General features: G+C 57.8%; 58 protein-coding genes (2 of these 58 cut by a window edge). 39 read left to right on the plus strand and 19 right to left on the minus strand.

Annotated elements, in window-relative coordinates:
- On the plus strand, positions 1-8 hold the final stretch of the coding sequence (locus CAFE_RS14830; protein WP_166525153.1) for a GNAT family N-acetyltransferase. 1024 nt of this gene lie to the left of the window's left edge; only the last 8 of its 1032 coding nucleotides appear in the window; its start codon lies beyond the left edge, outside the window; its stop codon occupies positions 6-8.
- Between the two features lie 60 nt (positions 9-68).
- On the opposite strand, the gene dusB is transcribed toward CAFE_RS14830, so the two are convergent.
- Positions 69-1052: a tRNA dihydrouridine synthase DusB gene (gene dusB, locus CAFE_RS14835; protein WP_156991055.1), complete on the minus strand. Its 984-nt coding sequence runs from the start codon at positions 1050-1052 to the stop codon at positions 69-71.
- A 1831-nt stretch (positions 1053-2883) separates the two neighbouring features.
- On the opposite strand from dusB, the gene polA reads away from it, so the two are divergent.
- From polA to CAFE_RS14875, 8 genes are all read left to right on the plus strand, one after another.
- A complete protein-coding gene (polA, locus tag CAFE_RS14840; RefSeq protein WP_066646762.1) occupies positions 2884-5445 on the plus strand; it encodes a DNA polymerase I in 2562 nt (853 codons plus the stop codon).
- A 3-nt stretch (positions 5446-5448) separates the two neighbouring features.
- A complete protein-coding gene (locus tag CAFE_RS14845) occupies positions 5449-6279 on the plus strand; it encodes a putative RNA methyltransferase (RefSeq protein ID WP_156991056.1) in 831 nt (276 codons plus the stop codon).
- Positions 6276-7454 (plus strand): glycosyltransferase 87 family protein, encoded by a 1179-nt coding sequence (locus CAFE_RS14850; RefSeq protein WP_083210142.1) that lies wholly within the window; start codon positions 6276-6278, stop codon positions 7452-7454. The genes CAFE_RS14845 and CAFE_RS14850 overlap by 4 nt, the downstream gene beginning before the upstream one ends.
- Positions 7442-7885, plus strand: a complete 444-nt coding sequence (gene rimI / locus CAFE_RS14855) for a ribosomal protein S18-alanine N-acetyltransferase (RefSeq protein WP_066646748.1) — start codon at positions 7442-7444, stop codon at positions 7883-7885. The genes CAFE_RS14850 and rimI overlap by 13 nt, the downstream gene beginning before the upstream one ends.
- A gap of 269 nt (positions 7886-8154) precedes the next feature.
- Positions 8155-8370 (plus strand): hypothetical protein, encoded by a 216-nt coding sequence (locus CAFE_RS14860; RefSeq protein ID WP_066646746.1) that lies wholly within the window; start codon positions 8155-8157, stop codon positions 8368-8370.
- The gene (tsaD, locus tag CAFE_RS14865) at positions 8358-9374 is read left to right on the plus strand and encodes a tRNA (adenosine(37)-N6)-threonylcarbamoyltransferase complex transferase subunit TsaD (protein WP_156991057.1); all 1017 of its coding nucleotides are present in this window, start codon (positions 8358-8360) and stop codon (positions 9372-9374) included. The genes CAFE_RS14860 and tsaD overlap by 13 nt, the downstream gene beginning before the upstream one ends.
- Positions 9375-9547: 173 nt before the next feature.
- Entirely contained in the window at positions 9548-11311 is a 1764-nt protein-coding gene (locus CAFE_RS14870; RefSeq protein WP_066646740.1) for a phosphoenolpyruvate carboxykinase (GTP), read from the plus strand.
- Between the two features lie 252 nt (positions 11312-11563).
- Positions 11564-12943 carry an NCS2 family permease gene (locus tag CAFE_RS14875; RefSeq protein WP_066646727.1) on the plus strand — a complete coding sequence of 460 codons (1380 nt, stop codon included), beginning with the start codon at positions 11564-11566 and terminating at the stop codon, positions 12941-12943.
- Between the two features lie 77 nt (positions 12944-13020).
- Here CAFE_RS14875 and CAFE_RS20410 read toward each other — a convergent pair whose 3' ends face one another.
- Positions 13021-13470, minus strand: coding sequence for an exosporium glycoprotein BclB-related protein (locus CAFE_RS20410; protein WP_321173080.1), 450 nt, complete (start codon positions 13468-13470; stop codon positions 13021-13023).
- 115 nt (positions 13471-13585) lie between these two features.
- Between CAFE_RS20410 and CAFE_RS20690 the strand changes: the two genes are divergently transcribed.
- Positions 13586-14119, plus strand: a complete 534-nt coding sequence (locus CAFE_RS20690) for a hypothetical protein (protein WP_413814438.1) — start codon at positions 13586-13588, stop codon at positions 14117-14119.
- Between the two features lie 139 nt (positions 14120-14258).
- Here CAFE_RS20690 and CAFE_RS14885 read toward each other — a convergent pair whose 3' ends face one another.
- Complete coding sequence (locus CAFE_RS14885) at positions 14259-14765, minus strand: BclA C-terminal domain-containing protein (RefSeq protein WP_066646720.1); 507 nt, start codon at positions 14763-14765, stop codon at positions 14259-14261.
- Between the two features lie 170 nt (positions 14766-14935).
- Between CAFE_RS14885 and ymfI the strand changes: the two genes are divergently transcribed.
- Positions 14936-15661, plus strand: a complete 726-nt coding sequence (gene ymfI, locus CAFE_RS14890) for an elongation factor P 5-aminopentanone reductase (RefSeq protein ID WP_066646711.1) — start codon at positions 14936-14938, stop codon at positions 15659-15661.
- 34 nt (positions 15662-15695) lie between these two features.
- On the opposite strand, the gene CAFE_RS14895 is transcribed toward ymfI, so the two are convergent.
- The 4 genes from CAFE_RS14895 to CAFE_RS14910 form a co-directional block, all read right to left on the minus strand.
- Positions 15696-16667 (minus strand): type I phosphomannose isomerase catalytic subunit, encoded by a 972-nt coding sequence (locus CAFE_RS14895; protein ID WP_066646710.1) that lies wholly within the window; start codon positions 16665-16667, stop codon positions 15696-15698.
- Between the two features lie 161 nt (positions 16668-16828).
- Positions 16829-19285, minus strand: a complete 2457-nt coding sequence (locus tag CAFE_RS14900) for a DsrE/DsrF/DrsH-like family protein (protein ID WP_156991059.1) — start codon at positions 19283-19285, stop codon at positions 16829-16831.
- 58 nt (positions 19286-19343) lie between these two features.
- Positions 19344-19946 (minus strand): TlpA family protein disulfide reductase, encoded by a 603-nt coding sequence (locus CAFE_RS14905; RefSeq protein ID WP_066646706.1) that lies wholly within the window; start codon positions 19944-19946, stop codon positions 19344-19346.
- Positions 19947-19957: 11 nt separating this feature from the next.
- Positions 19958-20638, minus strand: coding sequence for a cytochrome c biogenesis CcdA family protein (locus CAFE_RS14910; RefSeq protein ID WP_066646700.1), 681 nt, complete (start codon positions 20636-20638; stop codon positions 19958-19960).
- A 151-nt stretch (positions 20639-20789) separates the two neighbouring features.
- Here CAFE_RS14910 and CAFE_RS14915 point away from each other — a divergent pair, with 151 nt between their 5' ends.
- From CAFE_RS14915 to CAFE_RS14970, 12 genes are all read left to right on the plus strand, one after another.
- Positions 20790-21656, plus strand: a complete 867-nt coding sequence (locus CAFE_RS14915) for an NAD(P)/FAD-dependent oxidoreductase (RefSeq protein ID WP_156991061.1) — start codon at positions 20790-20792, stop codon at positions 21654-21656.
- A gap of 94 nt (positions 21657-21750) precedes the next feature.
- Entirely contained in the window at positions 21751-22062 is a 312-nt protein-coding gene (gene trxA, locus CAFE_RS14920) for a thioredoxin (RefSeq protein ID WP_156991062.1), read from the plus strand.
- Positions 22063-22209: 147 nt separating this feature from the next.
- Complete coding sequence (locus CAFE_RS14925; RefSeq protein ID WP_066646693.1) at positions 22210-22614, plus strand: hypothetical protein; 405 nt, start codon at positions 22210-22212, stop codon at positions 22612-22614.
- Positions 22611-22820, plus strand: a complete 210-nt coding sequence (locus CAFE_RS14930; RefSeq protein ID WP_066646691.1) for a helix-turn-helix transcriptional regulator — start codon at positions 22611-22613, stop codon at positions 22818-22820. Before CAFE_RS14925 ends, CAFE_RS14930 begins: the two co-directional genes overlap by 4 nt.
- 38 nt (positions 22821-22858) lie before the next feature.
- Positions 22859-23911, plus strand: a complete 1053-nt coding sequence (gene mutY, locus CAFE_RS14935; protein ID WP_156991063.1) for an A/G-specific adenine glycosylase — start codon at positions 22859-22861, stop codon at positions 23909-23911.
- 48 nt (positions 23912-23959) lie between these two features.
- A complete protein-coding gene (locus CAFE_RS14940) occupies positions 23960-24826 on the plus strand; it encodes a DMT family transporter (RefSeq protein ID WP_156991064.1) in 867 nt (288 codons plus the stop codon).
- A gap of 29 nt (positions 24827-24855) precedes the next feature.
- Positions 24856-25803, plus strand: coding sequence for an L-lactate dehydrogenase (locus tag CAFE_RS14945; RefSeq protein ID WP_156991065.1), 948 nt, complete (start codon positions 24856-24858; stop codon positions 25801-25803).
- A 307-nt stretch (positions 25804-26110) separates the two neighbouring features.
- Positions 26111-26413 (plus strand): hypothetical protein, encoded by a 303-nt coding sequence (locus CAFE_RS14950; RefSeq protein WP_139104106.1) that lies wholly within the window; start codon positions 26111-26113, stop codon positions 26411-26413.
- Between the two features lie 503 nt (positions 26414-26916).
- Positions 26917-27387 carry a transposase gene (locus CAFE_RS14955; protein ID WP_156991066.1) on the plus strand — a complete coding sequence of 157 codons (471 nt, stop codon included), beginning with the start codon at positions 26917-26919 and terminating at the stop codon, positions 27385-27387.
- Between the two features lie 618 nt (positions 27388-28005).
- Positions 28006-28767, plus strand: a complete 762-nt coding sequence (locus tag CAFE_RS14960) for a ParA family protein (protein ID WP_066646676.1) — start codon at positions 28006-28008, stop codon at positions 28765-28767.
- Between the two features lie 6 nt (positions 28768-28773).
- Complete coding sequence (locus CAFE_RS14965) at positions 28774-29244, plus strand: late competence development ComFB family protein (protein WP_066646675.1); 471 nt, start codon at positions 28774-28776, stop codon at positions 29242-29244.
- A gap of 89 nt (positions 29245-29333) precedes the next feature.
- Complete coding sequence (locus tag CAFE_RS14970) at positions 29334-29885, plus strand: TIGR01440 family protein (RefSeq protein WP_066646670.1); 552 nt, start codon at positions 29334-29336, stop codon at positions 29883-29885.
- Positions 29886-30259: 374 nt separating this feature from the next.
- Here the strand turns inward: CAFE_RS14970 and CAFE_RS14975 are convergent, their stop codons facing one another.
- The 4 genes from CAFE_RS14975 to CAFE_RS14990 are packed head-to-tail and all read right to left on the minus strand — an operon-like array spanning position 30260 to position 32890.
- Positions 30260-30871, minus strand: a complete 612-nt coding sequence (locus CAFE_RS14975) for a methyltransferase family protein (RefSeq protein WP_066646660.1) — start codon at positions 30869-30871, stop codon at positions 30260-30262.
- 15 nt (positions 30872-30886) lie between these two features.
- Entirely contained in the window at positions 30887-31663 is a 777-nt protein-coding gene (locus tag CAFE_RS14980; RefSeq protein ID WP_066646655.1) for a hypothetical protein, read from the minus strand.
- Positions 31660-32526, minus strand: coding sequence for an ABC transporter ATP-binding protein (locus tag CAFE_RS14985; protein WP_066646654.1), 867 nt, complete (start codon positions 32524-32526; stop codon positions 31660-31662). Before CAFE_RS14985 ends, CAFE_RS14980 begins: the two co-directional genes overlap by 4 nt.
- Positions 32516-32890, minus strand: coding sequence for a GntR family transcriptional regulator (locus CAFE_RS14990; RefSeq protein ID WP_066646652.1), 375 nt, complete (start codon positions 32888-32890; stop codon positions 32516-32518). The genes CAFE_RS14985 and CAFE_RS14990 overlap by 11 nt, the downstream gene beginning before the upstream one ends.
- A gap of 209 nt (positions 32891-33099) precedes the next feature.
- Between CAFE_RS14990 and mreC the strand changes: the two genes are divergently transcribed.
- The 16 genes from mreC to CAFE_RS15070 all read left to right on the plus strand — a co-directional run bounded on the left by mreC (position 33100) and on the right by CAFE_RS15070 (position 50166).
- Positions 33100-33999 (plus strand): rod shape-determining protein MreC, encoded by a 900-nt coding sequence (mreC, locus tag CAFE_RS14995; protein WP_066646648.1) that lies wholly within the window; start codon positions 33100-33102, stop codon positions 33997-33999.
- Position 34000: 1 nt separating this feature from the next.
- Positions 34001-34522, plus strand: a complete 522-nt coding sequence (mreD, locus tag CAFE_RS15000) for a rod shape-determining protein MreD (RefSeq protein WP_066646643.1) — start codon at positions 34001-34003, stop codon at positions 34520-34522.
- A 2-nt stretch (positions 34523-34524) separates the two neighbouring features.
- A complete protein-coding gene (locus CAFE_RS15005) occupies positions 34525-36666 on the plus strand; it encodes a penicillin-binding transpeptidase domain-containing protein (RefSeq protein ID WP_166525154.1) in 2142 nt (713 codons plus the stop codon).
- A gap of 97 nt (positions 36667-36763) precedes the next feature.
- Positions 36764-37510 (plus strand): nucleotide-binding protein, encoded by a 747-nt coding sequence (locus tag CAFE_RS15010; RefSeq protein ID WP_066646637.1) that lies wholly within the window; start codon positions 36764-36766, stop codon positions 37508-37510.
- A 33-nt stretch (positions 37511-37543) separates the two neighbouring features.
- On the plus strand, positions 37544-37948 hold the full coding sequence (locus tag CAFE_RS15015) for a methylglyoxal synthase (protein WP_066646634.1): 405 nt from the start codon (positions 37544-37546) through the stop codon (positions 37946-37948).
- 338 nt (positions 37949-38286) lie between these two features.
- The gene (hisS, locus tag CAFE_RS15020; RefSeq protein ID WP_156991067.1) at positions 38287-39585 is read left to right on the plus strand and encodes a histidine--tRNA ligase; all 1299 of its coding nucleotides are present in this window, start codon (positions 38287-38289) and stop codon (positions 39583-39585) included.
- A gap of 19 nt (positions 39586-39604) precedes the next feature.
- Positions 39605-40519: a serine hydrolase domain-containing protein gene (locus CAFE_RS15025; protein ID WP_156991068.1), complete on the plus strand. Its 915-nt coding sequence runs from the start codon at positions 39605-39607 to the stop codon at positions 40517-40519.
- Between the two features lie 48 nt (positions 40520-40567).
- A complete protein-coding gene (gene aspS / locus CAFE_RS15030; RefSeq protein ID WP_156991069.1) occupies positions 40568-42352 on the plus strand; it encodes an aspartate--tRNA ligase in 1785 nt (594 codons plus the stop codon).
- Positions 42353-42425: 73 nt separating this feature from the next.
- A complete protein-coding gene (locus CAFE_RS15035) occupies positions 42426-42767 on the plus strand; it encodes a hypothetical protein (RefSeq protein ID WP_139104104.1) in 342 nt (113 codons plus the stop codon).
- A gap of 330 nt (positions 42768-43097) precedes the next feature.
- On the plus strand, positions 43098-43745 hold the full coding sequence (locus CAFE_RS15040; RefSeq protein ID WP_139104114.1) for an epoxyqueuosine reductase QueH: 648 nt from the start codon (positions 43098-43100) through the stop codon (positions 43743-43745).
- Complete coding sequence (locus CAFE_RS20165; protein WP_187034643.1) at positions 43742-44137, plus strand: winged helix-turn-helix transcriptional regulator; 396 nt, start codon at positions 43742-43744, stop codon at positions 44135-44137. Before CAFE_RS15040 ends, CAFE_RS20165 begins: the two co-directional genes overlap by 4 nt.
- A gap of 3 nt (positions 44138-44140) precedes the next feature.
- The gene (mgrA, locus tag CAFE_RS15050) at positions 44141-45154 is read left to right on the plus strand and encodes an L-glyceraldehyde 3-phosphate reductase (RefSeq protein WP_233452831.1); all 1014 of its coding nucleotides are present in this window, start codon (positions 44141-44143) and stop codon (positions 45152-45154) included.
- A 339-nt stretch (positions 45155-45493) separates the two neighbouring features.
- On the plus strand, positions 45494-45886 hold the full coding sequence (locus CAFE_RS15055) for a hypothetical protein (RefSeq protein WP_156991070.1): 393 nt from the start codon (positions 45494-45496) through the stop codon (positions 45884-45886).
- A 134-nt stretch (positions 45887-46020) separates the two neighbouring features.
- The gene (locus tag CAFE_RS15060) at positions 46021-48351 is read left to right on the plus strand and encodes an anaerobic ribonucleoside triphosphate reductase (RefSeq protein ID WP_156991071.1); all 2331 of its coding nucleotides are present in this window, start codon (positions 46021-46023) and stop codon (positions 48349-48351) included.
- Positions 48341-48856, plus strand: coding sequence for an anaerobic ribonucleoside-triphosphate reductase activating protein (gene nrdG / locus CAFE_RS15065; RefSeq protein ID WP_156991072.1), 516 nt, complete (start codon positions 48341-48343; stop codon positions 48854-48856). The genes CAFE_RS15060 and nrdG overlap by 11 nt, the downstream gene beginning before the upstream one ends.
- 110 nt (positions 48857-48966) lie before the next feature.
- Positions 48967-50166: an AfsR/SARP family transcriptional regulator gene (locus tag CAFE_RS15070; RefSeq protein WP_066646608.1), complete on the plus strand. Its 1200-nt coding sequence runs from the start codon at positions 48967-48969 to the stop codon at positions 50164-50166.
- An 81-nt stretch (positions 50167-50247) separates the two neighbouring features.
- Here the strand turns inward: CAFE_RS15070 and CAFE_RS15075 are convergent, their stop codons facing one another.
- From CAFE_RS15075 to CAFE_RS15110, 8 genes are all read right to left on the minus strand, one after another.
- The gene (locus CAFE_RS15075; protein WP_083210138.1) at positions 50248-51600 is read right to left on the minus strand and encodes a chloride channel protein; all 1353 of its coding nucleotides are present in this window, start codon (positions 51598-51600) and stop codon (positions 50248-50250) included.
- Positions 51601-51780: 180 nt separating this feature from the next.
- The gene (rsmI, locus tag CAFE_RS15080) at positions 51781-52626 is read right to left on the minus strand and encodes a 16S rRNA (cytidine(1402)-2'-O)-methyltransferase (protein ID WP_066646604.1); all 846 of its coding nucleotides are present in this window, start codon (positions 52624-52626) and stop codon (positions 51781-51783) included.
- Complete coding sequence (locus tag CAFE_RS15085; RefSeq protein WP_156991073.1) at positions 52623-53402, minus strand: tRNA1(Val) (adenine(37)-N6)-methyltransferase; 780 nt, start codon at positions 53400-53402, stop codon at positions 52623-52625. The genes rsmI and CAFE_RS15085 overlap by 4 nt, the downstream gene beginning before the upstream one ends.
- Before the next feature lie 90 nt (positions 53403-53492).
- A complete protein-coding gene (locus CAFE_RS15090) occupies positions 53493-53666 on the minus strand; it encodes a DUF362 domain-containing protein (protein WP_066646600.1) in 174 nt (57 codons plus the stop codon).
- Positions 53667-53735: 69 nt separating this feature from the next.
- Positions 53736-54605 (minus strand): PSP1 domain-containing protein, encoded by an 870-nt coding sequence (locus CAFE_RS15095; RefSeq protein WP_066646595.1) that lies wholly within the window; start codon positions 54603-54605, stop codon positions 53736-53738.
- 25 nt (positions 54606-54630) lie between these two features.
- Positions 54631-55506 carry a DNA polymerase III subunit gene (locus tag CAFE_RS15100; protein ID WP_156991074.1) on the minus strand — a complete coding sequence of 292 codons (876 nt, stop codon included), beginning with the start codon at positions 55504-55506 and terminating at the stop codon, positions 54631-54633.
- A complete protein-coding gene (locus CAFE_RS15105) occupies positions 55503-55826 on the minus strand; it encodes a cyclic-di-AMP receptor (RefSeq protein ID WP_066646589.1) in 324 nt (107 codons plus the stop codon). The genes CAFE_RS15100 and CAFE_RS15105 overlap by 4 nt, the downstream gene beginning before the upstream one ends.
- Positions 55827-55882: 56 nt before the next feature.
- Positions 55883-56308, minus strand: the 3' portion of a protein-coding gene (locus CAFE_RS15110) for an aminotransferase class I/II-fold pyridoxal phosphate-dependent enzyme (RefSeq protein WP_156991075.1). 858 nt of this gene lie beyond the right edge of the window; the window shows 426 of its 1284 coding nt (coding positions 859-1284); its start codon lies beyond the right edge, outside the window — the gene reads right to left on this strand; its stop codon occupies positions 55883-55885.

A 56308-nucleotide genomic window follows, 5' to 3' on the forward strand; every position in this document is an offset into this window, starting at 1 on the left:
AGAGATAGATAGAAAGAAATAAGCCGGTCTTAAACGGGAAACATCCCGCATGAAGACCGGCTTTCTTTTTATTCTTTTTCGTTTTCCGCGATGACGTCCTTTGTCAGCGCTTCCAGCTCCGCCATCGTGGAGAGCAGCGACCCGCGCCGGCGGAATTCGGCGGCGCCCCGCAGGCCCTTCAGGTACCAGCCGACGTGCTTCCTCGCCTCGTTCATCGCGCGGCGCTCGTCCTTGTAGCGGCACATCAGCTCCGCCTGCCGCAGCAGGACGAGCATTTTTTCAGAAACGCCGGGCGGGGGCAGAATGCGGCAGGATTCCGTCAGGTACGCGTTGATTTCCCGGAAGACCCACGGGTTGCCGAGCGCGCCGCGCCCGACCATCACGCCGTCGCAGCCGGTCCGCTCCAGCATCAGGGCGGCGGATTGAGCCCCCGTCACGTCGCCGTTGCCGAGGACCGGGACGGAAACGGCCTCTTTGACCGCCTTGATGACGCCCCAATCGGGGTTCGGGGCGTACATCTGGCTGCGGGTCCGCGCGTGAACCGTCACGGCGGCGGCCCCGGCCTGCTGGCAGATTTTTGCCACCTCGACGGCGTTTCTGCTTTTCTCGTCCCATCCCGCGCGCATTTTGACCGTGACCGGCACGGGGACGGCGGCTTTCACCGCCGCGACGATCTCGCCGCAGAGCGCGGGGTCTTTCATCAGCGCGCTGCCCGCGCCGGGGCCGGTGATCTTCGGGGCGGGGCAGCCCATGTTGAGGTCGATGGCGTCGGGGGCAAAGTCCATCGCACGCTTCGCGCCCTCCGCCATCACGTCCGGCTCGCTGCCGAACAGCTGAATCGCGCCCGGACGGGCGTCGGCGCCCAGCTCCATTAATTCCGGCGTTTTTTTATCGTTGAATTGAAGCGCTTTGGCGCTGACCATTTCGCTGGTCGTCATCGCCGCGCCGAACGAAGCGCAGATTTCGCGGAACGCGCGGTCGCCCGCGCCCGCCATCGGCGCCAGCACCGCCCGGCCCGAAAGCTCGACCGTGCCGATCTTGATCGTATCCATAAAAACATCCTTTGATTCTGATAGCAGTCCCTGTTCAGGGCTACGGTTATTATATCGCTTGCCCTCACCTTTGTACAGCGGCGGCGCAAAGGGAACATTTTCAACAGTCCGAGGTGAAAAAGTTGAAAACTTTAAGTCGTCACAGGATTGATTTTTTCAATTCTGTCCTCTGGTCGTATGGGGACGCAAAGCGGCTTGAGCAGCCGCAGAGCTATGCTATTTTATCTTTGGGGCTGATTGCTCTTTATTTCTTCATGTCTTTTACAATGGTAAATTTGTGGCAAAGTGCCCCTTAACCCAAAATATTTCTATTTATTTACCTTGCACTCAGGCCGTGCGGGCCCATACTTTCGATCCCGTACGAAAGTATGCAAAGTACGGGTCGGGGGGGACTTCAAACTCCCGTAGGGAGGGCTCCAACCGTCCCCCCCGACGCCCCCCGGCACCTGTCAACGGGAAAAGCAATGTTCTTAAAGCACTCTGCTTCTTATTGACGACGGGGGCTCCGAAGTGAAAGCCGCTGCTTTATTTTAGGGAAACTGCAATTCGTTAGCTTGCCTTGACTCAAGCCGTCGATATTCCAACCTCGCTCATCTTAGAAAAACTTGCTGTTACGCCTGTGGATTCTCTATGCGCTGAAACAGTTAACTTTAATGACTTTCAATTTCCTGTGTGCTTCCATATTGAGCACTTAGGGAAAGAATGGGAACCGTCAATGAAAAGCACTGCGTTACAAGAACATTTCTGTGTTGTATGACGGTAGTCGGGGGTGTAGGGGGGAGGCCATCCGGCCCTTACTCGCCTACGGCGCCCACGGCTGAAGAATAGTGCTTGGCTTTACTTCCTCTCGCCGCTCTTGTTACCGACACTTTGGATGCAGCGTCACGCTGCTCCCCCCTACTCAACCTTTGCCTACTTTCGTTTGAGGACGAAAGTAGGGGCCTGTCCGGCCTGAGGACAAACTGAAAATAAGAAATAGTTAGGGTTATGGGGCACTTTGCCCCATAATAGCTCTGCGGCTAGCCGCTTTTTTACAGCCCCAGAGCAAAAGAAAATAACAAGAAAAAAAGAATTTAAGTTGAAATTTATGGAAAGAAGCGGTATACTGTTTCTTGTAAGGCACATAAAAAAGTGCAAAGCAGGGACAAGGTGGTGAGACACCTCGCCCCCTGCATACGGAGTGCAGGCTCCATACACAGCGGTAAAACCGCGCATTTGCAGGTAATATTATACCTCATTCCCCCTGTTTTGTACAGAGCGGGAAAAAAGGGGCGAAAAAAATTCCTGCTTTTCACGCGCGCCGGTGTATGGAATGAGAATTCCGTACCGGTGCTTTTTTGTGCCCTGTATCGGGCGAAACGCCCGCTCCCGCGTATTTTTTTGGCACGGAACCCGGAAATTTCGTGCCGCCATTCTCTCCGCGGGGGCGGGAGCACGCCGCCCGGTACCGGCGGCTTTTCCGTTTTGAGAGGCGGGAAAGTGCAAAGCGCGTGAAAAGGAGTTCTTTGAATCAGGCAGAATTGGGCACGCTCTTATCAGGAGAGGTGCCGCAGGCAACATGGCTCTCCGTCCTTTTAAAACGGCAGGGCCGCCGACACTGGGCCGCGTGGGTAATTCAGCACTCACGCGGCTTTCTTTATGATTTAAGGGCGGATAGCTCTGCGCGGCGTTGGAGTGGCCGTCGCGTGGTAGTCAAATTATATCTGGAAAGAAACAAACCGCCCGTTGCTCCGGGCGGTTTGTTTCTTTTCTCATCGTTGAGAATAACCCTTAATTTTTCCCCGGGAACGTGATATAATACTTCCATAACTTGTATTCCGGGGGAAAAGCGATGAAATTACTGGTACTGGACGGCAACAGCATTCTGAACCGGGCGTTCTACGGCGTGCGGCTCCTGACGACGAAAGAGGGGCTGTTTACCAATGGAATCTACGGCTTTCTGACCATCCTGCAAAAAATGAACGCGGAAACTTCCCCCGATGCGGTCGCGGTCGCATTCGACCTGCGCGCGCCGACCTTTCGGCACAAGGAATACGCGGGCTACAAGGCGAACCGCAAGGGGATGCCGGAGGAGCTTGCCCAGCAGCTGCCGACGCTAAAGGAGCTTCTGGTGCTGCTCGGGTATCATCTGGTGGAATGCGAGGGCTTCGAGGCGGACGACATCCTCGGCACCCTCGCGCACCAATGCGAAAAAACGGGCGACGAGTGCGTCCTCGCGACCGGGGACCGCGACAGCCTGCAGTTGGTCGGGCCGCATGTCACGGTGCGCCTCGCCTCCACGAAAATGGGGCAGCCGCAGGTCACACTGTACGACGAAGCGAAAATCAAAGAGGATTACGGCGTGACCCCGAGGGAAATGATCGAGATCAAGGCGATTCAGGGCGACGCCTCCGACTGCATTCCGGGCGTCGCCGGAATCGGGCCGAAGGGCGCGGGGCAGCTGGTTCAGGCCTACCATAATATCGATTACATCTATGCGCATCTGGACGAGCTGGAAATCAAGGACGGAATGCGGAAAAAGCTGGAGGCCGGGAAGGACAGCGCGTTTTTGAGCCGTCACCTCGGAACCATCCGAACCGACGCGCCGATCGACACAAACCTGAAAAACTATGTTCCCGTTCCCGGCGACCGCGCGGGCGCGGCGCGGCTGATGGCGAAGCTGGAGTTTTTCTCGCTGATTGAGAAAATGGGCCTGGACGTGCCGGAGCCGGAGGAGGTTCGTCAGGAGCAGGCCGTGACGGTCGCGGAGCATACGGACCCGGCGGAGCTGCTGAACGCCGCGCGAAAAGCCGGGCGGGCGGACTTTATCGCGGAAACGGAGGACGGGGCGCTGCGCGTGCTTTGGAACCGGGACGGCGTACTCCATACCGTGGAAGACGCGGACACCCTGCGCGCGCTGTTTTCGGACGAATCCGTCCGGAAGAACACCCACAACGTCAAGCCGCTTTGCTCCAGACTGCTGAAGGACGGCGTGCGGCTGGCCGGGCCGGTGTTCGACACCCTTCTGGCCGCGTACCTGCTGAACCCGTCGGCCTCCGGGTACGAGCCGGCGCGGCTCGCGAGGGAGTACGGCGCGCCGGAACCTGCCGGGGAACTGACGGAAGCGCAGACGGCCGCCGCGCTGATGCCCGGCCTTGCGGACCGGCTTGCGGAAAAAATCGCCGAAAATTCCCAGACGGAGCTGCTCGACCGCATCGAGATTCCGCTGGCGAAGGTGCTTGCGGATATGGAAAACACCGGCTTCGCGGTGGACGAGGACGGAATCCGCGGGTTCGGCGAAAAGCTGGAGCACCGCATCACGGAGCTGCAGCGGCAGGTTTATGAATCCGTCGGGTACGAATTCAATATCAATTCGCCGAAGCAGCTTGGAGACGCGCTGTTTGAAAAGCTGGGCCTTCCGCACGGCAAAAAGACGAAGACCGGCTGGTCGACCGGAGCGGAAACGCTGGAAAAGCTGCGGTACGACCACCCGGCGGTCGAGATGGTGCTCGATTACCGCGCGCTTGCAAAGCTGAAATCCACCTACTGCGACGGCCTTTTAAAGGTCATCGGGCCGGACGGCAGGATTCATTCCAGCTTTAACCAGACCGAAACGCGCACGGGGCGTATCAGCTCCACGGAGCCGAACCTGCAGAATATCCCCGTTCGCACGGAGCTCGGGCGCGAAATGCGCCGCTTTTTCCGCGCCCGCCCCGGCTGGGTGCTGGTGGACGCGGACTATTCGCAGATCGAGCTGCGGGTGCTCGCGCATGTGGCGAACGACGAAAATATGATCCATGCCTTTCTGAACGACAACGACATTCACCGCAGCACGGCCGCACAGGTGTTCCATATGCCGGAGGAGCTGGTCACCCCGCTGATGCGCAGCCGGGCGAAGGCCGTCAATTTCGGAATCGTGTACGGCATCGGCGCGTTTTCGCTGTCCAAAAACATCCATGTTTCCGTCGCGGAGGCGAAGCGTTACATTACGGATTACCTCGCGAATTTTTCCGGAGTGGATTCCTACATGGAGCGCGTGGTGGAGCAGGCAAAGGAAGACGGCTATGTGCAGACGCTGTTCGGGCGGCGGAGGTATCTGCCCGAGCTGAAATCGTCGAATCACAATCTGCGCGCGTTCGGGGAGCGCGTGGCGCGGAACATGCCGATTCAGGGCACGGCGGCGGACATCATCAAAATCGCGATGATCCGCGTGCGGGACCGCCTGGAACGCGAACAGATGAAGTCGAAGCTCATTTTGCAGGTGCACGATGAACTGATCGTCGAAGCCCCCAATGAGGAGGCGGACCGTGCCGCCTCGCTGCTGACCGAGGAAATGCAGAACGCCGTGTCGCTTTCCGTTCCGATGATCGCGGAAGCGAAGACCGGGGAGACCTGGTATGAGGCGAAGGCGTAGCGTATGGGGATTTTTGCCTGCCCCGTCTGCGGGGCTACGCTCCGGCGGGAGGAAACGGCATACCGGTGCCCTCAGGGGCACAGTTATGACCTTGCGAAAGAGGGCTATGTTTATCTGCTTCCGCCGAACAGGAAGCATTCCGCCGACCCGGGGGACAGCCGCGAAATGGTCGCGGCGCGCCGGCGGTTTCTGGAAGCCGGGCATTACGCGCCGTTCAGCGACTGCCTGAACCGTCTGGCGGAGGACAGTCTTCCGCAGGGGCGCCCCGTGATTCTGGACGCGGGCTGCGGCGAGGGATACTATGCCGGGCGGCTGCGGGAACATCTGCTGAAAAGGGGAGCGGCTCCGGAGCAGTACGGGCTCGATATTTCGAAATCCGCGGTGCGCGCCGCCGCGAAGAAGTATCGGGGAATTATGTTTGCCGTGGGCAGCATCTTCGGCATTCCGGCTCTTTCCGCGTCCGCCGATGTTCTTACGGATGTGTTCGCGCCGATTGTTCCGCGGGAATATGCGCGGGTGCTGCGCCCCGGCGGGGTCCTGATCCTCGCCGTGCCGTCGCAGCGGCATTTGTACGGCCTGAAAGAAATCCTTTACGACGAGCCGTACGAGAACGAATACCGGGAAACCGAGTACCCTGGTTTTGCGTTCCTCCGGCGCGTGCCGGTGCGGGGGAATATCACATTAAACGGGGCGCGGGAAATCGGGGACTTGTTCGCCATGACGCCCTACTTCCGAAAAACACCGCGCGAGGGCTGCGAGCGGCTTGCCCGGACGCAGATGCTTAGAACGGAAATAGGATTCGATTTTTTACTCTATCGCAAGGTGGGAGAATGATGAGCAAGCGCAAGGCGTTCGTTAACTTTGTCAAAGCGGAGAATATCTTCTTCATGGTCGCCGTCACGGTCCTCGCCATGGCGGTCCGTCTCAGATTTTTCGGGTATATCTCCAGCGACTACCGGCAGTTTTTATCCGGATGGTTTGAGCTGCTTCGCCAGAACGGCGGCCTTTCGGCGGTGGGAATCAATTTCGGCGACTACACGCCGGCCTACTACTATCTGCTTGCCCTTCTCACCTATCTTCCGTTTTCCGGCCTGCACCTGATTAAGGCGCTCTCCTGCGCGGGGGACGTCGCGGCGGCGTATTATGTGTTTCGCATCGTCGACCGGAAATACGGTGAATTCTGGGGGGAAATCGCCTACGCGGTCACGCTGTTCCTGCCCAGCGTGATTCTGAATTCGGCGGTCTGGGCGCAGTGCGATTCCATCTATACCGCCGCGCTGCTCGCCTGCATCTGCTATCTGATGGAGGATCGGCAGTACCTTGCCGTCACGGCGTTTTCAATTGCGCTTGCGTTCAAGCTGCAGGCCGTGTTTCTCGCTCCGTTTCTGTTCGTCCTGCTCCTCAAGGGCAGAATCAAAGCGCGCTGTCTGCTGATCCCGCCGCTGGTGTATGTGATTTCCATTTTGCCCGCCGCCGTGATGGGCCGTAATTTCTGGGAATTACTGACCGTCTATTTCCGGCAGTCGCAGGAGTACAACGAGCTGACGATGAACCTGCCGAATCTGTTTACCTGGTTCCCCGCGGACGCGCCGGAATCCGTCGGCAGGGCGGCGGTGCTGGCCGCAGGGGCGCTGGTGCTGTTCACGTTTGCCTATCTCTGCGCACAGAAATTCCGCATCACGGATGAAATGCTGGTCTCCCTTGCGCTGTTTTATGTGATGCTGCTGCCGTATTTTCTTCCGTTTATGCACGAGAGATACTGGTACCCGGCGGATTTGCTCTCGCTTGTGTTCGCGTTTTATTTTCCGGAAAAGTTCTATGTCCCGGTCATCACGGTGATGTCCTCCGTCTACGCCTACAGCCGGTTTCTGTTTGGATTCCGGTTTATCAGCATGAAGCTGTTTTCCGTTCTGATGCTCTTTAACCTGATCTGGGTCGCGATTCATATTATTTACCGCATCCGGGACGGCTCGGACTGGAAGGTGATGAGGCGGGGATGGACGGACTGAAGCTGATTCCCATGGCGCCGCGGCACCTGGACCGCCTTGCCGAGCTGGAACGGCTCTGCTTTGCGGAGCCGTGGACGCGGGAAGGACTTGCCGCCGAGCTTTCCAGCGATACCGCCGTCTTTCTGGCCGCGGAGAGCGGCGGAGAAATCGCCGGCTACGCGGGGATGCACTGTGTCCGCGGGGAATGCTATGTGGACAACATCGCCGTTTTCCCCGCTTTTCGGCGTCAGGGCGTCGGACGCGCGCTGACGCGGGGCCTGATCGGCCGGGCGCGCGAGAGGAACGCGGAGTTTTTCAGCCTGGAGGTGCGTCCCTCCAACACGGCGGCGGTCGCGCTGTATCAGTCGCTGGGGCTTCGCCCCGCCGGGAGAAGGAAGAACTTTTACCGGAACCCTGCGGAGGACGCACTGATTCTTACCCTGCATTTTTAAGATGCTTTCTTGGGGCAGGCCGTCCGGCCCTTACTCGCCTACGGCGCCCACGGCTGAAAACAAGTCCTCTGCTTTACTTTCTCTTGCCCTCTTGATGCCGACAATCTGGATGCGGCGTCAGGCTGCTCCTCCCGACCCGCGTACCTTTCGTACGGGACCGAAAGTATGGGCCTGCGCGGTCGAACGCTCGCCTTACGCTGCCTTCAGGGCAAAAAGAAAGAATCGAGTATGAAATTCCGCTCAAAATTAAGAATCAGGGGGAATGCAACATGACAAAACGCGAAACCCGTCTGCTGGCGCTTGCCTGCACGTTCATCGGAATCGTGATCGGCTTTTTGCTTGCGCCGATCAAGGCCGGAACCACCGTTTCCTGCGGCAACAACAATACGCTTGAGGGACCGGACGCCAAGAGACTGAAGCACCGCGCCGGAAAGCGCTTCCGGACGCGGGAAGAGGAGCCCGGGGAGGACACATGCGAATTCTAGGAATTGAAAGCTCCTGCGACGAAACCGCCGCCGCCGTTGTCGAAGACGGCAGAATCATCCGCTCCAACTCGGTCGCCTCGCAGATTGAAGAACACCGGCTTTACGGCGGCGTTGTGCCGGAGATCGCCTCCCGCAGGCACTGCGAGGCGATTTCCGGCGTTGTGAATAACGCGCTGGACGACGCCGGGACAAGCCTGGACGAAATCGATGCGATCGCCGTCACTTACGCGCCCGGGCTGATCGGCGCGCTGCTGGTCGGCGTCAACTTTGCGAAGGGGCTGGCCCTGTCGACGGGGAAGCCGCTCGTACCGGTGCACCACCTGCGCGCGCATATCGCCGCGAATTACCTGACGTTCCCGGAGCTTACGCCGCCGTTTCTCTGCCTGGTGGTTTCCGGCGGCCACACGCACCTGATCGACGTCCGGAACTACACGGACCTGCGCGTGCTGGGCCAGACCAGGGACGATGCGGCGGGCGAGGCGTTCGACAAGGCCGCGCGCGCGATGGGCATGCCGTACCCCGGCGGGGTAGAGCTGGATAAAGTTGCAGAGCAGGGGAATGATAAGGCATACAAACTCCCGCGCCCGTCCGTGGATGGGGCTCCGTTCGATTTCAGCTTTTCCGGCCTGAAAACCAACGTGCTTAATCAGCTGCACAACGCACGGCAGCGCGGAGAAACGGTTTCGATTCCGAATCTTGCGGCGTCTTACCGCAGGGCGGTGGTCGACTGTCTGGTGCGGAACACGCTGCTCGCGGCGGAGGAAACCGGTGCGAAAAAGCTGGTGACGGCGGGCGGCGTCTCCGCCAACTCGCTGCTGCGGCGGGAACTGAAGACGGTGTGCCGGGAGCGCGGCCTGTCCTTTTACTGCCCGCGGCTGGACCTTTGCGGCGACAACGGCGCGATGGTCGCGGCCCAGGGCTTCTATGAGTATGCGGCCGGAAACGTTGCCGGACCCGGCCTGAACGCCCGCGCGGAGCTTTCTGTGGAATCTCTCTCCGTTTAATTTTGCAGGATGGGGCTCATCATTATTCATTATTCTGTGAGAGCATAAAAGAAAAATAATTTTCAAAAATTGATATATTTTTAACAAACGAATCCGATGTTATTGCACAATACGAAATGTTGTATTATAATGGCAGTATATTCATTAGGCCATTGGGCCGAAAGGAGAAGCATATGACTCAGAATCAATCGGTACTGGAATGGATGGAAAAGATGAAGGAGTTGGTCTGTCCGGACAGGGTGATCTGGATTGACGGGACTCAGGAGCAGCTTGAATCGTTGAGGGCCGAAGCTTGCAAAACCGGCGAGATGATCAAGCTCAATGAAGAGAAGCTTCCCGGCTGCTATCTTCATCGCACGGCCGTAAACGACGTGGCACGCGTGGAGGGACGCACCTTTATCTGCTCCCGCAGCGAGGAGGACGCGGGTCCGACCAATCATTGGATGGAGCCGTCAAAGGCCTATGAAATGCTGTACGGAATCGCAAAAAACAGCTATCGGGGCCGCACCATGTATGTGATTCCTTATTCTATGGGCCCCGTGGGCTCTCCGTTTGCCAAAATCGGCGTTGAACTGACCGATTCCATTTATGTTGTTCTGAATATGAGCATTATGACCCGCGTCGGCAGCGAGGTTCTTGAAACCCTTGGCAACAGCAGCGACTGGGTGCGCGGCCTGCACTGCAAATGCGAGATCGACGAAGAAAAAAGATACATTTGCCATTTTCCGGAGGACAACACGATTATATCCGTCAATTCCGGTTACGGCGGAAACGTTTTGCTCGGGAAAAAATGCTTTGCGCTGCGCATCGCGTCCTTCCTTGGCAAAAACGAGGGCTGGATGGCGGAGCACATGCTGATCCTCGGCATTCAGAATCCGCTGGGCGAAATCAAATATGTGGCTGCGGCGTTCCCGTCGGCCTGCGGCAAGACGAATCTCGCCATGCTGGTCCCGCCGGAATTCTACCGGAAAAAAGGCTACAAAATCTGGACGGTCGGCGACGACATCGCCTGGATGCGCATCGGACCGGACGGCAGGCTCTGGGCGATCAACCCGGAAAACGGATTTTTCGGCGTGGCGCCGGGAACCAACGAAAAATCGAACCCGAACGCCCTGGCGACGACAAAATCCGGCACGATTTTTACAAACGTTGTGCATAATCTGGACGACAACACCGTCTGGTGGGAAGGATTGGACCACAATCCGCCGAAGAATGCCGTGGACTGGAAGGGCCGCCCGTGGGACGGCACCAGCAGCAAGGAAAAGGGAGCGCACCCGAACAGCCGCTTTACCGCGCCGGCGAAAAACTGCCCGTGCATCAGCCCCGAGTTTGAAAACGGGCGCGGCGTTCCGATTTCCGCGATTATTTTCGGCGGCCGCCGCGCGCGCACCACGCCGCTGGTGTATCAGTCCAGGGACTGGAACAACGGCGTGTTTGTAGGCTCCATCATGGCGTCTGAAACAACCGCAGCCGCGACCGGCGCCGTGGGCGTCGTCCGCCGCGACCCGATGGCCATGCTGCCGTTCTGCGGCTACCATATGGGCGATTACTTCAAGCACTGGATCGATATGGGCGAAAGACTCGGCGACAAGGCGCCGAAGATCTTCAACGTAAACTGGTTCCGGCTGGACGACGAGGGCCATTTCATCTGGCCGGGCTTCGGCGATAATCTGCGCGTGCTCGAATGGATTCTGAAACGCTGCGAGGACAAGGCGGACGCGGTCGACACCCCGATCGGCTTTGTGCCGAAGGCGGAGGACATCAACCTCTCCGGTCTGGATCTGACCGTCGACACGCTCAAGACGATTCTGAACGTCGACAGCGCGGACTGGACAAAGGAAGCCGACGGAATTGAGGAATTCTATCAGAAATTCGGCGACAAGCTCCCGAAGGAACTGAAAACGGAACTTAAAAAGCTGAAAGAAAAACTTGCATAAATGATTCGTACGGAATGCGCCGGCTTGTCCCATTCGGGACGGCCGGCGCATTTCGTAGTGGAAGAAAATCAGCCGAAATTCCTTATAATGCGGCATTGTTTTATAAAAAGTATGAATAAACTGTTTCTGAATTAAAAATTTTGTGTAAATGCAATATTGCGTTTTCACAGAGGAACCGATATACTTAATCTGTAATCGAAACGGGACCCGGCAATTTTGTCGGGCGATTTTTATTTTACGGAGGAATCGAAAATGGCAGACAGTACATCGTCGGCGATCCATCCCAAGGGCGACTTTTTTAACCTGAAGGGGAACCACACGGATATCCGCACGGAGATCATCGCGGGGCTTACCACATTTTTCACGATGGCTTACATCATTTTTGTAAACCCGGCGATTCTCGGCGACGCCAAGATGGACAAGGGTGCGGTCATGCTTGCCACCTGCGTCGCCTCGGCGATCGGAACGCTTTTAAGCGGCCTTTTGTCCAACTACCCGCTGGCACAGGCGCCGGGCATGGGCCTGAACGCGTTCTTTGCCTACACCATCTGCGGCACTTACGGCTACTCCTGGCAGGCGGGCCTGTCCGCCGTGTTTATTTCGGGTGTCATTTTCATTGTGCTTTCCGCCGGAGGAATCCGCGAAAAAATCGTGGATGCGATACCGCTTCCCATGAAAAGGGCCATCAGCGGCGGAATCGGGCTGTTTATCGCTATCGTGGCGCTTAAGGGCGCGGGAATCGTCGCGCCGAGCGAATCCACCATCATTACGCTGGGCAATTTTACGAATCCTACGACGGCGCTTGCCGTGATCGGAATTTTCATCACCGTCATCCTGGTGGTACACGGCGTAAAGGGCGGCCTGTTCATCAGCATTCTGGCAACCAGCGTCGTGGGCGCCGTGATGCAGTTCGGGCTCGGCGCCAACGTCGGCATTTCGCAGGGCCTTTCGGTCGGCGGCTCGCTTGCCCCGACCTTTGGCAAATTCACAGGCGGCTTTTCCGAGCTGCTTCACACCAATCAAGGGATCGGGGTGGCGTTCTTCTCGCTGATTGCGGTCCTGATTTCCCTGACGATGGTCGACATGTTCGACACGGTCGGCACGCTGTACGGCACCGCCGGCAAGGCGGGCTTTCTGACCCCGGAGGGCAAGCTGCCCAACGCGACGAGGGCGCTGATGGCAGACGCGATCGCAACCTCCGTCGGCGCGGTGTTCGGCACCTCCACCGTGACCACCTATGTGGAATCCAGCGCGGGTATTTCGGAGGGCGGCAAAACCGGCCTGACCAGCGTGACCACCGCCATCTGCTTCATCCTCGCGATTTTCCTCGCTCCTTTCCTCGGCTTTATTCCGGGCTCCGCGACGTATCCGGTCCTTCTGATCGTCGGCGTCATGATGATCGGCGGCGTGAGGGATGTTGACTGGGACGACATGGAAATCGCGATTCCCTGCTTTCTGACAATCGCGATGATGCCGTTCGCGTACAGCATTTCCGAAGGCATCGCGTTCGGCAGCATCAGCTATTGCTTCATCAAGCTGGTGCGCGGCAAGGCCAAGGAGGTCAGCCCGATCATGTACGGAATTGCGGTGCTCTTTGTGATCCGCTATATTCTGGAGTACGTTCACTTCTGATTTTCAGTTTAACGGCGGGAAGCCCTTCTCCGAATTCCGGAGAAGGGCTTCCCTTTTTTCGTTCCGGGAGTGCGCCGTCAGCTGATGGCAACGCCCGCGCTGGCATAGCCCGCGATCGTATTGACCAGGGACACGCCCGTCGCGGTGGCCGAAAAGACCATCAGCAGCCGCGTCTGGGCGGTGACCGGAATGGCGAGCCCGGGTGTGACGGCGTTGAAGGTATCGCCGATGGATATAACGCCGGTCAGCGGCGGAAGTGTCACCAGCGCGCCGGGGACCGGTGAAAACGTGTCGTCCGGTGTCGGCGAGCTGTAAAGCTGGGCGGTGACGGTCACGGTCGTACCGACAAGCGCAAGCGCCGCGGTAACGCTGAGATAGGCGGCGACGGAATTAATGACGCCGTCACGCGGCATCGAGAACGCGAAGTTGCTCAGGCCGGAGAGATCGATGACTCCTAAGGCGAGGACACCCGGAGCGTTCAGCCCGAACCCGATCAATCCCAGGGTTCCGACCAGACCTCCCGCCACGGTCGTCAGAGAGGTTGGAGTGCCGGAGGCGAACGGAATGATGGCACCCGCGCCCGCCGCGCCCGTGGGCCCCGTCGGCCCGGTCGGCCCGGTAACGCTCAGGCCCGCCGCGCCCGTGGGCCCTGTCGGACCCGTCGGCCCGGTAACGCTCAGACCCGCCGCGCCCGTGGGCCCCGTCGGCCCGGTCGGCCCGGTAACGCTCAGGCCCGCCGCGCCCGTGGGCCCCGTCGGCCCGGTCGGCCCGGTAACGCTCAGGCCCGCCGCGCCCGTGGGCCCCGTCGGTCCGGTCGGCCCGGTAACGCTCAGGCCCGCCGCGCCCGTGGGCCCCGTCGGTCCGGTCGGCCCGGTAACGCTCAGGCCCGCCGCGCCCGTGGGCCCTGTCGGACCCGTCGGCCCGGTGGACCCGACGGGTCCGATAATACTGATACCCATGGGACCTGTCGGCCCGGTTGGGCCCGGCAGTCCTGGGAAGCCGGGAGGTCCCGGAAAGCCGGGAGGCCCCGGAGGCCCCGGAGGACAGAAGCGTCCGCCGGGCGCCGCAAAAGCGGGACTGGAGCTTCGACCGGATCCCGGCCGTTACGGCGTGGAAAACTTTGATTACAACCCAAGAAATCCCCTCCTGCTGTCAAAACGGATTCGCCGGCAGTAGGCCGGCAATCTTTTTTATCATAGTATGCCGAAAGTTCTTTGGTGCCAATAAAATTTAAAAGAACTCACGGCGGGATTTGTCCAAATAAGGAACAAAAGGCTTCCCAATCCGGCAAAGCCGGAATTGGGGAGCAGAGGGATCAGCAGGAAATCCGCACGGCGGTGATACTGGCAAAGGATACCGTGGATGCACCGCTCACGGTGAGGGAAACAACGCCGCCGGCAGGTACACTGACGATTGCCTGACCGCTGTAATTGGTGTCCGTCGTGGTAATAACGGCGGAGCCTGCGACCGGTACGCCGTTGAGAGCCAGACTTACCGTAACGCCCGCAAGAGGCGCCGTGACGGAAATATGATATTGAATCAAATAAACGCCCGGCCTGGTAAACAGCAGATTTCCGCCGGACAGTACGATGTCGGGAGTGGAGCTGCCGGTCCCGAAGACCACGGGCACGCCGGCCGCTACAGCCTGAGAAGCAGTCGTGTAATAAAACGCGTAGGAAGGAACCCTTGGATCACAGACGGGCGGACAGGGGACGCATTGGCAGCACTGGCACTGGCACTGGTACGGGCTGCGGTTAATCGGAAGAAACGCGGGAAAAACCCTGTTGCAAGAACATGGATCGCTGCAACTAAAACAGCTCAAAATAAAACCTCCTTTTCACTTATGCTGAACAATCTTTTACAGACCGTTCCCTGTATATACTATGCGGGAAAGGAGAATTTGTCTGCCGTTCGGCGAATTTCCGTACCGCTTTTCCCGGCGTTATGGTATAATCGGCAGTGAGAATCAAAAGGGAGAAAGGGGAGTTTCGTGTGAAAAAAGCGCTGGTGACGGGGGCCTCCGGGGGAATCGGACAAGCGGTCGCCGCGCGGCTGGCCACCGACGGTTACAAAGTATATTTAAATTATTTTAAAAATGAAAAAGGCGCGCGCAGCCTTTGGGAAAGGCTGACGCGCGCCTGCGGCCCGGAATCCGCCGTTCTGGCGCGGGCGGATATTTCCGATTCCGCCCAGGCGGCGGAGCTGTTCCGCTCCGCCGGAAAGCTCGACCTGCTGGTCAATAACGCGGGGATTGCGCAGCAGAAGCTGTTCACCGACCTGACGGACGGCGACTGGGATCAGATGTTCAATGTGGATGTGCGCGGCGTCTTTCTGTGCTGCCGCGCCGCCCTTCCCGATATGATCCGGGAAAAGAGCGGCTGCATCCTCAATATTTCTTCCATGTGGGGGCAGGTCGGCGCTTCGTGCGAGGCGCACTATTCCGCCGCCAAAGCCGCCGTCATCGGGCTGACGAAAGCGCTCGCGAAAGAGGTCGGGCCCTCCGGCGTGCGGGTCAACTGCATCGCCCCGGGCGTGATCGCCACCGAAATGAACGCGGGGTTTTCCGAACAGACCATGGAAGAGCTGCGGGAGGAAACCCCGCTGTGCCGCATCGGCTCCCCGGAGGATATTGCCGCGGCGGTGTCGTTTCTTGCTTCCGAACAGGCGGGCTTCATCACCGGGCAGGTCCTGGGGGTCAACGGCGGCATGGTGATCTGACTAACCGGGAAAATGGCAAAACGGCTGCTCCGGCTCAGACCTCGGTCAGCAAAATTTCGCAGTCCCCCTTCACGGTGTACCGGCCGAACCCCGCGGGAAGGAAAATGCTGTCCCCTTTCGCAAAGGTCAGAAGCGTACGGCCGCGGTCCAGAATCAGCGCGTCGCCGCTCAGGCATAAAATGGACTGAAAGCTCTTTTCACTCGCGCAAAGCGCGTGTTCCGTGATTTTCATGCGGTTGACGGTGAAATATTCGCACGAGCCGAGCAGGGTTTTCACGCAGCCCGGTTCCCGGATTTCGTCCCCCTGCGGGCCGACGGGACGCGCGGGGCGGCTCCGGCGGGTGACGTCGAGCGCCTGCGGGATATGCAGCTCCCGCGGCTTTCCGTCCGCGCCCGGGCGGCCGTAATCGTAAATGCGGTAGGTCAGATTGGAATTCTGCTGGATTTCCGCAATCAGAATCCCCGCGCCGATGGCGTGCAGCGTTCCGGATTCGATCATCAGTACGTCCCCGGGGTGCACCGTGACCTTGTTGAGGACTTCGGTCAGCGTGTTGTTCTCAATCCGTTCGCGGAATTCCTCTTTGGAGATTTCGTGGTCGAAGCCGTAATAGAGGTACGCCCCCTCCTCGCAGTCGACGATGTACCACATCTCGGTTTTGCCGAATCCGCCGCCGTGCGCGCGCGCGTACTCGTTGTCGGGGTGAACCTGAATGGAAAGCGCGTCCTTTGCGTCGATCAGTTTGATCAGCACCGGAAAATCGGGGAATTTTTCGCAGTCGGATCCGAGAACCCGCCTTCCGGCCATTTTAAAATATTCGTTCAGAGTCAGATCCCGGCACTCGCCGTTCGCGATGACCGCGGGCCCGTCCGGGTGGCAGGAAAGGACCCAGCTTTCCGCGACTTTCGCCGCGCTGCTCTGCTGATGGTATTCGGTTCTCAGCCGGGTGCCTCCCCAGATATAATCCTTACAAACGGCGTTCAGCCGGATCGGATACAGCTGTTCCATCTGAAACACTCCTTAAGAAACATGGATTTTGTCAGCGAATGAAAATAATCCCAAAAACGATTATACCCGGATTGACGCGCAATTACAATTACAGAACGAAAAAAACGAAAATCCCGCCGCCGGTCCGACCGGCGGCGGGATTTTAAACATGCGGGAAGCGTTTAAATGAACAGGTTCGTGTCGGACTGTTCCGCCGCGCCCAGGAAGGTCGCGACTCCGGCGACCTCGACTCCGTCGATCAGTTCCTCTTTGCGGATTCCCATAATATCCATGGACATCTGGCACGCGACGATCCGCACGCCGGAGTCCATCGCGGACTGGAGCAGCTCCTCCAGCGAAGAAACGTGCTTGCGCTTCATCACGCCGCGGATCATTTTCGGACCGATGCCGAGCATGTTCATGCGGGAAAGGCTGAGCTTTTGCGTGCCGCGCGGCATCATGGCGCCGAACATTTTTTCAATCAGGTTCTTTTGGACGCCGACGCGGTTGTTTCTGCGCAGAACGTTCAGGCCCCAGAATGTGAAGAACATTGTTACCTTCCGACCCATGGAAGCGGCCCCGTTCGCGATGATCAGGGAAGCGATGGCGCGGTCGAGGTCTCCGCTGAACACGATGATGCTTTTGTCGTTTCCGCCCGCGGCGGGCGCGGAAGCCGGAGCGGCGGGCACCGGAGCGCCCTTCTGCACGCGGACCTCATAGACGGTGCCTTTCCGCTCGGAGCCGAGCAGGCGGTTTCCGGTCCGTTCGCACCAGACGCCGATGTCTGAGACAAAGCCGGGGTCCGTCGCGCGGATGCACAGGGTCTCGCCCTCCGATGCCGCTTTCACGGCCTGCGCCGTTTTCATGATCGGGCCGGGGCACTGCAGGCCGCAGGCGTCCACCTCAATCGTCTTTTCGGGGGCGGAGGGCGGCGCGGGTTTTACCGGCTCACAGTTTTTTTTTATGCCCGCGCAGTCGGTGGGCGAGGGGGCGGACGGCTTGTCGTGAACGTCGCGCCAGGTCTTCATTCCGCCGCTCAGGTTGTAAACGTCGAACCCGTGCTGCGTAAGGATACGGGACGCGACATAGCCGCGCAGGCCCACCGCGCAGTAGGCGTAGACCGGTTTGTCTTTCGGCAGCTCGGAAAGGCGGCTCCTCAGTTCGTCGACCGGAATATTGACGGCGCCGTCCAGCATGCCGGTCGCGGTTTCCTCCGGGGTGCGAACGTCGAGGAGCGTAACCTTGGAGCGGTCAAGACCGTCCGTGTCCTCCGCGTAGAAAGGCTTGACGTCCCCGCGCAGCATGTTGGCGGCAGTAAAGCCCAGCATGTTCACCGGGTCTTTCGCGGAGGAATAGGGCGGCGCGTAGCATAGCTCCAGCTTTTCCAGGTCGTAAACCGTGCCGCCGAGGCGGATCGCGGTCGCGATCACGTCGATGCGCTTGTCGGAACCGGCAGCGCCGACCGCCTGGGCGCCGTAAATTTTGCCGTCCGGCGCGAACAGCAGCTTCATGCTCAGCTGGGTCGAGTTCGGGTAATAGGTGGCGTGGTCGCTGGGATGCACATAGGTCTTGAGGTACGGCAGCTTCTTTTCTTTCAGCTGTTTTTCGTTCAGGCCGGTTGAAGCGGCGGTCAGGCCGAACACCTTCAGAATTGCGCTGCCGATGACGCCCTCGTCCTTTTGAATCCGTTTCCCCAGCACGTTTTCGCCCGCCGCGCGGCCCTGCCGGTTTGCCGGGCCGGCCAGCGCCAGCAGGGTCTCTTCGCCGGTGATGAACTGCTTCACGTCGATTGCGTCGCCGACCGCGTAGATGTCCGGGTCTCCGGTTTGGAACGTGTCGTCCACCCGGATACTGTCCCTGATGCCGAGCGGAAGGCCGGCGTCTTTTACCAGAGAGCTGTCCGGCGCGACGCCGATGCTCAGAATGACAAGGTCCGCCGGAAGCTCGTTCTCGTCGGATAGCCTGACGCAGAGCCGCTCCTTCTGTTCAAAGCCCTTTACGCCCGTTCCGAACATCAGCCGGATCCCGTTTTCCCGCAGATGCCGGTGCAGGATCGCGGCCATTTCCGGGTCGAGGTTCGACACCGCCTGCGGCAGGAATTCGACGATGGTGACGTCGAGCCCGCGTTCCTTCAGGTTTTCTGCCATTTCCACGCCGATGAAGCCCGCGCCGACCACCACGGCGCTTTTGGAGCCGTGCTCTTTGATATACTCGTCAATGCGGAATGTGTCCGGAACGGTGCGCAGGGTAAAGATTCCGGGCAGATCGATCCCGGGCAGCTTCGGCCGCTTCGGGTTTCCGCCGGGGGATAGAATCAGTTTGTCATAGCTTTCCTCATACCGGGAGCCGTCCGCGTGGTTTACGACCGTGACGGTCTTTTTGTCCCGGTTGATCGACACGACCTCGTTTTCCACCCGCACGTCGATGTTGAAACGGCTTCGGAGCGTTTCCGGCTTTGTAACCAGAAGCCTGTCTTTATCCTTGATCGTTCCGCCGATGTAATACGGCAGGCCGCAGTTTGCGTAGGAGATGTATTTTCCCTTTTCAAACAGAACGATCTGCGCGTCCTCGCTGAGCCTGCGCAGTCTGCACGCCGCGCTGGCACCCCCCGCGACTCCGCCTACGATTAAAACCTTCATAGTAAAACCGCCTTTCATAATAGTTTGTGAATTGTCAAATAAATCAGGACAAAAGAAATTATGAGCCGGACAGGATCAGCTCGATTCCCTTTTTCAGCGCGTCGCCGTCCATGGCACCCGGCGAGCCGGCGGCTACCGTCCCGTCCGCTCGAATGAAAAAGGTTGCCGGAATGCCCGTCAGCCCGTATGCGGATACCGCTTCCTGATTCAGATCATAATAAGCCGGAAAGTCATAGCCGTTCTGCTTTAAAAACGCTTCGCCCTTTTCCTGCGTTTCCTGCCTTCCGTCGGTCCAGTTGACAAATAAGAACTGAACGCGGTCCTTTTCTTCGCCGTAGACCTGATTGAACTCCGGCATTTCCTGCTTGCAGTAGTAGCACCAGCTTGCCCAGAAGTTGAGAACGACCGGCTTTCCCTTGAAATCCGACAGATGCACGGCATTTGAGTCCGCGTCGTAAACCGTGAAATCCGGCGCTTCGACCGCCGAGGACGCCGCCTGCGAGGCACCCGCGGCACTCTGCGAAGAGGTCGGCGCCGATGAGACCGGTAAATCGCTTTCAGGCCGGTAGCGCGCGGAAAGGCCCGTGTAGGCAAAGTAAGCTCCGCCGAGGACCGCCGCGAACGCGGCGGTAAGAAGCGCTGTTTTCCATGCCCGGTTCATTTTCGCCCTCCTTAGGACAGCGGAACCAGAAGTCCGGCCGCCGTTAGAACTCCCACGATCACTAAAAGAATTCCGGATGCCGCCGTGACGGCCCGGTAATGCCGCTTGATGCGGTCGAACGAGCGTTTCAGCCGGTCGATCAGCAAAGCGGACGCAACGAACGGAATTCCCAGCCCCGCGGAATACGCGAGAAGCAGCAGAATCCCCTTCCAGCTTTCTCCGCCCGCCGCCGCGAGCATCAGGGCGGAGCCGAGAAACGCGCCGACGCACGGAGTCCAGCCGACGGAAAACGCGGCGCCGAACAGCGCGCAGCGGAAAAAGCCCAGCCGATTCGGGCGGTAGCCGGAAACGCGGCTCTTCTCCAGGAACCCGATGTGCAGCACCCCCGCGAAATGCAGCCCGAACAGAACCATGACGGCGCCCGCGAAAAGGCCGGCCAGCCGGGAGTGCTGGCGCACCGCCGCGCCGAGCGTTCCCGCGAACGCGCCGAGGACCAGAAAAACGACGGTGAATCCCGCCGTGAACCCGAGCGCGTTTTTCACCGCGCCGCGATTGCCGCCGGAAATTTCCTGCCCGGCAAAAAAAGAAGCGTAGGCGGGCAGCATCGGAAGAAGACAGGGGGAGACAAAGGTGACGACGCCCTCCAGAAAGGTGATCAGGTATTCCGTCTTCTTTCCCTCCCGTCTTTCTATTTTTTAAATACAAGTATATAATAAAGGTATTGTATCGCTTTTTCCGTGACAAAATCACATAAGTTAAAAAAATAACTTTGTGACGTTGTCACGGAAGAAGCAGGCAAAGCAGGTTAGGATGAAAATCACGAAAAAGAACGGAGGATCTCTCATGCCGGACGTTATTATACTGGGGAGCGGCCCAGCGGGAATTTCCGCCGCGCTGTACACCGCCCGCGCCGGACTTTCCACGCTGATTCTCGCCTCCGGGGCGGGAGCGCTGGAAAAAACGGATAAAATTGAAAATTATTACGGATTCGCCGAACCGGTCTCCGGTCGGCAGCTGCTCGAAAACGGAATCGCGCAGGCCGGACGCCTCGGCGTCCGCATTGTTCGGGAAGAGGCGGTCGGGCTCTCTTTCGACGGCGAATTTGCGGTCGCGACAAAAGAAAATGCTTATCGCGCGCCGTTTGCCGTCATGGCGACGGGCGCGTCGCGCAAAGCGCCGAAAATCCCGGGCCTTGCGGAGTTTGAGGGAAAGGGAGTCAGTTACTGTGCCGTTTGCGACGGTTTCTTCTATCGGAAAAAGCCGGTTGTAGTTCTAGGCGCGGGCGATTACGCCCTGCACGAAGCCGCCGAGCTGCTGCCGCTGGCCTCTTCCGTCACGATTCTGACCGACGGGCAGGAGCCGCAGGCCGTGTTCCCTGCGGGAATGACGGTAAATTCCCGGAAGGTGGCGGCGCTGACCGGCGACGGGACGCTCGGAGGAGTCCGGTTCGAGGACGGCTCCGAGCTGGAAACGGCGGGTCTGTTCGTCGCGGTCGGCGTGGCGGGCAGCGCCGACCTTGCGCGGAAGATCGGCGCGGAGGTGAAGGGCGTTTCGGTTGTGGTCGACGAAAAGAAGCGTACGAATGTGCCGGGTCTGTACGCGGCGGGGGACTGCACCGGCGGGCTGCTTCAGATATCAAAAGCGGTGTGCGACGGCGCGCTGGCTGGGGCGGACGTCATCAAAGAATTCCGGGCGCGGAAAAAAAGCTGAATTTTTGCCTGCGTGACAATGTTACGGAACATTTCTCCTCTTCTTCATAGAATACAGCAAAAGCAAATTTAAATAGGAAAAGGAGAGACTCCAAATGTCGCCAGTAACCATTACCAGTAAGAATATCCACCAGCTTTTAAATTCCGATAAGCCGCTGCTCATCGATTTCTGGGCGCCCTGGTGCGGACCCTGCCGCATGGCCGCCCCCATCGTCGACGAGATTGCGCGGGAGGCCGCGGAAAAGGTCCGGGTCGGAAAGGTCGATATCGACAGCGAGCCGGAGCTTGCCGACAGGTTCGGTATCATGAGCATTCCGACTCTGGTCCTACTCAGGGATAGCAAAGAAGCCGCCCGCAAGGTCGGGGTGAAAAGCAAAAAGGACATCATGAAAATGATCGGCACCTGAAACCGGATGGGCCGACCTGTTGAATGGAATAATCGGGGGCGAACGCTGATTTTTTTCGGCGGTCCCCGTTTTTTCTTGCTTGACTTCGCCGGGTAAAGTGATATCATTCTAGCATATGTTAGAAATAGTTCACACCGGAGGGATCCTATGAATCAGAAAAAACTAAGTTTAAGGGTATCTGTTTTCTTTTTGTTTTCTCTGCCGGGAGCGGTGATGTTTGTCTCCGGCCTTTACAAAGCATGGAGCATTCCATCCAAAGCCTTTGTGCTTGCATCCGATGCGGTATTCCTGCTGCTTTGGGGGCTTCTGCTCTTTTGGTACCTGAAAAAAGGACAGCCGTACGACGAGATGGCGCGGTCCACCGCGGTTTCGGCGGCCTCGGCTTCCTGGGCGGTGCTTGCCGTTCTTCTTGCGGGAGTGGCGCTGTACTGCATCTTTACGGGGGGAACGATCGCGCTGACCGCGGCGGTGATGGATTTTGTTCTTGCGGGAATCGACGTATTGTACGCGCTGTTTTTTGTGCTATATGACTGGCGGGGGAGCGCGGTATGAGGCTGAAAACGGAGCTGCCCCGGTTTCGGCGGGAAACGGGCATGACGCAGAGCGGGCTTGCGGCGCTTGTCGGCGTGAGGCGCGAAACCATTGTCAACCTGGAAAACGGGAGATACAATCCTTCCCTGCGGCTGGCGATGGACCTTGCGGATGTTTTCCATACAACGGTGGAAGAGTTGTTCCGTTTTGAGGCGGAAAAGGATTGAATCCGAGTTTTAAGGCTTATTGGGGGAAAGGAAACCGCATGAATTTAGCAGATATTGTAAGGCCGCTGCTGCGGTGGTACGAAGAGAACCGCCGCAGCTTACCCTGGCGGGAGGAACCAACCCCTTACCGTGTGTGGATTTCGGAGATTATGCTTCAGCAGACGCGGGTGGAGGCGGTTAAGCCCTATTTCGAGCGGTTCCTTCGGGAACTGCCGGAGGTTGAGGCGCTGGCCAGCGCCCCGGAGGACCGCCTGCTAAAACTCTGGGAGGGGCTGGGGTATTACAGCCGGGTCAGGAATCTTCAAAAGGCTGCGAGAATTGTTGTGGAGCAGTACGGCGGAATCCTTCCCGGCGACCCGGGGGAATTGAGAAAACTGCCGGGCATTGGGGAGTACACCGCCGGGGCGATTTCCTCCATCGCGTTCGGAAGACCGGAGCCGGCCGTGGACGGCAATGTGCTGCGGGTGCTAGCGCGGCTGACCGCCGACGAACGGGATATCCGCGACCCGGCGGCGAAGCGCCTCGCGGCGGAAAACCTGCGCGGAATCTACCCCGCCGGGCGCAGCGGGGATTTTACACAGGCGCTGATGGAGCTTGGGGCGACGGTCTGCCTTCCGAATGGCGCGCCGCTGTGCGAACGCTGTCCGCTCTCCTCCTTATGCGAGGGGCTGAAAACGGGGCGGGCGGAGGCTCTGCCTACGGCTTCGCCGAAGCCCGCGCGCCGCAGGGAGGAGAAAACGGTGTTCCTGATTCTTTGCGGCGGAAAGGCGGCGCTGCAAAAACGCCCGGAAACCGGTCTTCTTGCCGGGATGTGGGAATTCCCCTGCGCGCCGGGGACCCTTTCGGAGGAGGAGGCCCGGCTCATTCTGAGCGGGTGGGGCGTTTCGGCACAGGGGATGGAGCCGCTGCCGGGTGCGAAACATGTTTTCACCCATGTGGAGTGGCAAATGAGCGGCTACCTTGTAAAATCGGAATTCATGACGAAAAATTTTTTCTGGGCGGATCGGGAAGATCTCGGTTCCCGCTGCGCCGTGCCGTCGGCTTATAAAAAGTTTTTAAAAATATTGCAGTCCCGGTGCGAACTGTGCTAGAATGTACCGGAATAATAGGTTCGCTGTTAAAAAAGGGAGAATCGCCGGATGGTGTTGTCAAAGGCCCGGAAGCAGTCCGTAATGCTGATGATCGGGAGCGCGCTGCTGTGGAGCATCGCGGGGGCGCTGATCAAGCTGCTTCCGTGGAATCCTTTTATCATTTCCGGCTTCCGCAGCCTGCTGGCGGCGGGAGTCATGTTTTTGTACATCAGGCACGTCGGAATCAAAATCCGCGTCAACCGCTACTCCATTCTCAGCTGTCTGACTCTTTGCGGGCTGATGTTTTCCTTTGTGGCGGCAAACAAGCTCACGACGGCGGCGAACGCGATTGTGCTGGAGTATTCGGCCCCCGCGTTCATCGTCGTGTTTTCTGCGCTGATTTTCAAACAGCGGTTTCACCCGGCAGATGTGCTCGCGGTCGCGGGAACGATGTTCGGCATCGCGCTGTTTTTTCTCGACCGGCTGACTGCAGGCGGCCTGCTCGGCAGCTGCATCGCGCTGTTTTCCGGCGTGCTGATGGCGCTGAATTTTATTGTTTCCGCCAGGGCGGACACCGACACCCGCATGAGCGGCATTCTGTTCGCACACCTTGCGACGGCGGTGATCGGCGCGCCCGTGATCTTTTTTGATCCGCCCGCCTTTTCGGCGCAGTCACTTACCGCCATCCTGATTCTGGGAATTTTCCAGCTGGGGGTTCCCTACGTTCTGTACGGGTTGGCGCTGAAAAACTGCCCGCCCCTCGCGTGTTCGCTCATCGGCACGCTGGAACCGCTCCTGAACCCTATTTGGGTCTATCTGTTTTACGGGGAGGCCCCGGGCAGATACGCGCTGTTCGGCGGCGCGCTGGTTCTTATCTCGATTACCGGCTGGTGCGTGTGGCGCGATCGGTACGTCGCGGCGCACTCCGGAATATAAATATGTGATTCAATAGGAGGTCTGCGGACATGAAAACGAGGAAAATCGCTGTGATCGGCGCGGGGCATGTGGGATCCCACTGCGGATTCAGCCTGATCACACAGGGCGTCTGCGACGAGCTTGTGTATCTTGACACGGACAGGGACAAGGCCGTTTCTCAGGCAATGGACCTTGCGGACGCGACCGTTTATCTTCCGCACCACGTGAACGTACGCGCCGGCGATTACAATGATTTGGCGGACGCGGACATCGCCGTAATGGCCGCCGGCCCGCTGCCTGACGAGCACCAGACCAGAATGGACACGCTGGGCGCAACGATTAAAGAAATGAAAACCATCGTCGGCCCGATGAAGGAATCCGGATTTTCGGGAATCCTTGTCAGCATTTCGAATCCGGCGGACGTGATCGCGCATTATCTGCAGGAACGCACCGGCCTGCCCGCGAGGCATGTGATTTCCACCAGCACCACGCTGGATTCCGCGCGCCTGAGGCGGGTTCTTTCCGAGCGGACCGGAATCGACCAGAAATCCATTCACGCCTATGTGATGGGTGAGCACGGCGAATCGCAGATGGTGGCGTGGTCGAACGCGTCGGTCGCCGGGGTTCCCCTGACGGAGCTGATGAAAAAACATCCGGAGAGCTATGGAAAACTGGATCTGGACGAAATCGCGGCCGCGGCGAGAAAGGGCGGCTGGATCGTTCTTCACGGCAAGAAATCGACGGAGTTCGGCATCGGCACGGCGCTGACGGAAATCGTCAAGACCATTTTTCACGATGAGAAGAAGATCCTTCCCGTTTCCTGCCTGCTGGAAGGGCAGTACGGGCAGAGAAACGTTTACGCGAGCGTTCCGGCGGTGCTCGGCGCGGACGGCGCGGAGCGGATCGTTGAAATCGGCATGACGCAGGAGGAGCTGGAAAAATTCGGCGATTCGTGCGAAACAATGCGCAAGAACTTTAAAATCGCGATGGGACTGTAACGCGATTTTCCGGTACCGGACCCCGCCAAAAGCTGAAACGTCATAAGGAAGTACCGGAAAAATTTGGACTGTCTCAAGCCGGGAAATCTTATTAGCGAAACGATCCCCCTTGCAATCTGTTTATTCAGAGATGCAAGGGGGATTTGTTTCTATATAAAATGTGTTTTCCCTTAAGAAATTGTGCCGGAGGGCGAGCAGGCCGGTACTCTTTGATTCCGGCGGGCGTGCCGCTTATTGAGGAAGAATCCCGTTTTTTCTTTGGTCAACCGACCAACCTCCAAGGTCTAACCTGCTATGGGACTTTAATTTGTTCCAAAAACAATATTTATCATTGAAAAGCAGAAAAACAAATGATATGATACCAATAAAGAAAATTTTTAAATCATACTTAGCTGGAAGGGGAGTTTCTGAAGATCAATACTGGGTTCTAGAATTTAATAATATAAAACGAGACTCAACTATTCATGATTTCTTGGATAATCTTCAAAACAAATTTGCAAAAAGTAATAACATAAAGGATTGGACAGATGATAATATAAAAGGTTGGGAGAACTATAAAGAAAGTTATATAAACAATTTAATAAATAGTGAACACATTACCGTCCAATGAAATTTTGAAAGTGGGCCTACTTATTATGTAGGCCCATTTGGTGATAATATGAAAAAATTTTTTATTATTTGTGTTTGCCTATTTGTGCTAATCATTCCGGAATCCTGTAGGAAAACAAATCAAAGCAGCTATGTAAAGGTTTTCAATGGAAAAACTCAAGAAACAGTTTTGTCCAGTAAAGATCAGAATCAAGTCTTGGAACTGCTTTCCATAATTAATAATTACGAGAAATATGAAGGGAAAATGAAAACCGATACACCTGATTATACGATTGAATTTGGCCCTATTAATCGAAATAACGACAGTATAAAATATAACTTATGGATGCGGCAGAAGAAGATAATATTTATATCAAATGGAAAAGACGATTTATCAGTTTCGAAATATTCATCAGAAAAGTTTTACCACATTCTAAATAGTAAAAATAATACACAATAAAACGAAAGCATTGAGAGACCCCATCCCGATGAAACCGGGGCAGCCTTTACGCGAAGACAGCGAGTATGTCCGTAATGACTTGTTCGATTTTTGTATTCTGTGAACCGCTGACCGGTTGGTGTCATGCACAGGCCAATGAGCGGCGTACCAAAGTGGACTGGGCCGAACAAATCCGACAACTATTGCAGGTTTATTATCCTGACGCCCCAAAAATCAGATTGGTCATGGATAATTTAAATACCCATGTAATCGCATCGCTTTACCAGGCTTTTAAACCCCAATTGGCACGAGAACTTGCTAAGAGGTTGGAAATCCACTATACGCCCAAACACGGCAGTTGGCTTGATATTGCCGAAATTGAAATCGGGGTTCTTTCAAAACAATGTTCGCAAAGGCGTATTCCATCTTTGCCTGATTTAAATAGGGAAATATACGCTTGGGAAACTCTACATAATTCCTCACCAGCTAAAATCGACTGGCAATTTACAACTGATGATGCACGAATAAAACTCAAACGCTTATATCCAAATCTTTAGATTTGGGCGCCTACTAGCAAGCCTCTTTTTTAAAAACATGAAAGGGACAAAAGTATGGAAAATCTTTTTTGGTTACCTGCGATTTCAGTAATCGCGTTTGTCCTAAAAATATGTGCTTATCTTGTACTTATTGTTATTGGAATTAAGATAATTAAAATATTTAATAGCCGTAATAAATTTTAGGAAATTATCTGCGCACGATGGCGATAATTTTTCGGGGTCTTCATCGCGGCCGTGATCCTTAGCGCAATCGGGGACCGAAAAGACCGCCCGAAAAGACCGTAAAACAGCCGCCGTAAACCCGGCGGCTACAGTTTATTGCAAATGTTGGATTCTCCTTCAACTTCTTAAATTCCTCCAGCGCTGTCTTCCTGCTGGCGCACTGCTCCCGCCTCTTTCTTGTCTGCTCAGACCGCTCGTAAAAAGCTTCCTGCGTGATTTTCCCGCGCCTGATCCACGAAAACCGCTTTTGCGGGTCTTTTTTCGTAAGGAATTTCCTGCTAAGCCCCGCCTTTGCGGCGGGGCTTTTTCCTTTGGACCGCTTGTAAAACACACGGTGAGACGATATAATAAAGATATTATGCGAATCGTGTCGAATCACGGGAAAGGGGAATCGAAATGGCCAAGGTGATTTCAATTTCCAACCAAAAGGGCGGGGTCGGCAAAACGACGACGACCTGCGCCCTGGCCGCTGGATTAAAAAAAAGGGGCTACCGTGTTTTGGCAATCGACCTTGACCCGCAGGGGAATCTGGGGTTCAGCGTCGGGGCTGACGCCGAGACCAGCGCGTCGATTTACAACGTACTAAAGGGCGAGGTCAAAACTCAGTACGCGATTCAGAAAACCGACAGCATGGACATCATCATCTCCAGCATTCTGTTAAGCGGAATCGAGCTGGAATTTACCAACACGGGCCGCGAGTTCCTGCTCAAGGAGGCAATCCAGCCGATTCAGACCTTTTACGACTACATCCTGCTGGACACGCCCCCGAATCTGGGGATTTTGACCATCAACGCGTTCACGGCGTCCGATCATATCGTTGTGCCGATGATTTCGGATATCTTCAGTCTTCAGGGAATCGCGCAGCTTTACGAAACCGTGGAGCGCGTCAAAAAATACTGCAACCCGCACCTTTCCATCGCGGGAATCCTGCTGACCCGGTATAATCCCCGCACCCGCCTCAGCCGCGAGGTGCGCGGCACCGCGGAGCTGATTGCGAACGATCTGAAAATCAGTATGTTTGAAAATTATATCCGCAGCAGCGTTTCGGCCAGCGAGGCGCAGTCGCTTCAGCAGAACGTGTTCGACTATGACGCCCGCAGCCATATCGCGCAGGATTACGGGAAATTTATCGACGAACTGCTGGCAAAGGGGGTGTGACGGCGCATGCCGAGGTCGAAAAAAGAGATCGACAAGGAACTGATGTACAAAAAGCTGATGCCGTCCCAATCGAAACAGCAGAATCCTGCGGAGGAAGGCGGCCCGGTCAACGAGGCCGCGGCGGCGCTGCAGTCCGATTTCAGCGCGCCGCCCGAACGGGAACCCGCCGCGCGCCGGGAGCCGGAGCCGCATAAGGTCAGCGTTCCGTCGCTTGACAGCCGCCGCACGGAGGTCGTCAACGTCATGGAGGAAGTCGTTCTGGAGAAGCTGGATTCTGTTCTGGCGCGGTTTCAGTGCTGCCGCTGCGACCGCTGCAAAAAGGACATTGTCGCGCTGGCGCTGAACAAGCTGCCGCCGAAATACAGGGTCGTTTCCGACGGGCAGATCACGCCGGACCTTGACGCGCAGACCAACGCGCAGGTCGTCACCGCGATGATTCAGGCCGTAATCAAGGTGCGTGCGAAGCCAAGACACTGACAAAATCGGAATGTCCGCCCCCGCCTGCATTTGCCGCGGCCGGGGGTATCATAATAGTCCTAGTTAAAATTGCGAATGGGGGTTTTGCAATGCTGAACGAAATAGAAAAACAGGCCCGCGCGGCCGTGACGGAATTTTTGGATCGGGTGACGGTGAAGCCGGGGCGGATTCTGGTGATCGGCTGTTCTTCCAGCGAAATCTGCGGAAAGCGGATCGGTTCCGGCTCCAGCGAGGAAACGGCGAACGCGGTGTTCGGCGCGATCTATCCCGTTTTAAAGGAAAAGGGAATCTACCTCGCGGCCCAGTGCTGCGAGCACCTGAACCGGGCGATCATTCTGGAGGAAGCGGCTGCGGAGCAATATTTTCTGCCGATTGTCAACGCGGTGCCGCAGCCGAAGGCGGGCGGTTCGTTCGCGACGGCGGCCTACCGCGCGTTCGAGCATCCGGTCGCGGTGGAGTCCGTTCAGGCTCACGCCGGAATGGACATCGGCGACACGCTGATCGGCATGCACCTGCGCCCGGTGGCGGTTCCGGTGCGGCTGAGCGTCAAAAAGATCGGCGAGGCAAACCTGGTCTGCGCCAGAACAAGGCCGAAATATATCGGCGGCGAGCGGGCGCACTACGACCCGGAGATCGGATAACGGAAGATAAGACGGCGCCCCGGCACATTTTGCATGTGCAGGGGCGCCGTGCGTATTCCTCAGGAATTCATTCTTCCCAGATGATTCCCAAAACCCAGAATGCCAGATCGAGAACGAAAAGAACCGCGAACAGTTCTCCTCCCTCTCGCCATAGAAGAAGTTAAAGACAGTACCGCTCTTAGCGTAAAGACCCAGATGTGCCCTTGGCGAAATTAGGTCTAATTTTGGTACTCTATTTTAACACAAAAGCATGCCGTGCGCATAATTATTCTTACTGGTTACAGCAATTCCAGTTGAATTGTAGAATTTGCTTATGTCCCTCCCCCGCCTTCGGCGGGGGAGGGACATATTCATAGTTGCAATCGATAGGCTTTTTATATCAACCAGGGGAACAGCCGCCAGGTGTGCTGTTTGTAGGCTTCGAATTCTTCGCCGAACTGGTCGGAGAGCGAACTTTCCTCCTTGCGGATACGCAGGCCGTAGCAGACGGCGCAGAGGATGAGCACCGGAACCGGCGCGGCGGCGCCGCGCAGGCAGAGCGCGATGCCGAGCAGGCTGAGGATGCTGCCGGTATAAGCGGGGTTCCGAATCAGTCGGTAAGGGCCTTTCGCAATTAAATGCTGGTCGTCGGTGGTCTGAACATTCAGCGTGAACGCGCGTTTCAGAGTCCACACGGAAACGCACCGCAAAATGATTCCGCCAACCAGGAAAGCCATGCCGATAAAATAGAACGCGTGGGGCAGAAGCAGGCTTTGCATCCAAGATGGAACCGCCCTGCTTCGGGATTCAAAGCTCAGGAGGATGCTGATGTAAAAACCGAGGATGATCAGCCACATCGACGGGTCCGCTTTTGCGCGCTCGCCGCCCCGTGCCCAGCGGCTGGAGGTGAACAGCCAGATCAGCGCTTCCGAACAGCACAGCAGGCCGAAAGCCGAATTGAACCAGAAATATTCGGCGGTACTGACAAATTTAGACGGGTCTCCCATGATTCAATTTCCTCCTTATCGCTTGATTTCCACGCGGCGGACCAGCAGGAAGGTCAGAGCGGCAAGAAACGCGGCCAGAATCATGTGGGTCGCAAAATCGGCGGCCGGGTTCATCGCGCAGTTCATCCACCAGCGAAAGGCTTCGGCGAGGGCGGCGGAGATGCGGCCGCCGGTGACGGCTTGGTCAAATACGGGGAGACCGATCAGCAAAACGACAGGAACCCCGAAGGAGCAAACAAACTTCTGCGTGCGGGTTAACCGATAGTAAAAGGTTGTGATCAGCAGGCCGAGCAGGGCGGCGACGAAATAGAGACAAAAACACCACAGAAGGTTTTTCAGCAGAAAGGCGGGGCTTCTTACGGCTGGGTTCCCAAGGGCCGGCCACACCCGGTTGAATTTAAGGTTGACGCCCGTCGGCATCAGACTTTGGCTGTAAACCGACCGGTAATTCATGAACAGCGAGAAAACAAACATGTTGAACGTGTCGATCAGCGCCGTGCACGCGGCGGCGATTCCCAGTGAAGAAACGATCCCGGCGAGCATGCGGCGGCGGGAAACGCCGTTTGCCGAGTAGAAAAGGAAAAACTCACGGAACGAATTCAGCCCGACGATAAAAATCGTGATGACCGTCGCGGTTTCCAGGCCGGAGGTGGTCAGCCGCTCCGGTCCGCTTCCGCGGAACAGTTCGTAAAAAACGTTGAGCGCCACAATGCAGTACACCACAAGATACATGATGCGGAACACGCGGATGTCGGTCCTGCACTGCATGCGGATGATCGGTTTCAGATTCATTTCTGGTTCTCCTTCCGGCGGCCCGTCAGCTCGATAAACAGCTTTTGAAGGTCGATTTTTTCCGAAATCAGGTCCCCTCCAAACGCGTCGGGGTCCGGTCTGCCGCGCAGGTAAACGGTTTTCAGGCCGCCGAGCAGCTCCGAACTGATAACCGTGCGCCCCTCGGCGTACCGGTCGGCGGCCTGAGCCGGGCCCTTTATCAGGTACGAATCTTCCAAAAGCGTTTCCACATCCTCATTGAGGATCAGCGTTCCCTGCCGAATGATGACCGCGCGGTCGATCAGTTTGGCCGCCTCTTCAATTAGATGGGTGGAAAATACGATCAGCCGGGGGTGTTCCGAAAAATTCTGGATCAGCTCGCGGTAAAACAGCTCGCGGTTTCCGGCGTCCAGCCCCAGAACCGGTTCGTCCAGCAGCAGGATCGGCGCTCCGCTCGCCAGCGCGGCAATGATTTTCAGAATGGTTCCAAATCCCGTGGAAAGCTTATTGTTCTTCGCGTTCAGGTCCAACTCGAATTTTTCACTGAGGTTGAGTGCATAAGGCAGGTCAAAACGGGGATAGAATTCAGAAGTAAAGCGAAAGATTTCCCGGACGCGCAGACCTTCGGGAAAGTAGTTCGCCTCGCTCATACAGTAGATTTTGCCGAGCGCGCGGTCGTTTTCCAAAACCGGTTCCCCGTCGACCAGGATTTCCCCCTGCGTCGGAAGGAGCCGGCCCGCAATGAGATTCAGCAGGGTGCTTTTCCCCGCGCCGTTTCGCCCCAGCAGTCCGTAAATATGGCGGTCCTCCAGCGTAAGGCCGACGCGGTCCAGCGCCGCCGCGCCCTTGAAACGCTTCGTCACGCCCTTCAGTTCAATTCCCATCGTTAAATCCTCTTTTCGTCAGTTCGGCGGTTTCCTCCGGCCCAAGACCCAGCTTTTCGGCTTCCCGAACCATCGGAAGCACAAAGGCGCGGTAAAAGGATTGCTTGCGCTTTTCCAGAATCTTTTGCTTTGCGCCGGGGGCTACAAACATGCCGATTCCCCTTCGTTTATAGACAATGGATTCTTCCACCAGCAGATTGATTCCTTTTAATGCCGTGGCGGGGTTGATTTTATAGCTGACGGATATTTCCGTCGTGGAGGGAATCTGTTCCTCCTCCCGAAAGGCCCCGCTCAGAACCGCGTCCTCCAGTTCTTCCGCGACCTGCTGGAAGATCGGTTTTTCATTTGTAAAACCGGGAGGCATCCTTCTCACCTCTTAACTAGTTAATTACTTATGTAACTAACTATAATGCAGTACTTTTCCATTGTCAAGAGTTTCTTTCCGATATTTTCCGGCGCCGCCCGGGAACCTTGTTTCCGGGCCGAAAGCATGCTATAATAAAAAATCAGCGGACGGGGCGGCGCGCCCTGCCGCCGAAAAATCACAGAGACAGGAAAAGGGGGCCTCGCCGGATGAAGGATGTGTTCCATTCCAACGGCTTTAAAATTCTGATTGTCACCGTGTTTGTCCTGTTCGGGGTCATGCTGGTCACGGCGGGTTCGGGCGGATCGTTCGCGGCGGACGCTTTCGGCTTTCTTTCCACGCCGATGGAACGCGTGAGCACACTGATTACAAATAACGCAACGGTGGCGGCGCAGTCCGTCACGCAGTCGAAAGATGAGCTTGAGGCGGAAAACGCTCGGCTGAAGCAGCAGGTGGACGAGCTGAACCGCAAGTTAATCAATTATTATACCTATCAGCAGGAAAACGCGCAGCTGCGCAAATTTTTGGAACTGAAAAACGACAACAAGGATTTTAAACCGGTATCCGCCGCGGTGATCGCGCGCGACCCGGCAAACCTGTTTTACCAGTTTACCATCGACCAGGGCACTCTGGCCGGAATCGCCGTATACGACCCCGTCATTACGGAAAGCGGCGTGGCGGGATGGGTCTCCTCCGTCAGCGCGAATTACAGCAGGGTGACCACCATCCTTTCGCCGGACACAAAAATCAGCGCGACGGACAAGGTCAACCGCGAAAGCGGCGTGGCCGGCACCGACGTCAAGCTCTCGGACCAGGGAATTGTGAAACTCGGGATGCTCTCCGCCGGCACGACCGTGAAGGCGGGGGACATTGTCGTGACAAACGGCCTCGGCGGAATTTACCCGAGGGACCTCGCGGTCGGAACGGTGAAGAGCGTGAAGAACGACCCTTACGACGTATCCCTTTACGCGGAGGTTACCCCGTTTGTCGACGTGAAAACCGTGCGCGACGTAATGGTCATCACGTCCTTTCAGGGGCAGGGTCAAGCTTTGGACGACAACACGAAGCCGGCCTCTTCTTCATCCGCCTCTTCCCAGGGAGGAAAATAAAATGAGCGCGATAACCAGGCTGAAAGCGATCCGCTATTTCGCTTATGCCATTGAGCTGCTGGTCCTGTTTGTGCTGCAGGAAACCCCCGGGCTGATTCCGGCGGTCTATACGGCGAGACCGGTGCTGGTGCTTCCGGCGGTGCTCTCCATCGCGATGTTCGAAGGCGAAACCGCCGCCATGGGGTTCGGCATTGCGGGCGGCCTGCTGATCGATCTGGGGTACGGCAGCGCGCTGGGGTTTCACGCTCTGCTGCTGGCGGCGGGGTGTTACCTGATTTCGCTGGTGGCGGCCAATCTGTTCCGGACAAATTTTGTTTCCGCGCTTTTGCTTTCCGCCGCGGTCACGGCCGTGACGTTTCTGCTGCAGTGGCTGTTCTTTTTCGTACTGAGCGGATATGAACACGCCGTTTATGCCCTTTTGACCCATTACCTGCCGCTTTTCTGCTACACGCTGGCGGTTATGCCTCTTGCATACTATTTTAACCGCGCGCTTGCCCTGCAGATCCGTTCAAAGGAGGAATGACGGTGGAAGAAAAAAAAACCACGGGCCGGGGGCGCCGGATTTTTGCAGGACTGCTGATTTTTGCCGTCCTTCTCGCTTACGCGCTGCGGCTGTTCAACTGGCAGATCGTCAACGGCGCGACCTTTCTGGAAAAAGCGGACAAATCCAGCTCTTATAGAGTGGATATGGACACAACCAGGGGAGAAATCCTGGATTCCGCCGGGAACGGCCTGGCGGTGAACCGTACCGGCTACGCCATAGTATTCGACAAGGCGTACCTGACGAAAGAAACGGAGAACCCGACCATTCTGACTTTGATCCGGCTGCTGGGGTCCAAAGGGGAAAAATGGGCGGACGAGCTGCCGATCGCCGTGAATTCCAAAGGGGAATATGAGTTTATTTCCGGCAGGGACAAGGACATCGCAACGCTGAAATCCAAGGATTTCCTGCATGTGGAATCCTACGCGACGGCGGCGCAGTGCATGCAGCATCTGATCGACCAGTACGACTGCGGCGGGTACTCGGCGAAGGATACGCGGGATATTGTGTCCGTGCGGTACAATATGACGAAATCGGGATTTTCCGTTTCAACGCCCTATGTCTTCGCACAGGACGTGAGCAAGGAAACGGTGCAGGTCATCAGCGAAAACTCCATGCGCCTGCCGGGTGTTCAGGCGAAGCTGACCACAAAGCGGGAATATCCGGACGGGACCCTGATGCCTCAGATCCTCGGAACCATCGGCTCCATTTCCGCCGAGGAGTGGAAAACGCTTCAGGACAAGGACTACGAGTACAACGACCGCATCGGAAAAAGCGGCATCGAGCAGGCGTTTGAAAGCGCCCTGCGCGGCAAATCCGGCGAAAAGGTCGTTGAAATGACCGGGCAGGGGAACGTCGCCTCCGAAACGGTGACCAGCTCGCCGCAGCCGGGCGAAACCGTGTACCTTACCATCGACAGCCGCCTGCAGAAGGTTTTGAACGCGTCGCTGGCCCAGAATATCAAGGCGACGCGCGAATACGGGAAAAAGCTCTGCGCAGAAAACTACAAGGGGTCGTCCAGCGGGCACGGCGAAGACTGCGTGGCCGGCGGCGCGGTGATTCTCCGTGTCAGCGACTTCGCGGTTCTGGCTGCGTCCACGTTCCCGACCTATGACGAGAACGAATATCTGACGGACACGAATTATTACAGCCAGCTTCTAAAGGATAAAAACTTACCGCTGATCAACCGGGCGTTCAACGGCATCTTCACGCCGGGCTCCGTTGTCAAGCCCTATGTGGCGCTGACCGCGCTGCAGGAAAAGTCGATCACGACCTCTACCCGGATCCTGGGCAACAGCGTGTATACCCGCTTTTCGGATGTGGGGCTGCCGCTTGGCAGCATCGGCAACTACGGGATGATCACCGCCAATTACGCGATCGAAAAATCCAGCAACTCATTTTTTTATGAGGTCGGTTACCGCACCGGCATCAGCGCGCTGAATCTTTACGCCCCGCGCTTCGGCCTCGGCGTGAAAACGGGGATTGAGCTGAGCGAAAGCGCCGGCGTCCTCGCCGGACCGGCCGAAAAGAGCGCCTCCGGCGGTTCGTGGTGGGACGCAGACACCGTCGAGGCGGCGGTGGGCCAGAGCGACAACCAGTTTACCCCGCTGCAGCTCGCGACCTATGCCGCAACGATCGCCAACAACGGCACACGTTTAAAATCTCATGTTGTGGATAAAATAACCAATTATGCGAGAAGTCAGGTCATTTCCCAGACAAAGCCGCAAACGGTGGAAAATATCGGCGTCGACCAGTCCTACATCGATTACGTCAAAGCGGCCATGCGCAGCGTGGCGGCGGAGGGCACCGCGTCCTCCATGTTCCGCAACTACGGCGTTCCGCTCGCGGCGAAAACCGGAACGGCTGTTCTGACTCCCCATTCCGACAACGTCACCTTCATCGGGTTCGCGCCCTACGACAACCCGCAGATCGCGGTTGCGGTCGTTCTGGAGCACGGTGCGACGAGCAAATACAGCCTGACCGTTGCAAAAGACGCGTTCGACGCGTATTTCTACGGAAAAACCGTCGATGCAAACGGAAATCTGGTCATGCCGTCCGCTTCCGATGCGGCGCAGAAGAACAGCTCCTCCGGTTCGCCGTCGTCCCGGACCTCCTCCCAGGGATAAAGAGAGGCGCGGGTGAAAATATTGTAAAAACAGACAGGCAAAATGCTTTACTCCTATAATTTGTTGTGGTAATATGATAACAATAGAGGTACCGGCTATGGATTCAGTAACAGTAATTACATCGGGAAAAGGCGGGGTCGGCAAATCGACGGTTACCGCGTCTCTGGGCGCCGCGCTCGCGGCGCGCGGCAGGCGCGTGCTGCTGATCGACTGCGACGCGGGGCTGGGGAGCCTTGACCATATGCTCGGCGTGCTGGACCACCGCGTGTTCGACATCGCGGACGTGGTCTCCGGCGCGGTGGAGCCGTCAAAGGCGGTTTACCCGAGCGCGATTGATCCGAATCTCTTTCTGCTTTCCGCCCCGGGGACGGAAGAGGACGTTGTCAGCCCGGAAGTGATGCGGCAGCTGGTCGGCGTTCTGTCACGGTATTACGACCATGTTCTCATCGACAGCCCGGCGGGAATCGGGCAGGGCTTTTTAAGCGCGGCGGCAGCGGCCAAAAGGGCGCTTGTCGTGGCCACGCCGGACCCGGTCTGCCTGCGGGCCGCGGCCCGCACCCGGCAAAGCCTGGAGGAGGCCGGGGTGCGGCAGCACAGGCTGGTGGTCAACCGCTTTTCCGGCGCGCGGTTCCGCGCGCAGAAGTGCTACCCCGACCTCGATTCCGTCATCGACGCGGCCGGCGTCAGGCTGATCGCGGTGATTCCCGAGGACCCGGCTTTGGCGGCGGCGACGTTTCAGTCCGGCCCCGCGCCGGAAACCTCGCCGGGGATGCTGGCGGTCGGCCGGCTTGCGGCGAGGCTGGAGGGCGAACAGGTGCCGCTTCCCGCGGTCAATCGATTCTGACTCTATTTGTTGATTTTTGGAGGATCAAATTGTATGAATATTGCTTTAATTGCCCACGACGCGAAAAAGGAGCTGATGGTTCAGTTCTGCATTGCGTACTGCGGCGTGCTGAGCCGTCATTCGCTCTGCGCCACGGGTACCACGGGAAAACTGGTATCGGAGGCTACCGGCCTTGAAATCCAACGCTTTCTGGGCGGGTCACAGGGCGGCGACCAGCAGATTGCCGCAAGAATCGCCTGCAACGAGGTGGACCTTCTTCTGTTTTTCCGCGATCCGCTGAACCCGAAGCCCCACGAGCCGAACGACATGAATCTGCTGCGTCTGTGCGATATGCACAACATCCCGGTCGCAACCAACATCGCGACGGCGGAGGTGCTCATTCACGGGCTGGAGCGCGGCGATCTGGACTGGCGCAACATTTTGAACCCAAAGGACTGATCCTGCGGCTGAGAACGGAAAGAGTACCCGAAGCCCCCGCACAGGGAGGACCCGCCGCGACTGAGAGCGGGTCCGCGACAGCGAGCTTCGGCGAAGACATCCGGGAGCCGTTTTCCGCCCCGGGGAGGGGTAGCCGAAAGGGGGGCCGCCTGCGGCCCCTGAAAAAGGGTGGCACCACGAGAGGAAACTCCCTCGTCCCTTTCCATTGGGACGGGGATTTTTTGTTATTTACACATATTTTGAAGCGCACTCCGGGCGGCGGGCAAAACCGGTTTTCAGACGGTACGGGCCGCGGTTTTCGCGGAAGCGCAAGGTAAAAATAGAAAAAGGAGTCGTCTATGGAACTGATCAAAGCACAGAGAGGAACACAGGACATTCTTCCCGGAAACAGCGAACGCTGGCAGGCGGTCGAGGAGGTCATGCGGGACGAGGCCGCGGTGAACGGCATTTCGGAGATCCGCACCCCGGTATTTGAGGATACGCGGCTGTTTCAGCGTTCCGTCGGGGAAACCACCGATGTGGTTCAGAAGGAGATGTATACGTTCGAGGACAAGGGGGGGCGGTCCGTCACCCTGAAGCCGGAGGGAACCGCCGGGGCCGTGCGGTCTTATCTGGAACACGGCCTTTACAACAGCCCGGCCCCGCAGAAGTTTTATTACCTTACGCCCTGCTACCGCTATGAAAAAGCCCAGGCGGGCCGCCTGCGCGAGTTTCACCAGTTCGGCGTCGAACTGTTCGGCACTTCGCTGCCGCTGGCGGACGCCGGGCTGATTGCGTTTGCAAACGGCCTGTTTGACCGCCTCTGCGTGAAAAACCTGAAGCTGAAGATCAATTCCATCGGCTGCCCGACTTGCCGCGCGGAATACACGAAAGCGCTGAAAACGTATTTCACCGAACGGAAGGACCGGCTTTGCGAAACCTGCCGCTCCCGCCTTGACCGGAACCCGATGCGGATTCTGGACTGCAAGGAGCCCGGCTGCGCCGAAGCGGCAAAGGGCGCGCCGCGCATTCTCGACTATCTGTGCGGCGACTGCAAGGCTCACTTTGAGGGCGTCAAGTCGGCACTCGACTCCATTCAGATCGAATACGAAGTCGACCCGTCCATTGTCCGCGGACTGGATTATTACACCCGCACGGTGTTCGAGTTTGTTTCCGCCGACCTCGGCGCGCAGAGCACGGTCTGCGGCGGCGGCCGCTACGACGGCCTTGTGGAGGAAATGGGCGGCAAACCGACTCCGGCGCTCGGGTTTGCCCTCGGCATCGAACGCCTGCTGATGATCATGGAGGCGCAGCAGATTGAATTCCCGGAACCGCACCCCTGCGAGCTGTATATCGCCTCCGTCGGCGAGGCGGCGCGGAAGCGGGCGTTCCAAATGGCCTGCGGCCTGCGCGAATGCTCCGTCGCCGCGGCCTGCGACGAGGTCGGCCGCAGCCTGAACGCCCAGATGAAATACGCGGACAAGCTCGGCGCGCAGTTTACTCTGGTGCTTGGCGACGACGAGCTGGAAAAGGGCCTTGGCGTTGTCAAGAACATGAAGACGGGCGAAAAAACAAAGGTCAACCTGAACAACGATATCGAAGGGCAGTTTGCCGCCATCAGCACGCGGGCGGAAGACGAAGAGGACCTCTCTTTTTAACGGAATCGGAGATGATTGCATGAAGGAATCAATTCTGGACGGGTTCCGCCTGACCGCGGCGGAGCGGGGTCTTACGGTTTACGGGATCCGCGTGGAGCGGAAAAACGGGGAGTCCGTCACGCACTTCTGGCGGTCGAGCGATCCGGTGAATCTGTATTCGGCCGCCAAGACCTTTACCTCGCTTGCCGTCGGTATGTGCGCGGAGGACGGAAGATTCGCGCTGACCGACCGGGTGCTGGACTTTTTCCCGGAATACCGGGAAATCGCCGCGCCCGGCAGCGAGGACATCACGCTGCGGGACCTGCTGCACATGGCCTCCGGCAAACCGCATTTCTGGTTCGGCGAGCTGGATGCACAGAAGCCGGAGCGCGACTGGGCGGAGCTTTTCTTCCGCGTGCCGGTGGAAAAAAAGCCGGGAACGGCGTTCTTTTACTCCAACGCGTGCTGCTATATGCTGGGGCGCGCGGTGGAAAAAGTGACCGGAAATAACGTGCGGGACTTTCTGGTACCGCGCCTGTTTACCCCGCTGGGGATCGAAAATCCGCAGTGGCACACCGACCCGCGGGGGCATACGCTCTGCGCCACCCAGCTTTTCCTGACCCTGGACGAATTCAGCCGCCTTGGGCGGCTCCTGCTTCACAACGGAATCCGGGAGGACAAGCGGCTGATTTCGGAAGAATACCTGAAAAAGATGTCCTGGGACACGATCAAAAGCGGATGGGACGGGTGTTCGGAACCGGAGTGCCTCGCCGGGTACGGGTACCAGGTCTGGCTCTGCACGGCGCCGGGTTCTTTCCGGGCGGACGGCAAGTATGGCCAGTTCAGCATTCTTCTGCCGGAGCGGGAAGCCGTGGTGACCATAACGGCGCACGAGGAAAAGCGCCCTTACTCGCTAATCAGGGCAGTTCTCCGGGAAATTGCGCCAAGACTGTAACAGGAGTATTTTTAAATCAATAGATTAAACGGAATGGGGAAATCAAAAATGCCGGAATCATTAACGGGCCTGAAACGAACCAACTACTGCGGGGAGCTGCGCGCGGCCGACTGCGGCAGGGAAGTGACCGTCTGCGGATGGGTGCAGCGCCAGCGCGACCTGGGGCAGCTGATTTTTATCGATTTAAGGGACCGTACCGGAATCGTTCAGCTCGCATTCGGCGACAAGACGGACCGCGAGGTGTTTCAAAAGGCCTTTGCCGCCCGCGCGGAGTTCGTTCTGGCGGCGCGCGGAACCGTGAGGGAGCGCTCTGCCAAGAACGCGGAGCTGCCGACGGGCGACATTGAAATCGAGGTCGAGGAGCTGCGCGTGCTTGCCAAAAGCGAGACCCCGCCGTTCGCCATTGAGGAAAAGACCGACGTCAAGGAGGATCTGCGCCTGAAATACCGCTATCTGGACCTGCGCCGCCCGGAGATGCAGAGAAAGATCATCGGCCGGCACCGCATCGTCAAGGCTGCGCGCGATTATTTTGACGAAAACGGCTTCCTCGAAATCGAGACGCCGAACCTGATCAAATCCACGCCGGAGGGCGCGCGCGACTATCTGGTTCCTTCCCGTATGTTCCCGGGCAGCTTTTTCGCGCTGCCTCAGTCGCCGCAGCTTTATAAGCAGCTTCTGATGCTTTCGGGCTACGACCGTTACATGCAGGTTGCCCGCTGCTTCCGCGACGAGGACCTGCGCGCCGACCGCCAGCCGGAATTTACGCAGATCGACTTTGAGATGTCGTTTGTTTCTCAGGACGACGTGATGGCGATCGCGGAGGGATTTATCAAGGACGTCTATCAAAAAGTATTGGATCTTGAAATCCAGACCCCGCTGCGCCGCATGACCTGGCATGAGGCAATGAACCGCTTCGGCTCCGACAAGCCTGATTTGCGCTTCGGCATGGAGTTGACAGACGTGAGCGAAGCCCTGAAAAACACGGAATTCCGCGTGTTCGCCGGTGCTCTGTCCGCGGGCGGCAGCGTGCGCGGCATCAATCTGAAAGGGCAGGCGGACGCTTTAAGCCGCAAGGAAATCGACAAGCTGGGAGAGTGGGTCAAATCCTACGGAGCAAAGGGCCTTGCGTGGACACGTCTTGCCTCCGGCGGGGAAACCTCCTCCTATGAAAAATTCCTCGCTCCGGAAGAAGCGGCGGCCGTTCGAAAGGCGCTGGGCGCCGAAGCGGGCGACGTGCTGTTCCTGGTCGCGAGCGGCGAAAACAAAGTTGTGTTCGATTCCCTCGGCGCGCTGCGCAAAGAGCTTGCCGGGCGGTTCGGACTGATCGACGACTCGAAGCCCTGTCTTCTTTGGGTGACGGACTTCCCGCTGTTCGAGTACAGCAAGGAAGAAAACCGCTTTGTCGCGATGCACCACCCGTTCACCATGCCGCGCGAGGAGGATCTCGGCAAGCTGGAGTCCGACCCCGGCAGCGTGCTGGCGATCGCCTACGATATGGTGCTCAACGGGAACGAGCTCGGCGGCGGCTCGGTCCGTATCAACCGGCCGGACATCCAGGAGAGAATGTTCCAGGCCCTCGGCTTTACCCCCGAGCAGGCGCAGGAGCGCTTCGGCTTTTTGATCGACGCGTTCCGCTACGGCGCGCCGCCGCACGCCGGCATGGCGTTCGGTCTGGACCGCCTGGTCATGCTGATGCTCGGCTGCGACAGCATCCGCGACGTTATCGCGTTCCCGAAGGTCGCTTCCTCCGCGGAGCTGATGAGCAGCGCCCCGACCGGAGTCGACCCGAAGCAGCTTGAAGAGCTGGGCATATCCTTGCTGAAAAAGGATTAAAAGAAAGACAGGCGGGCGGTTGGTGCCCGGCCCCTGTCCGGAGGAACCGCGGGGAAATCGGTTGGAGGATGAAATGAAAAAGAAACGGGTCAAATTATTAGCACGGATTCTTTTGATTGCGGTGATACCTTTTCTGGCGCTGCTGGTAAAAAACCGTTACGACTTCGGCGAATGGGACCCGCGGAGTCTGCCGAACCGGATCGGATGCTATGACCGGACCTATTACGTCGGCCCGTCCTCTCCGAGTCTGATGAACGGCGGTCAAAAGCCCGCCTGCGCGGTCAGCAATTCCGACAACCGGACGGGCAGGGAGCTGTTCACCTCGGAGCCGAAAGGCGATTTGGTGCCGGTCGTAATTTATTTAAAATTGTCCGACGGCAGATACCAGCAGTATATTTTGTCCGGCGGTCAGTAAAGACCGCTTCACACGGACACACAGGATCAAGTCGTGTCACGATTTTTAAGCTAGTCGGGGCTTTGCAACAACTTTCCGGACAAATTTAGCCAATCCGGGGAAGGGAATCCCCGTGTGATGAAGATCATAATGTAAAACAGTGTTTTTCAGACGCGGACGCCGCAGGCGCGCGTGCAGGCTCAGCCCGGCCGAAACCGGAATATTATTTCGCACGGGATATTCAACGGGAGTTTTTGACAACTCTCCCGCCAAACCGGGCTGTCAATTCCGCTCCGCGCGAAACGGCGGGGCGTGCGTGCAGGCTCAGCCTGCCGGGAAAGGAGGCGCATGATGAACAAAATCAATTACAGAAAACAGATGCTGGATGTAATTGCGGGGCTTGAGGGCAGGGTGCCGACGCTGCTGCTGCACGACTGCTGCGCCCCCTGCCTGAGCAGTGTGCTGGAACAGCTTGCTCCGCTGTTCCGGGTCACGGTGTTTTTCTACAACCCGAATATCCTGCCGGAGGACGAGTACCGGAAGCGCGTCGCGGAGGTCAAGCGCCTGCTTGACGAGCTGCCGCAGAAATATCCCGCGCAGTTTATCGAGGGGCGGTACAATGTCCGCCAGTTTTTGGAAATGGCGCGCGGAATGGAACAGGAGCCGGAGGGCGGGGAACGCTGCATGGGCTGCTACCGCCTGCGGCTCGCGGAAACCGCAAAATACGCCCGGGCGGGCGGCTATGACTTCTTTACGACGACGCTGACGGTCAGCCCGTATAAAAACGCCCGCAGGCTCAATGAGATCGGATTGGAGCTCGCTCAGAAGTATGAGGTGCCGTTTCTGCCGTCCGATTTTAAGAAAAACGGCGGGTATCAGCGGTCGATCGAGCTTTCCCGCACCTACGGGCTGTACCGGCAGGATTTCTGCGGATGTCCGTTTTCCAAGGAAGCCGCACGCCTCAAACGTGCGGAGCGCGGGGGAGGGTATGAGACGTGAAGAAGAAAAAGAAACGGGAAAAAAGAAGCCGGCAGGAGGAACCGGTCCGCATTCAGCCGGAAATTCCCCCGGCGCCTCAGCCGGAGGACGACGCCCCGCTGAGAGACGCCGTTTCGCTGGTCGGCGGCAAATGGAAGCTGCGCATCCTCTGGGCGCTGCGCTCCGGCGAACCGGCCCGCTACGGGGAGATCCGGCAGCGGATTCCCGGCATCACGGATATGATGCTGAGCCAGAGCCTGCGGGAGCTGACGGCGGACGGCCTGATTGAACGGCGGCAGTATCAGGAGATTCCGCCCCGCGTGGAGTATGCCGCGGCCGGCTGCGCCGCGGGGCTTTACCCGGCGCTGGAGCTGTTCTGCGACTGGGTGAAGAAACAAAAGAAAGGCGGTTAGCGGATGGAACGGAAAACCAGAATGATCCCTTATACGGCGAATGAGGAACGGTATGAAAAAATGGAGTATCGCCGGTGCGGAGAAAGCGGACTGAAGCTCAGCGCGGTGTCGCTCGGCTTCTGGCATAATTTCGGAACCTACGACTGCTACGAGACAAACCGGGCGGTGATGCGCCGGGCGTTCGACCTCGGCGTGACGGTGTTCGACCTTGCGAACAATTACGGTCCGCCCGCCGGCTCGGCGGAGGAGACCTTCGGCCGGCTGATGCGGGAGGATTTCTCGCCCTACCGCGATGAGATGGTGATTACCACGAAGGCGGGCTACACGATGTGGCCCGGCCCTTACGGGGATTTCGGCTCGCGGAAATACCTGCTTGCCAGTCTGGACCAGAGCCTCAGGCGGATGGGCCTTGATTACGTCGATATTTTCTATCATCACCGCATGGATCCGGACACGCCGCTGGAGGAAAGCATGGGCGCGCTGGCGCAGGCGGTCAAAAGCGGAAAGGCTTTGTACGCGGGCATTTCGAATTACAGCCCGGAAGCGGCGAAGCGGGCTGCCGCCCTGCTGCGTGAAATGGGTGTGCGTTGCCTGATCTGCCAGTCGCGTTACAGTATGCTCGACCGGCAAATCGAAACGGACGGCCTGTTTGACGCGGCGAAAAGAGCGGGAATGGGCCTGACCGCGTTCAGCCCGCTCGCGCAGGGACTTCTGACCGGAAAATACAACGACGGCATTCCGCGGGGCTCCCGTGCTTCCGGAAAATCGCCGTTTCTGACGAAGGACCGCATTACTCCGGATGTAATCGAAAAGGTGCGCAAAATCGGCGCGCTTGCGAAACGGCGCGGACAAACCACCGCGCAGCTTGCGCTCGCGTGGATCCTGCGGCAGGAAACCATGGCCAGCGTGCTGATCGGCGCGAGCAGCGTCGCCCAGCTGGAGGAGAACGTCGGCGCCGTCAACCGCCTGACGTTCCGTGACGAGGAGCTGGCGGAAATCGAAAAGATTCTGAAATAGCACGGATTTGAATCAGACGCGAAGGGACTGTTGCAAAATAGCCTCGACGAAAAATATTGCACAAAAAATGCGCCTTGATTGGGCTTCGGCAGCCGCTTCAAGACGCACTTTCTTGCTTTTGGAGCTATTCCTTTGTGCAATTTGCTATCGCAAATTCATTTTGCAACAGCCCCTTTATAACGGGCAGCTTGGTTCCTGACCTCCGACCTCGCCACCTGGAACGGCGAGCTGTACCGTACGGCGGACGGAGGGAAGCACTGGAGCAAAACCAGAACAATCAAAAGCGTCCGTCAAGCCCCGGAAGGACTTAACTCCTCGGCGTACGGCGGCGGAGACAGCGTGATTTCCGGTCGGCGCGAGCTGCTCCGCGTCTCCGGCGACAAAACCGACTGGAAAAGCCCGGTTTCCGCTTTGAAGAGCGCGGGGGCCGTTGCCGCCGCGCTGCTGCCCGAAGGAAAGAGGATGATTCTGACGGCAGAATCGTCCGGCGCCGGCGCCTCTGAACTGCTGACAACATCCGACGCGGGCAAAACATGGAACCCGCACCCTTTGGAAGGAGTTGCGCAGGACGCTTTTGATACCCTGCGGGATTCTTGTCCCATGCAGGTTGCGGACGGGGGCACGGCTGGATTCTGGCCGCGCACGGACTGCTTTCGACTGCGGACGGCGGCAGAAGCCGGACCTGGCGCTGATTCCGTGCTGGAAGACGGCGGACTGTACGTATGGGGGTGAGTTAAAAAATAAACACAATATATTGTGTTTGCGTCCTTGACAATCCCGGAAAAAACAAGTATAATTCTTATTACACTCGTCCGTCGGATGGCGATATTTGCCGACGGAGAAGAACCGGAAAGGATGAAGTTGAAATGGCGACACGAATTCAAAAAAGGAACGGTTCGGTTGTTCCGTTTGATGAAAAGAAGATTCGCAGCGCGATTGAGAAGGCAAACAGGGCGGTGGAAACCGAGAAGATGTCCAGGGCGGAGCTGGACCGCCTGACGGCGGAGATCGCCGCGCGGTTCGGCGGGGACGCTGTGCCTACGGTGGAGCAGGTTCAGGACGCCGTTGAGGAAAAGCTGATTGCAAAGGATTTTGCGAAGACCGCCAAAGCCTATATCCTGTACCGCGCGGAGCACGCGAAGATCCGCCAGGCCGAAGGCGATTTGATGGACATTTACCGTCAGCTGACCTTCCGCGACGCGAAGGACATCGACCTGAAGCGGGAAAACGCCAATATCGACGCGGACACCGCAATGGGAACCATGCTGAAATACGGGTCGGAGGGTTCCAAGTACTTTATCAACAACTACATTCTTCCGAAGGACATCGCCGCGGCGCATTTAAGCGGAGACATCCATATCCACGACGAAGATTTTTATATGCTGACCGAGACCTGCTGCCAGATCGACCTTTTAAAGCTGTTTCACGGCGGATTCTGCACGGGGCACGGGACGCTTCGCGAGCCGAACGACATCAGCTCTTACGCGGCGCTCGCCTGTATCGCGATTCAGGCCAACCAGAACGAAATGCACGGCGGGCAGAGCGTTCCGAACTTTGATTATTCCATGGCGCCGGGCGTTGCGAAAACCTTTCGCCGCCACTATTTTCAGGAGCTTTCCCGTTATTTTCAGGTGGCCCACTCCATGCCGGCCGCCGATGCCGACGCAATGATCGACACGGTGCGCGGTTCCGTCGGCGATGATGTCACCATGGGCGGAGCGGACGGTTACGGCATTCGTTTCGTTCAGTTCCTGCCCGGTCATCAGCGCGCGGGCGGCTATGAGGAGGTTTCGGAGCAGGAGGCCGCGAAAGCGCATCAGTACGCGGTAGAAACGGCGACCCGGAATACGGACCGGGCCACATACCAGTCGATGGAGGCGCTCATCCACAACCTGAACACCATGAATTCCCGCGCGGGCGCGCAGGTTCCGTTCAGCTCGCTGAACTACGGCACAGACACGTCTCCCGAGGGCCGCATGGTGATGAAAAACCTGCTGCTTGCCACAAAGGCGGGCCTCGGCGGGGGCGAGACCCCGATTTTCCCCGTCCAGATTTTCAAAGTCAAGGAGGGCGTCAACTACAATCCGGGCGACCCGAACTACGACCTGTTCCAGCTGTCCGTCCGGGTCAGCGCGAAGCGACTGTTCCCGAATTTCAGCTTTCTTGACGCGCCGTTCAACCTGCAGTACTACAAGCCGGGCGACTATAACACGGAGGTCGCTTATATGGGCTGCCGCACGCGCGTGATGGGAAACGTTCACGACCCTGACCGCGAAGTCACCTGCGGCCGCGGCAACCTGAGCTTTACCTCGATCAATCTTCCGCGCATCGGCATCGAGGCGCACGGAGACGTGGCGAAATTCTATGAAATCCTGGATAAACGGATCGATCTCGTAATCCGCCAGCTGCTGCACCGCTTTCAAATCCAGTGCTCCAAAAAGGTTTACAACTATCCGTTCCTGATGGGTCAGGGCGTCTGGATCGACAGCGAGAAGCTCGACTGGGAGGACAGCATTGAAGAGGTCATCAAGCACGGCACGCTCAGCGTCGGGTTTATCGGCCTTGCGGAAACGCTCAAGGCGCTGACCGGCAAGCACCACGGCGAAAGCCCGGAAAGCCAGAAGCTTGGCCTTGAAATTATCGGCCACATGAGAAAGCGGGTCGACGACGAATCGCAGAAAACCGGCCTCAATTTTTCCCTTGTCGCTACCCCCGCGGAGGGCCTTTCGGGACGCTTTGTGCGCATCGACCAGAAAAAGTACGGTAAAATCCCCGGCGTGACCGACCGGGAATACTACACGAACTCATTCCACGTCCCCGTCTATTTTCCCATCCGCGCGTTTGAAAAAATCAAGCTGGAAGCCCCGTACCATGCGCTGACGAACGGCGGGCACATCAGCTATGTGGAGCTGGACGGCGACACGACGAAAAATCCGGAAGCGTTCGAGGCGATTATCCGCTGCATGAAGGAGAACGGCGTCGGCTACGGTTCCGTCAACCATCCGGTGGACCGCGACCCGGTCTGCGGCTATAACGGAATCATCGACAACGAGTGCCCTCACTGCCACCGCACGGAGGACGACGGGCCGAAATTCGAGCGCATCCGCCGGATCACCGGCTATCTGGTGGGAACGCTGGACCGGTTCAACGACGCAAAGCGCGCCGAGGAAAGGGACCGGGTCAAGCATGGAATCTGAGCTGAGGGTTTGCGGAATCGAGACGGAGTCCATTGTGGACGGAAAGGGCATCCGGTTCGTCGTTTTCGTGCAGGGCTGTCCGCATCACTGCCCGGGGTGCCACAATCCGCAGTCTCATCCGTTTGAGGGCGGAACGGTTTGGAGCATTCACGATCTTTTCGAAAAAATCCGTGAAAATCCGCTGCTGAAGGGCGTTACTTTCAGCGGCGGAGAGCCTTTCTGCCAGCCCGGGCCGCTCACGGAACTGGCCCGGCTGGTGCATTCCGCCGGACTGGACGTGACGACCTACACCGGCTATTTGTACGAGAATCTGGTTGCGATGCAGAGGTCTGAAATCGACGCGCTGCTGGAGCAGACCGACCTTTTGGTGGACGGGCCGTTTCTGCGGGAAGAGAAGGACCTGACGCTGCGTTTTCGGGGAAGCCGGAACCAGCGGGTTATCAACATGGCTGAGACCAGACGCAGGCGGATCATTGTTTTAGAGAAATTAGAGGAAGACGATTAATTCATATTATTCATTTTAAAGAATACAAGATATATAGTCACTAAACTTGATCTTGTAGTTTTATGTAAAATATGGTAAACTGTTTGCGTAGATTTTCGGATGGGGAAGCGATGTATTTGTATTCCGAGAACAGCAAAGTTGCGATTCAAATGTTTGGTGAATTTTCCATTACCATTAACGGGAACACCATGACGAACCTGAAAGGGCGAACCAAGCGGGTCTGGATGCTGATTCAGTATCTGGTTGCCCGGCGCTTTGCGCCGGTCCCGCTTGACCGCCTTCTGCGCGACATCTGGGACGGCCGCGAGTGCGGAGACCCGGAAAACGCCCTGAAGAATCTGGTTTACCGGGCACGCTCCCTGCTGCGCGAGCTGTCGGGGGACAAGTCCCAGTTTATCATATTTTTAAACGGAACCTATGCTTGGAACAACCAGTGCGGCTGCAGCGTGGATTCCGAGCGCTTTCTTGAATACGCCAAAAAGGCTTTTGTTCAGACCGCGCCGGAGGAGAAGCGCATCGGCTGGTACCGGAAGGCGATCGGGCTGTACCGGGGAGGCTTTTTGCCGAAATCCTCCTACAGCACCTGGGTGATCCTGCAGAGAGCGCGCTACTCGGAGATTTACAGACGCTGCGTCAATGAGCTTTGCGGCCTTTTGGCGAACCGGAACCGGTACGAAGAAATGGTTCCGGTTGTCGAAAGCGCGCTGAGACGGTTCCCCTATGAAGAGCCGTTCCATATCCTGCTGCTGAAAGCTTATTCGAACACGGGCCGCACTGCGAAGGCGTTTGATCATTACAATCGCACCGTCAAAATGTTTTACCAGGAATTCGGCGTGGACCTCGGCGAATTTTTAAAGCCGTATTCCAGCCGGATGAATAATCAGAGCCGGTCGGAAACGGATCTGGAGACAATCTGGAACGACCTTCAGGAAAAAACCAAAGTGGAAGGAGCCTATTTCTGCGACTACGACATGTTCAAATGTCTGTACCGGTCGCAGGTGAGGCTGATGCCGCGCACGGGGCTTTCCATTTTTCTGATCCTTTTTACGCTCGGAGGAAAGGACGGCGGCGCTCCGGAGCCGGACGCGCTGAAAACAGCCTCTGAAAAGCTGAAAAATGCGATTCTGACCAGTATGAGAAAAGGGGACACCGTTGCTTCCTGCAGCGCGACGCAGTACATTGCCCTGCTGCAGACCGTCACCGTTGAGACCGCGCAGAGCATCGTGCAGAGGGTGATGCGGAAATTCAAGTTTGAATACCGCAAGGATAACGTCAATGTCGTTACAAAGGTAACATCGATTATAGAGTAAACGGTCCTCCAATCCAAAAGAAGAAGCGGACGCCCAGGCCGGGGCGCCCGCTTCTTCTTTTGTTCCGGCGGCGCGGTCCGCCTATTCGCCGCCGATGTAAAGGGACTTGTCTTTTGCATAAAGAATTTTCTGCTGGCTGTAAAGGCTGGAATATCCCGAAAGCATGTAGCTGATGCCGGCCGCCAGAAGGTAATAGAGGATTCCCTGTTCACCGAACACCTCCACGCTGAGAACAAAGGCGGTCAGCGGGCAGTTTGTCACGCCGCAAAACACCGCCATAAAGCCGATGGAAGCGCCGAACGACGGAGTCAGGCCGATCAGGCTGCCGGTAAAGGAGCCGAATGTGGCGCCCACAAAAAACGCCGGAACGATTTCGCCGCCGCGGAACCCTGCGCCCAGGGTTGCCGCAGTGAAAAGAAGCTTCAGCAGGAACGCTTCCGGGCGCGAACTGCGCTGGAACGCGGCGGCGATCACGTTTCCGCCCATACCCAGGTAATCCCGGCCGAACACGAACGACAGAAGAATGACGAGAACACCGCCGACAAGCACGCGGACATACTGGTTGCGGATCCACCGTTTGTACAAAAGCCCCGTGCCGTGCATGACAAAGCAGTAAAGAACGCTGACTACCGCGCAGAGTATCCCAAGCAAAGTTACCTGCATCAGCGGCACAATGCCGATGGAGGGCGTGCCGGAGACATGGAACTGGGTCGGCGCTGCGTGGAAGGACTGCGCGATGCCCGCGGCGACGATGGAAGCCACCGTGCAAGGGACCAGTGCGGAATAGTACATGACTCCGACCGTGATGACCTCCATCACCAGCAGGGTGGAGGTCAGCGGCGTGCCGAACAGCGCGGAGAAACAGGCGGCCATACCGCACATGGTAACAACGTGCAGGTCCTTTTCATCCAGCCGGAACAGCCTGCCGATCCGGTACCCCAGGCTGCCGCCGAGCTGAAGCGCGGCGCCTTCGCGGCCCGCCGAGCCGCCGAACAGGTGCGTCACGGTGGTTGCGACAAAAATGAGCGGCGCCATCACGGTGGGGACCGGCTCCGGCGACCTTACCGCTTCAATCACCAGATCGGTTCCCTTCGGCTCGGTAATTTTGCCCGCGCGGTAAAGGAATACAATCAGCAGGCCGCCCAGGGGCAGAAGCCAGAGAAGCCAGCCGTGATCGATCCGCAAAGCCGTGACCGTGCGGATGCAGAAATAGAACAGGGTGCCGGCGGAACCGGCGATCGCGCCGATCAGAATGGAGAGAAGCCCCCATTTCAAAAAGGCCCTGATGTTGGAGATCATGTCGCGCGGGCTTCCGCATTGACATACGGCAAAATCGCACAGCTGCTGTTTCCATTCCCTGTGGCCCGCGATTTTGCCGCTGACAGAATCTGCAGCTTTCGCACTGATTCGTTTCACGTATTCCCTTAAGCTCATTTGCATTCACCTATTTTAGTTTATGATATTTTTAGTATAAGGGAAACAAAGGAGATTATAACGACCTAAAAGAAATTTATCGGTTGATGCAGAAATGAGGGAGGAAAGGACGATCCCTGCATGTTGATCGGCCCGCACAATAAAAAAGTCCCCCTTTTGGGGGGATGGCATCGTAAAGATTTACGGGCCGCTGTTCGGTTCCCTCGTCAGTTCCCGGTAAATTTCGTTTTTCCGGCGGCCCGTTTCCGCGGCGGCCTGTTTCGCCGCGGCCGCCGCGGAAAGGCCCTGCGAAAGATAATCCCGGGCCAGCTCCAGCGCGTCCTGAGCGGAATATTCGGCCGTCGCTTCTTCCGGCGCCCCCTCGATGACGAGGACGAATTCCCCCTTTGCCGTTTCATTCGCGTAGCGGTCCGCGGCCTGAGAGAGCGTTGTGCGGATGACTTCCTCGTGGATTTTCGTCAGTTCGCGCACCAGGGCGACGCGCCGGGTGCCGCCCCACGCTTTAACCATATCGGCGAGAGTGGAGGCGAGCTTGTGCGGCGCCTCGTAGAAAACCATGGTGCGCTTTTCCGCTTTGAGCTGTTCCAGATGTTCGCGCCGGCTTTTTTGGGAAACGCTGAGGAAGCCCTCAAAGGTAAAGCGCCCGGTCGGCAGGCCGGACACGGCGAGCGCCGACACGACGGCGCTGGGGCCGGGAACCACGAAAACCGGAATGCCGCGTTCGGCGCACTGCGCGACCAGCAGCTCGCCGGGGTCCGAAATCGCGGGCATACCCGCGTCGGTCACCAGCGCGCAGGTTTCCCCGGCCTCCATCCTGCCGCAGATGATGTCTCCCTTTTCGTATTTGTTGTGTTCAAAATACGAGATCATCGGCTTTTTGATTTCAAAGTGGTTCAGAAGCTTGACGGTGACGCGCGTGTCCTCCGCCGCGATGAAGTCCGCGCTTTCCAGAGCCTGCCGCGCGCGCGGTGAAAAATCGGAGAGATTGCCGATCGGCGTCCCGACCACGATCAATTTTCCGCTCATTCTCTGCCCTCCTTGTAATCGCCGTAAATTTTCAGCATTTCTTCGGACCAGCCCCCCCGTTCCGATTCGATCAAGAGCGCGGGGTTCACAGTCATTCCGGGCCTGCCGCCGCGGTTGGCCTGCAAAAGAAACAAAAACGGGGGTTTGTCCCCGCGCTGCTGCACAAAGCGCAGGCGCTTCGGTTCCAGACCCGCCGCCCGCAGCGTCGCCATCGCGTCGCACAGGCGCTCGGGCCGAAGGCAGCAGAAAAAGCGGCCGCCCCAGCGCAGAAAGGCTGCCGCGGCGGCCGAAATATCGGCAAAGCTGCACGCGACCTCATGCCTTGCGATGCGCTGCCCCTCCCGCGCGCTGGGAACGCCGGTTCCGTCCGGCTTGTAGGGCGGGTTGCAGGCGATCAGGTCAAGGCCGAGGGGAAGGGGGCGGTTTTGCCTGAGAGTCTTGATATCTTCCCTTATAATCTCAATTTGATTTTCCAGTCCGCTGAGGCGGACGGAGCGGCGCGCCAGACGGCAGGCGTCCTCCTGAAGCTCGACGGCGTACACGCGCCGGGGAGCGGACCGCGCGCACCACAAAAGAGGGATGACGCCGCAGCCCGTGCCGAAGTCCGCACAGGTTTCGCCGGGGCGGGGCATCGAAAAGTCGGCGAGCAGGATCGTGTCGGTATTGAAGGTGTGGTTTTTGCCGGTCATCACGGTAAATCCGGCGGAAAGCGGCTCCGGCTTTTCACCGGAGCCAGGCGGTTCCCCCGCGAAAGGGGGGGTGCCCCGGTTTTCCATACTAAAAGGTCCTCCCTCAGGGTTAAAATAACGGCTTTCAAAAAGAAAAAAGGCGGTGCGCAGGCGCTCCGCCTTTTTATCTTGAATAATTTAGTCTTCCGGCTTCGGAGCGCCCACGGGGCAGACACTTGCGCAGGAACCGCACTCCGTGCAGGTGTCGGGATCTATCACAAATTTGCCGTCGCCTTCCGAAATCGCGTTGACCGGGCATTCCGCCGCGCAAGCACCGCAGGAAATGCAATCGTCGCTGATAACATATGCCATGAAAGGATACACCTCCAATACTTTTATAGGATTATTGTAACATAAAAACGCGAAATTGCAACTGTAAATTTAATTCCCCTCCAGGGTCCGAAGCTGCTCGAGCTCTTCCCGGCTGACGGAATTCCGGCCGGTTTTCAGCACCCGGACCTCTTTCGCGCGGAAATTCTGCGTCGGCGCGTCGGAGGCGGAATCCAGACGGACATAGACGGTTTCGGTCAATAAATTGTTGTCCGTCACGACCCCGCGGCCCTTCGGCGTCATGACGACGGAATTGACGCCGGGTACGCTGCGGAGAAGCTCCCCGTAGGTCTCCTGCTCGTATTTCAGGCAGCACATCAGCCGGCCGCAGATTCCGGAAATTTTCACCGGATTCAGGGACAGGCCCTGCTCCTTTGCCATTTTGATGGAAACGGGCTGAAACCCGCCGAGAAAGGTCGAACAGCAGAACGGCTTGCCGCAGATGCCGAGGCCGCCGAGCATCTTCGCCTCGTCCCTCACGCCGATCTGCCGCAGCTCGATGCGGGTGCGGAACACGGAGGCCAGGTCCTTGACCAGCTCGCGGAAATCCACGCGGCCGTCCGCCGTAAAATAAAACAGGATTTTGGAATTGTCGAAGGTGTATTCCACGTCCACCAGCTTCATTTCCAGCTTGTGGGCGGCGATTTTCTTCAGGCAGATTCCAAACGCCGTTTTTTCCTTCTTTTTGTTTTCCTCGACCTTTTTCAGGTCCTCCTCCGTCGCGACGCGGATCAGCTGGCGCAGGGGCTGCACAAGCTCCTCGTCGCTGATCTGGCGGTTTTCCATGGCGATTTCGCCGCATTCCACGCCGCGGGAGGTTTCGACGATCACCTTGTCGCCTTTTTTCAGGACGTTGCCGGCGGGGTCAAAATAATAAACCTTGCCGACATTTTTAAACCGGACGCCAATTACTTCAGCCATAGGGCCCTCCTTTCATCACTGTGTCTTATGATTTTCCGGCCGCTTCCCTCAGCCCCGCGCAGTATGCGGTGACCAGAAGCGCCGTGTTTGCGTTTCTTTCCAAAGCGCGCTGGGCGCGAGCGGTTTCCTCCACGAGGAGCATCAGGCTTTTGCGGGTCAGCTTGGACGCCAGGTACGCCGGAGCGTCCCTTTCGCCGGACAGGCAGGATTCTCCCCCCGCGCGCAGAACCGCCGCGTCGCGGAACAGAAGAAAGAGCTGCGCCAGAACCTTGCGCAGGCGGTCTTTGTCCCTAATGAGGGGCGCCGTGCCGAAAAGAAGCTCCGCCTCGCCCGGCGCGGCGACCGCGCGCGCGATTTTTGAGGTTTCTTCCAGACCCTCCCCGCTCGGCGCGCCGTCGTCCAGTGTAAAAATCTGGACGCGCGAGCGGATGGTCGGCAGCAGCGCGGAGGAACTGACCGCAGTGAGCAGGAACCACACGTTTTGAGGCGGTTCCTCCAGAACCTTTAGCAGCGCATTCTGGGAAGGCTCCGACATATTGTGAACGCCCAGCAGGCGGTAAACCTTGCGGGGCGCTTCATTCGGCCTGACGTAGGCGCCGGAGCGGATTTCCCGCACGGCGTCCACAGGGAAGACGCGCGGGTTGGCGTCTCCGTCCAGCGTGACAATGTCGGGGTGAGAGCCGGCCGCAGCCTTGACGCAGCCGGAGCAGCGCCCGCAGGGCCGCTCGCCTTCCGAGAGGCAGACAGCCGCCTTTGCCAGGATGCCGGAAAGCGCGGCGGTTCCGCTGCCGGGCGAACCCTCCAGAAGAATCGCGTGGGGAAACCGCCCCTCGTCAAAAGCGAGGGACAGGTTCTTTTTAATCTCCGGATTTCCCGGAAAATCCTCAAAATTTAAACTCATACTTTTTCAAAGCGGTCCACGTTCAGGACGAAAATTGTGGAGCCGCCAATGGTTACCTCCACCGGGAATGCGGAATAAACGCCGATATCCATGGTGGTGGTACTCGGGACAAGCTGCGTGCGGCGCCGGCTCTGGCCCGCGATGATGGAGATGACCTGGTCGACCTTGTCGTCCTCCGTTCCGACGATGAAGGTCGTATTGCCCTTTTTTAAAAATCCGCCCGTTGTCGCGAGCTTGGTGACGGAAAAGCCCTCCTTGGTCAGGGCGGCCGAAACCATGCCGCTGTCGTCGTTGCCGACAATCGCCAATACCAGCTTCATTAGTATCCCTCCGTTTCACGATATCGGTAGATAGATTTGAATTTTCAGATTCGATCTTATTTTAACACTTTTATTTCTAAAAAGCCATACCCGCACAGAAACTCGGCGGTTTCTTTTGTGACCCGTTCCCCTGGCATCACGGCGGGAATGCCGGGCGGGCAGGGGCACGCGATCTGGGCGGCAACTCCGCCGACCGCCCGTTCCAGCGGGACGGTCCGGCTTTCCGCAAGCAAAGCCTCCCGCAGGGGAACGCAGGCGGGGGAAAACGGCGGCATTTCGGGAACTTCCGGCAGCGGTTCCGCGGCGGGGAGCGAACGGACGGCCCGCTCAAGCCGCTGAAAATCCTCTTCGGTATTAAACGGAGTCGCGATGAAAACAACGAAGGAGCGGTCCGCGTATTCCGGCTCGATTCCTGCGGCCCGGAACAGTTCGGCCGCCCGTGTTCCGGTCAGCCCGATCTTTGCCGTTTGAAGCGTCAGCCG

Source organism: Caproicibacter fermentans (assembly GCF_009746625.1).
Lineage (GTDB): Bacteria > Bacillota > Clostridia > Oscillospirales > Acutalibacteraceae > Caproicibacter > Caproicibacter fermentans.

What these genes read in the sequence shown, in the direction of transcription:
- dusB (WP_156991055.1), bottom strand. Translation starts at nt 1,052, where the DNA reads ATGGATACGATCAAGATCGGCACGGTCGAGCTTTCGGGCCGGGCGGTG.
- polA (WP_066646762.1), top strand. Translation starts at nt 2,884, where the DNA reads ATGAAATTACTGGTACTGGACGGCAACAGCATTCTGAACCGGGCGTTC.
- CAFE_RS14845 (WP_156991056.1), top strand. Translation starts at nt 5,449, where the DNA reads ATGGGGATTTTTGCCTGCCCCGTCTGCGGGGCTACGCTCCGGCGGGAG.
- CAFE_RS14850 (WP_083210142.1), top strand. Translation starts at nt 6,276, where the DNA reads ATGATGAGCAAGCGCAAGGCGTTCGTTAACTTTGTCAAAGCGGAGAAT.
- rimI (WP_066646748.1), top strand. Translation starts at nt 7,442, where the DNA reads ATGGACGGACTGAAGCTGATTCCCATGGCGCCGCGGCACCTGGACCGC.
- CAFE_RS14860 (WP_066646746.1), top strand. Translation starts at nt 8,155, where the DNA reads ATGACAAAACGCGAAACCCGTCTGCTGGCGCTTGCCTGCACGTTCATC.
- tsaD (WP_156991057.1), top strand. Translation starts at nt 8,358, where the DNA reads ATGCGAATTCTAGGAATTGAAAGCTCCTGCGACGAAACCGCCGCCGCC.
- CAFE_RS14870 (WP_066646740.1), top strand. Translation starts at nt 9,548, where the DNA reads ATGACTCAGAATCAATCGGTACTGGAATGGATGGAAAAGATGAAGGAG.
- CAFE_RS14875 (WP_066646727.1), top strand. Translation starts at nt 11,564, where the DNA reads ATGGCAGACAGTACATCGTCGGCGATCCATCCCAAGGGCGACTTTTTT.
- CAFE_RS14895 (WP_066646710.1), bottom strand. Translation starts at nt 16,667, where the DNA reads ATGGAACAGCTGTATCCGATCCGGCTGAACGCCGTTTGTAAGGATTAT.
- CAFE_RS14900 (WP_156991059.1), bottom strand. Translation starts at nt 19,285, where the DNA reads ATGAAGGTTTTAATCGTAGGCGGAGTCGCGGGGGGTGCCAGCGCGGCG.
- CAFE_RS14905 (WP_066646706.1), bottom strand. Translation starts at nt 19,946, where the DNA reads ATGAACCGGGCATGGAAAACAGCGCTTCTTACCGCCGCGTTCGCGGCG.
- CAFE_RS14915 (WP_156991061.1), top strand. Translation starts at nt 20,790, where the DNA reads ATGCCGGACGTTATTATACTGGGGAGCGGCCCAGCGGGAATTTCCGCC.
- trxA (WP_156991062.1), top strand. Translation starts at nt 21,751, where the DNA reads ATGTCGCCAGTAACCATTACCAGTAAGAATATCCACCAGCTTTTAAAT.
- CAFE_RS14925 (WP_066646693.1), top strand. Translation starts at nt 22,210, where the DNA reads ATGAATCAGAAAAAACTAAGTTTAAGGGTATCTGTTTTCTTTTTGTTT.
- CAFE_RS14930 (WP_066646691.1), top strand. Translation starts at nt 22,611, where the DNA reads ATGAGGCTGAAAACGGAGCTGCCCCGGTTTCGGCGGGAAACGGGCATG.
- mutY (WP_156991063.1), top strand. Translation starts at nt 22,859, where the DNA reads ATGAATTTAGCAGATATTGTAAGGCCGCTGCTGCGGTGGTACGAAGAG.
- CAFE_RS14940 (WP_156991064.1), top strand. Translation starts at nt 23,960, where the DNA reads ATGGTGTTGTCAAAGGCCCGGAAGCAGTCCGTAATGCTGATGATCGGG.
- CAFE_RS14945 (WP_156991065.1), top strand. Translation starts at nt 24,856, where the DNA reads ATGAAAACGAGGAAAATCGCTGTGATCGGCGCGGGGCATGTGGGATCC.
- CAFE_RS14955 (WP_156991066.1), top strand. Translation starts at nt 26,917, where the DNA reads ATGTCCGTAATGACTTGTTCGATTTTTGTATTCTGTGAACCGCTGACC.
- CAFE_RS14960 (WP_066646676.1), top strand. Translation starts at nt 28,006, where the DNA reads ATGGCCAAGGTGATTTCAATTTCCAACCAAAAGGGCGGGGTCGGCAAA.
- CAFE_RS14965 (WP_066646675.1), top strand. Translation starts at nt 28,774, where the DNA reads ATGCCGAGGTCGAAAAAAGAGATCGACAAGGAACTGATGTACAAAAAG.
- CAFE_RS14970 (WP_066646670.1), top strand. Translation starts at nt 29,334, where the DNA reads ATGCTGAACGAAATAGAAAAACAGGCCCGCGCGGCCGTGACGGAATTT.
- CAFE_RS14975 (WP_066646660.1), bottom strand. Translation starts at nt 30,871, where the DNA reads ATGGGAGACCCGTCTAAATTTGTCAGTACCGCCGAATATTTCTGGTTC.
- CAFE_RS14980 (WP_066646655.1), bottom strand. Translation starts at nt 31,663, where the DNA reads ATGAATCTGAAACCGATCATCCGCATGCAGTGCAGGACCGACATCCGC.
- CAFE_RS14985 (WP_066646654.1), bottom strand. Translation starts at nt 32,526, where the DNA reads ATGGGAATTGAACTGAAGGGCGTGACGAAGCGTTTCAAGGGCGCGGCG.
- CAFE_RS14990 (WP_066646652.1), bottom strand. Translation starts at nt 32,890, where the DNA reads ATGCCTCCCGGTTTTACAAATGAAAAACCGATCTTCCAGCAGGTCGCG.
- mreC (WP_066646648.1), top strand. Translation starts at nt 33,100, where the DNA reads ATGAAGGATGTGTTCCATTCCAACGGCTTTAAAATTCTGATTGTCACC.
- mreD (WP_066646643.1), top strand. Translation starts at nt 34,001, where the DNA reads ATGAGCGCGATAACCAGGCTGAAAGCGATCCGCTATTTCGCTTATGCC.
- CAFE_RS15010 (WP_066646637.1), top strand. Translation starts at nt 36,764, where the DNA reads ATGGATTCAGTAACAGTAATTACATCGGGAAAAGGCGGGGTCGGCAAA.
- CAFE_RS15015 (WP_066646634.1), top strand. Translation starts at nt 37,544, where the DNA reads ATGAATATTGCTTTAATTGCCCACGACGCGAAAAAGGAGCTGATGGTT.
- hisS (WP_156991067.1), top strand. Translation starts at nt 38,287, where the DNA reads ATGGAACTGATCAAAGCACAGAGAGGAACACAGGACATTCTTCCCGGA.
- CAFE_RS15025 (WP_156991068.1), top strand. Translation starts at nt 39,605, where the DNA reads ATGAAGGAATCAATTCTGGACGGGTTCCGCCTGACCGCGGCGGAGCGG.
- aspS (WP_156991069.1), top strand. Translation starts at nt 40,568, where the DNA reads ATGCCGGAATCATTAACGGGCCTGAAACGAACCAACTACTGCGGGGAG.
- CAFE_RS15035 (WP_139104104.1), top strand. Translation starts at nt 42,426, where the DNA reads ATGAAAAAGAAACGGGTCAAATTATTAGCACGGATTCTTTTGATTGCG.
- CAFE_RS15040 (WP_139104114.1), top strand. Translation starts at nt 43,098, where the DNA reads ATGAACAAAATCAATTACAGAAAACAGATGCTGGATGTAATTGCGGGG.
- mgrA (WP_233452831.1), top strand. Translation starts at nt 44,141, where the DNA reads ATGGAACGGAAAACCAGAATGATCCCTTATACGGCGAATGAGGAACGG.
- CAFE_RS15060 (WP_156991071.1), top strand. Translation starts at nt 46,021, where the DNA reads ATGGCGACACGAATTCAAAAAAGGAACGGTTCGGTTGTTCCGTTTGAT.
- nrdG (WP_156991072.1), top strand. Translation starts at nt 48,341, where the DNA reads ATGGAATCTGAGCTGAGGGTTTGCGGAATCGAGACGGAGTCCATTGTG.
- CAFE_RS15070 (WP_066646608.1), top strand. Translation starts at nt 48,967, where the DNA reads ATGTATTTGTATTCCGAGAACAGCAAAGTTGCGATTCAAATGTTTGGT.
- CAFE_RS15075 (WP_083210138.1), bottom strand. Translation starts at nt 51,600, where the DNA reads ATGAGCTTAAGGGAATACGTGAAACGAATCAGTGCGAAAGCTGCAGAT.
- rsmI (WP_066646604.1), bottom strand. Translation starts at nt 52,626, where the DNA reads ATGAGCGGAAAATTGATCGTGGTCGGGACGCCGATCGGCAATCTCTCC.
- CAFE_RS15085 (WP_156991073.1), bottom strand. Translation starts at nt 53,402, where the DNA reads ATGGAAAACCGGGGCACCCCCCCTTTCGCGGGGGAACCGCCTGGCTCC.
- CAFE_RS15090 (WP_066646600.1), bottom strand. Translation starts at nt 53,666, where the DNA reads ATGGCATATGTTATCAGCGACGATTGCATTTCCTGCGGTGCTTGCGCG.
- CAFE_RS15095 (WP_066646595.1), bottom strand. Translation starts at nt 54,605, where the DNA reads ATGGCTGAAGTAATTGGCGTCCGGTTTAAAAATGTCGGCAAGGTTTAT.
- CAFE_RS15100 (WP_156991074.1), bottom strand. Translation starts at nt 55,506, where the DNA reads ATGAGTTTAAATTTTGAGGATTTTCCGGGAAATCCGGAGATTAAAAAG.
- CAFE_RS15105 (WP_066646589.1), bottom strand. Translation starts at nt 55,826, where the DNA reads ATGAAGCTGGTATTGGCGATTGTCGGCAACGACGACAGCGGCATGGTT.